The organism is Thermomonas sp. (assembly GCF_047606765.1).
In the GTDB taxonomy this organism is placed as follows: domain Bacteria; phylum Pseudomonadota; class Gammaproteobacteria; order Xanthomonadales; family Xanthomonadaceae; genus Thermomonas.
In genome coordinates this window covers 1-57,671 of the sequence record NZ_JASGED010000058.1, presented here as the reverse complement: position 1 = coordinate 57,671, position 57,671 = coordinate 1, and the positions used below count along the sequence as shown (strand labels likewise).

47 protein-coding genes and 1 pseudogene (1 of these 48 running past the window's edge) are annotated in these 57,671 nt (G+C 64.0%); 19 read left to right on the top strand and 29 right to left on the bottom strand.

The annotated features are described in order from the left end of the window. The 3 genes from QM612_RS05520 to QM612_RS05510 form a co-directional block, all read left to right on the top strand. A protein-coding gene (locus QM612_RS05520) for an amidohydrolase family protein (RefSeq protein WP_415252894.1) crosses the window boundary here: on the top strand, positions 1 to 368 show its 3' portion. Its footprint begins 910 nt before the window's first position; only the last 368 of its 1,278 coding nucleotides appear in the window; its start codon lies beyond the left edge, outside the window; it ends in the stop codon at positions 366 to 368. 117 nt (positions 369 to 485) lie between these two features. Further along, positions 486 to 1,430, top strand: a complete 945-nt coding sequence (locus QM612_RS05515) for a DegV family protein (RefSeq protein ID WP_415252893.1) — start codon at positions 486 to 488, stop codon at positions 1,428 to 1,430. 75 nt (positions 1,431 to 1,505) lie between these two features. After that, the gene (locus QM612_RS05510; RefSeq protein WP_415252892.1) at positions 1,506 to 1,850 is read left to right on the top strand and encodes a hypothetical protein; all 345 of its coding nucleotides are present in this window, start codon (positions 1,506 to 1,508) and stop codon (positions 1,848 to 1,850) included. A gap of 11 nt (positions 1,851 to 1,861) precedes the next feature. Here the strand turns inward: QM612_RS05510 and fghA are convergent, their stop codons facing one another. The 4 genes from fghA to QM612_RS05490 form a co-directional block, all read right to left on the bottom strand. Beyond that, the gene (gene fghA, locus QM612_RS05505) at positions 1,862 to 2,692 is read right to left on the bottom strand and encodes an S-formylglutathione hydrolase (protein WP_415252891.1); all 831 of its coding nucleotides are present in this window, start codon (positions 2,690 to 2,692) and stop codon (positions 1,862 to 1,864) included. Positions 2,693 to 2,758: 66 nt separating this feature from the next. Beyond that, positions 2,759 to 3,868, bottom strand: coding sequence for an S-(hydroxymethyl)glutathione dehydrogenase/class III alcohol dehydrogenase (locus QM612_RS05500; RefSeq protein WP_415252890.1), 1,110 nt, complete (start codon positions 3,866 to 3,868; stop codon positions 2,759 to 2,761). Between the two features lie 46 nt (positions 3,869 to 3,914). Further along, a complete protein-coding gene (ppc, locus tag QM612_RS05495) occupies positions 3,915 to 6,632 on the bottom strand; it encodes a phosphoenolpyruvate carboxylase (RefSeq protein ID WP_415252889.1) in 2,718 nt (905 codons plus the stop codon). A 104-nt stretch (positions 6,633 to 6,736) separates the two neighbouring features. Then, entirely contained in the window at positions 6,737 to 8,095 is a 1,359-nt protein-coding gene (locus tag QM612_RS05490) for a glutamate--cysteine ligase (RefSeq protein WP_415252888.1), read from the bottom strand. A gap of 174 nt (positions 8,096 to 8,269) precedes the next feature. Between QM612_RS05490 and QM612_RS05485 the strand changes: the two genes are divergently transcribed. Continuing rightward, positions 8,270 to 10,129, top strand: coding sequence for a glycoside hydrolase family 13 protein (locus QM612_RS05485; protein ID WP_415252887.1), 1,860 nt, complete (start codon positions 8,270 to 8,272; stop codon positions 10,127 to 10,129). 75 nt (positions 10,130 to 10,204) lie between these two features. Here QM612_RS05485 and yihA read toward each other — a convergent pair whose 3' ends face one another. Beyond that, on the bottom strand, positions 10,205 to 10,819 hold the full coding sequence (gene yihA, locus QM612_RS05480) for a ribosome biogenesis GTP-binding protein YihA/YsxC (protein ID WP_415252886.1): 615 nt from the start codon (positions 10,817 to 10,819) through the stop codon (positions 10,205 to 10,207). A 122-nt stretch (positions 10,820 to 10,941) separates the two neighbouring features. On the opposite strand from yihA, the gene QM612_RS05475 reads away from it, so the two are divergent. The 4 genes from QM612_RS05475 (at position 10,942) to QM612_RS05460 (ending at position 14,177) form a co-directional block, all read left to right on the top strand. Next, on the top strand, positions 10,942 to 11,709 hold the full coding sequence (locus QM612_RS05475) for a c-type cytochrome (protein WP_415252885.1): 768 nt from the start codon (positions 10,942 to 10,944) through the stop codon (positions 11,707 to 11,709). 78 nt (positions 11,710 to 11,787) lie between these two features. Then, positions 11,788 to 12,495 carry a thiol:disulfide interchange protein DsbA/DsbL gene (locus QM612_RS05470; RefSeq protein ID WP_415252884.1) on the top strand — a complete coding sequence of 236 codons (708 nt, stop codon included), beginning with the start codon at positions 11,788 to 11,790 and terminating at the stop codon, positions 12,493 to 12,495. Positions 12,496 to 12,522: 27 nt separating this feature from the next. After that, positions 12,523 to 13,398, top strand: a complete 876-nt coding sequence (locus QM612_RS05465; protein WP_415252883.1) for a thiol:disulfide interchange protein DsbA/DsbL — start codon at positions 12,523 to 12,525, stop codon at positions 13,396 to 13,398. A gap of 20 nt (positions 13,399 to 13,418) precedes the next feature. Further along, a complete protein-coding gene (locus QM612_RS05460; protein WP_415252882.1) occupies positions 13,419 to 14,177 on the top strand; it encodes an endonuclease/exonuclease/phosphatase family protein in 759 nt (252 codons plus the stop codon). 81 nt (positions 14,178 to 14,258) lie between these two features. On the opposite strand, the gene QM612_RS05455 is transcribed toward QM612_RS05460, so the two are convergent. Continuing rightward, complete coding sequence (locus QM612_RS05455; protein ID WP_415252881.1) at positions 14,259 to 15,059, bottom strand: sulfite exporter TauE/SafE family protein; 801 nt, start codon at positions 15,057 to 15,059, stop codon at positions 14,259 to 14,261. Positions 15,060 to 15,109: 50 nt separating this feature from the next. Between QM612_RS05455 and QM612_RS05450 the strand changes: the two genes are divergently transcribed. Further along, positions 15,110 to 17,176: a transglycosylase SLT domain-containing protein gene (locus tag QM612_RS05450; RefSeq protein ID WP_415252880.1), complete on the top strand. Its 2,067-nt coding sequence runs from the start codon at positions 15,110 to 15,112 to the stop codon at positions 17,174 to 17,176. Positions 17,177 to 17,183: 7 nt separating this feature from the next. On the opposite strand, the gene QM612_RS05445 is transcribed toward QM612_RS05450, so the two are convergent. The 6 genes from QM612_RS05445 to QM612_RS05420 form a co-directional block, all read right to left on the bottom strand. Further along, the gene (locus tag QM612_RS05445) at positions 17,184 to 18,476 is read right to left on the bottom strand and encodes a dicarboxylate/amino acid:cation symporter (protein WP_415252879.1); all 1,293 of its coding nucleotides are present in this window, start codon (positions 18,474 to 18,476) and stop codon (positions 17,184 to 17,186) included. A gap of 117 nt (positions 18,477 to 18,593) precedes the next feature. Beyond that, positions 18,594 to 20,549 (bottom strand): type IV pilus secretin PilQ, encoded by a 1,956-nt coding sequence (locus QM612_RS05440; protein ID WP_415252878.1) that lies wholly within the window; start codon positions 20,547 to 20,549, stop codon positions 18,594 to 18,596. Positions 20,550 to 20,564: 15 nt separating this feature from the next. Next, entirely contained in the window at positions 20,565 to 21,083 is a 519-nt protein-coding gene (locus tag QM612_RS05435; RefSeq protein ID WP_415252901.1) for a pilus assembly protein PilP, read from the bottom strand. 7 nt (positions 21,084 to 21,090) lie between these two features. Continuing rightward, complete coding sequence (locus QM612_RS05430; protein ID WP_415252877.1) at positions 21,091 to 21,774, bottom strand: type 4a pilus biogenesis protein PilO; 684 nt, start codon at positions 21,772 to 21,774, stop codon at positions 21,091 to 21,093. After that, positions 21,771 to 22,400 carry a PilN domain-containing protein gene (locus tag QM612_RS05425; RefSeq protein ID WP_415252876.1) on the bottom strand — a complete coding sequence of 210 codons (630 nt, stop codon included), beginning with the start codon at positions 22,398 to 22,400 and terminating at the stop codon, positions 21,771 to 21,773. The genes QM612_RS05430 and QM612_RS05425 overlap by 4 nt, the downstream gene beginning before the upstream one ends. Next, a complete protein-coding gene (locus QM612_RS05420) occupies positions 22,400 to 23,458 on the bottom strand; it encodes a pilus assembly protein PilM (RefSeq protein ID WP_415252875.1) in 1,059 nt (352 codons plus the stop codon). Before QM612_RS05420 ends, QM612_RS05425 begins: the two co-directional genes overlap by 1 nt. A 239-nt stretch (positions 23,459 to 23,697) precedes the next feature. Here QM612_RS05420 and QM612_RS05415 point away from each other — a divergent pair, with 239 nt between their 5' ends. Further along, complete coding sequence (locus tag QM612_RS05415) at positions 23,698 to 26,166, top strand: penicillin-binding protein 1A (protein ID WP_415252874.1); 2,469 nt, start codon at positions 23,698 to 23,700, stop codon at positions 26,164 to 26,166. Between the two features lie 77 nt (positions 26,167 to 26,243). Next, complete coding sequence (locus QM612_RS05410; RefSeq protein ID WP_415252873.1) at positions 26,244 to 26,918, top strand: hypothetical protein; 675 nt, start codon at positions 26,244 to 26,246, stop codon at positions 26,916 to 26,918. A gap of 15 nt (positions 26,919 to 26,933) precedes the next feature. On the opposite strand, the gene QM612_RS05405 is transcribed toward QM612_RS05410, so the two are convergent. From QM612_RS05405 to rpoZ, 3 genes are all read right to left on the bottom strand, one after another. Next, a complete protein-coding gene (locus tag QM612_RS05405; RefSeq protein WP_415252872.1) occupies positions 26,934 to 27,335 on the bottom strand; it encodes a RidA family protein in 402 nt (133 codons plus the stop codon). Positions 27,336 to 27,398: 63 nt separating this feature from the next. Beyond that, positions 27,399 to 29,579 (bottom strand): RelA/SpoT family protein, encoded by a 2,181-nt coding sequence (locus QM612_RS05400; protein ID WP_415252871.1) that lies wholly within the window; start codon positions 29,577 to 29,579, stop codon positions 27,399 to 27,401. Positions 29,580 to 29,681: 102 nt separating this feature from the next. Then, positions 29,682 to 29,981, bottom strand: coding sequence for a DNA-directed RNA polymerase subunit omega (gene rpoZ, locus QM612_RS05395; protein WP_415252870.1), 300 nt, complete (start codon positions 29,979 to 29,981; stop codon positions 29,682 to 29,684). 130 nt (positions 29,982 to 30,111) lie between these two features. Between rpoZ and recG the strand changes: the two genes are divergently transcribed. From recG to QM612_RS05375, 4 genes are all read left to right on the top strand, one after another. Beyond that, positions 30,112 to 32,205, top strand: coding sequence for an ATP-dependent DNA helicase RecG (recG, locus tag QM612_RS05390; RefSeq protein WP_415252869.1), 2,094 nt, complete (start codon positions 30,112 to 30,114; stop codon positions 32,203 to 32,205). Positions 32,206 to 32,227: 22 nt separating this feature from the next. After that, positions 32,228 to 33,166 carry a nucleoside hydrolase gene (locus tag QM612_RS05385; protein WP_415252868.1) on the top strand — a complete coding sequence of 313 codons (939 nt, stop codon included), beginning with the start codon at positions 32,228 to 32,230 and terminating at the stop codon, positions 33,164 to 33,166. Positions 33,167 to 33,361: 195 nt separating this feature from the next. Next, positions 33,362 to 33,604, top strand: coding sequence for a type B 50S ribosomal protein L31 (locus tag QM612_RS05380; protein WP_415252867.1), 243 nt, complete (start codon positions 33,362 to 33,364; stop codon positions 33,602 to 33,604). Between the two features lie 195 nt (positions 33,605 to 33,799). Beyond that, positions 33,800 to 35,134, top strand: a complete 1,335-nt coding sequence (locus QM612_RS05375; protein ID WP_415252900.1) for a citrate synthase — start codon at positions 33,800 to 33,802, stop codon at positions 35,132 to 35,134. 92 nt (positions 35,135 to 35,226) lie between these two features. Here QM612_RS05375 and QM612_RS05370 read toward each other — a convergent pair whose 3' ends face one another. The 9 genes from QM612_RS05370 to QM612_RS05330 form a co-directional block, all read right to left on the bottom strand. Further along, a complete protein-coding gene (locus QM612_RS05370; protein ID WP_415252866.1) occupies positions 35,227 to 35,949 on the bottom strand; it encodes a M48 family metallopeptidase in 723 nt (240 codons plus the stop codon). A 2-nt stretch (positions 35,950 to 35,951) separates the two neighbouring features. After that, a complete protein-coding gene (locus tag QM612_RS05365; RefSeq protein ID WP_415252865.1) occupies positions 35,952 to 39,050 on the bottom strand; it encodes a type I restriction endonuclease subunit R in 3,099 nt (1,032 codons plus the stop codon). Then, positions 39,035 to 40,072, bottom strand: coding sequence for a Fic family protein (locus QM612_RS05360; protein WP_415252864.1), 1,038 nt, complete (start codon positions 40,070 to 40,072; stop codon positions 39,035 to 39,037). Before QM612_RS05360 ends, QM612_RS05365 begins: the two co-directional genes overlap by 16 nt. Beyond that, positions 40,030 to 41,925 carry a restriction endonuclease subunit S gene (locus QM612_RS05355; protein ID WP_415252863.1) on the bottom strand — a complete coding sequence of 632 codons (1,896 nt, stop codon included), beginning with the start codon at positions 41,923 to 41,925 and terminating at the stop codon, positions 40,030 to 40,032. Before QM612_RS05355 ends, QM612_RS05360 begins: the two co-directional genes overlap by 43 nt. Continuing rightward, a complete protein-coding gene (locus QM612_RS05350) occupies positions 41,922 to 42,935 on the bottom strand; it encodes a virulence RhuM family protein (RefSeq protein WP_415252862.1) in 1,014 nt (337 codons plus the stop codon). Before QM612_RS05350 ends, QM612_RS05355 begins: the two co-directional genes overlap by 4 nt. Then, positions 42,932 to 45,328 carry an N-6 DNA methylase gene (locus QM612_RS05345; protein WP_415252861.1) on the bottom strand — a complete coding sequence of 799 codons (2,397 nt, stop codon included), beginning with the start codon at positions 45,326 to 45,328 and terminating at the stop codon, positions 42,932 to 42,934. Before QM612_RS05345 ends, QM612_RS05350 begins: the two co-directional genes overlap by 4 nt. Before the next feature lie 283 nt (positions 45,329 to 45,611). After that, positions 45,612 to 46,229, bottom strand: coding sequence for a hypothetical protein (locus QM612_RS05340; protein ID WP_415252860.1), 618 nt, complete (start codon positions 46,227 to 46,229; stop codon positions 45,612 to 45,614). A gap of 64 nt (positions 46,230 to 46,293) precedes the next feature. Beyond that, a complete protein-coding gene (locus QM612_RS05335) occupies positions 46,294 to 47,130 on the bottom strand; it encodes a nucleotidyl transferase AbiEii/AbiGii toxin family protein (RefSeq protein ID WP_415252859.1) in 837 nt (278 codons plus the stop codon). Further along, positions 47,130 to 47,969: a type IV toxin-antitoxin system AbiEi family antitoxin domain-containing protein gene (locus QM612_RS05330; RefSeq protein WP_415252858.1), complete on the bottom strand. Its 840-nt coding sequence runs from the start codon at positions 47,967 to 47,969 to the stop codon at positions 47,130 to 47,132. The genes QM612_RS05335 and QM612_RS05330 overlap by 1 nt, the downstream gene beginning before the upstream one ends. A 148-nt stretch (positions 47,970 to 48,117) precedes the next feature. On the opposite strand from QM612_RS05330, the gene qatA reads away from it, so the two are divergent. The 4 genes from qatA to qatD are packed head-to-tail and all read left to right on the top strand — an operon-like array spanning position 48,118 to position 53,075. Beyond that, complete coding sequence (qatA, locus tag QM612_RS05325) at positions 48,118 to 50,076, top strand: Qat anti-phage system ATPase QatA (RefSeq protein WP_415252857.1); 1,959 nt, start codon at positions 48,118 to 48,120, stop codon at positions 50,074 to 50,076. Then, on the top strand, positions 50,076 to 50,945 hold the full coding sequence (gene qatB / locus QM612_RS05320; RefSeq protein ID WP_415252856.1) for a Qat anti-phage system associated protein QatB: 870 nt from the start codon (positions 50,076 to 50,078) through the stop codon (positions 50,943 to 50,945). Before qatA ends, qatB begins: the two co-directional genes overlap by 1 nt. Then, complete coding sequence (gene qatC / locus QM612_RS05315) at positions 50,942 to 52,306, top strand: Qat anti-phage system QueC-like protein QatC (RefSeq protein WP_415252855.1); 1,365 nt, start codon at positions 50,942 to 50,944, stop codon at positions 52,304 to 52,306. The genes qatB and qatC overlap by 4 nt, the downstream gene beginning before the upstream one ends. A gap of 13 nt (positions 52,307 to 52,319) precedes the next feature. Next, positions 52,320 to 53,075: a Qat anti-phage system TatD family nuclease QatD gene (gene qatD, locus QM612_RS05310; protein WP_415252854.1), complete on the top strand. Its 756-nt coding sequence runs from the start codon at positions 52,320 to 52,322 to the stop codon at positions 53,073 to 53,075. Between the two features lie 296 nt (positions 53,076 to 53,371). Here qatD and QM612_RS05305 read toward each other — a convergent pair whose 3' ends face one another. The 5 genes and pseudogenes from QM612_RS05305 to trbL all read right to left on the bottom strand — a co-directional run. Further along, the gene (locus QM612_RS05305) at positions 53,372 to 53,644 is read right to left on the bottom strand and encodes a DUF2274 domain-containing protein (RefSeq protein ID WP_415252853.1); all 273 of its coding nucleotides are present in this window, start codon (positions 53,642 to 53,644) and stop codon (positions 53,372 to 53,374) included. Then, positions 53,641 to 54,849, bottom strand: a complete 1,209-nt coding sequence (locus tag QM612_RS05300; RefSeq protein ID WP_415252899.1) for a TrbI/VirB10 family protein — start codon at positions 54,847 to 54,849, stop codon at positions 53,641 to 53,643. The genes QM612_RS05305 and QM612_RS05300 overlap by 4 nt, the downstream gene beginning before the upstream one ends. 44 nt (positions 54,850 to 54,893) lie before the next feature. Next, entirely contained in the window at positions 54,894 to 55,874 is a 981-nt protein-coding gene (gene trbG / locus QM612_RS05295; RefSeq protein WP_415252852.1) for a P-type conjugative transfer protein TrbG, read from the bottom strand. After that, positions 55,871 to 56,578 (bottom strand): conjugal transfer protein TrbF, encoded by a 708-nt coding sequence (trbF, locus tag QM612_RS05290; RefSeq protein ID WP_415252851.1) that lies wholly within the window; start codon positions 56,576 to 56,578, stop codon positions 55,871 to 55,873. The genes trbG and trbF overlap by 4 nt, the downstream gene beginning before the upstream one ends. 47 nt (positions 56,579 to 56,625) lie before the next feature. Beyond that, positions 56,626 to 57,624, bottom strand: a pseudogene (gene trbL / locus QM612_RS05285) (P-type conjugative transfer protein TrbL); the annotation flags it as partial. Between the last annotated feature and the right edge of the window lie 47 nt (positions 57,625 to 57,671).

The window sequence follows — 57,671 nt, the reverse complement described above, 5'->3', positions numbered from 1 at the left end:
CGCGCCTGCATGCCGCAGGCGTGAAGGTGTCGTTCGCGCAGTTCAACGACGCCTCGCACAACGCGCGCAAGATCCGCCAGCTTGCCGGCAACGCGGTCGCCAACGGACTGCCATGGGATGCCGCACTTGCGGGGCTGACCTCGGTACCGGCGAGTGCATTCGGCATCGGTGGCGAGATGGGCAGCATCGCCATCGGCCAGCGCGCCGATCTGGTGCTGTGGAGCGGCGACCCGCTGGATGTCGCCAACATCGCGCAACAGGTGTGGCTGGATGGCCGTGCCATTCCGATGCGCAGCCGCCAGACCGAACTGCGTGATCGCTACCTGCGCCCGGACAACGGCCTGCCGCGCGCCTATCCGGCACATTGACCGCATTCAGCATGCAGGCACCGCAACAGCGGTGCCTGGCCATATCGTCTGGCCAATGGCGGCGCGGCACGAGTTGCGGTAGTTTCAGCAGCCAAATGAAACGGGGGAAGGCGCGTCATGCGGATCGGAATCATTGCGGACTCGGCCTGCGACCTGCCGAATGACTTCTTCGAACGGGAAAACATCACCATCCTGCCGGTCACCATCCAGATCGGACAGGCGGTACTGGCCGACACCCGCAACGAGGAAGCAACGATGAGCTTCCTCAGTGGTGAAACTGCGGCACGTGCATTCGAAGCGGAATCCACCCCGTTCACCGTGCAGCAGGTGCATGACCTGTTCCTCAGCAGGCTGGTGCATGACTACGACTACGTGTTCTGCATCACCACCACCCGCACCCGCAGCGCCATCCACGACAACGCGGTGCAGGCCAGCTACACCATCCTCAACGATTACAAGCCGGTGCGCGCCGCCTCCGGCAACAACACGCCGTTCGCATTGCGGGTGATCGACAGCCAGAACGTGTTTGCCGGTGTCGGCGTGCCGGTGATCGAAGCTGCGCGCATGCGCGCAGCCGGCGAAGCACCGCCGAAGATCCGCGCCCATCTTGAGCGCATCACCGTCAACACGCAGGCCTACATGGTGCCGCCAGACCTGCATTACCTGCGCAATCGCATCAAGAAGCGCGGCGACAAGAGCGTGAGCTTCCTCAGCGCCGCGCTTGGCACCGCGCTGGACATCAAGCCCATCCTCCACTGCAACAAGGGCGAGACCGGCCCGGTCGGCAAGGTCAAGGGTTACGAAACCGCAGCGGAAAAGCTGTTCGAGTTTGCGTGCAAGCGCATCGTGCGTGGCGAACTGATGACGCCCACGCTGAACATCTGCTTCGGTGGCGACCTCGACGACATGCGCAAGCTGCCCGGGTACGAGCGCATGCGCGAAACCTGCGCCGCCAACAACGTGGAAGTGTTCGAAAGCTTCATGGGCCTGTCCGGCCTGGTCAACGTGGGCAGGGGCGCACTGGTGATTGCATTTGCTTCCGAGAAGAGCAAGTTCGAGTAGGTGCCGGCGCGGCCACCACACCGCGCTAACGGTGCATGCCAAAAGCTAGCGGCTGGACACATCCAAAGGACGCTCATGGCCACGCGCTACTACATCCACCTGCCCAATCCCGCCCGCGCACGCGGGGAGGACGCCGACCTCAGCTTCCGTTCGCAGGGGGCCGGCGGTTTTGCCGAGGAACTGCAGGATGCACTGCGCGATGACAGGCTGTTCGAACGCTGGCGCATGCGGCAGGAAGACCCGGACGAGGTCGATCCTGCACTGGGTGCCACCGATCCCGATGCCACCGTGACCGGCAGCCAGGACGATCTGCACATCAGCCTGATCGTCACCACCCGCCTGTCCTCGGCCCTGCTGCGCCAACGCCTGTCACTGCTGGCAGGAAACCACTGGCAACTGCGCGACGTCACCGCCGCCTGATGATGCGCGCATCAGGCGCGCAACGCCGCCGCGTGATGCGCAATGTGTTCGCCGATGAAACTGGCGATGAAGTAATAGCTGTGGTCATGCCCCGGCTGCATGCGCAGATACACCGGATAGCCGGCAGCATCCGCAGCTTCCTTCAATCGCCACGGCTGCAACTGCGTGTCGAGGAACTCATCCGCCTCGCCCTGATCGATCAGCACCGGCAGCTTTTCCGCTGCCGTCTTCACCAGTTCACAGGCGTCGTACTGCTGCCATGCTTCACGATCGTCGCCCAGATACGCGGCAAACGCCTTCTCGCCCCATGGCACCCGTGACGGCGCGACGATGGGCGAAAACGCCGACACGCTGCGATAACGCCCCGTGTTGCGCAGCGCCAATACCAGCGCACCATGCCCGCCCATCGAATGCCCGCTGATCGCGCGCGCATCGGTCACCGGGAAATGCGTTTGAACCAGCGCCGGCAACTCATCGGCCACGTAGTCATGCATCCGGTAATGCGCCGCCCACGGTGGCTGCGTGGCGTTAACGTAGAAACCCGCGCCCTTGCCGAGGTCGTAACCGTCGGCGTCCGCCACCTCGTCGCCACGCGGGCTGGTGTCGGGGCAGACGATGGCGATGCCGTGCTCCGCGGCATAACGCTGCGCGCCCGCCTTGGTGATGAAGTTCTGCTCGGTGCAGGTCAGCCCCGACAGCCAGTACAGCACCGGCACCGGGCCGTGCTGTGCCTGCGGCGGCAGGTAGATGGCGAAGTGCATCTCGCAGCCAAGCACCGACGAGCGATGCCGGTACACGTCCTGCCAACCACCGAAGCAGGCGCGGTGTTCAATGCGTTCCATTGATTGACTCCTTCCCTTCTCCCCCGCTTGCGGGGGAGAAGGTGCCGAAGGCGGATGAGGGGGACATCAGAAATGTACGACGCTGCGAATCGACTTGCCCGCGTGCATCAGTTCGAACGCTTCGTTGATTGCATCCAGCCCCATCGTGTGGGTCACGAACGGCGCAAGCCGAATATCGCCGGCCATCGCTTCTTCCACCATCCCCGGCAACTGGCTGCGGCCCTTCACGCCGCCGAACGCGGTGCCCAGCCACTTGCGCCCGGTGACCAACTGGAACGGGCGGGTGGAAATCTCCTGCCCCGCGCCGGCCACGCCGATGATGACGCTTTGGCCCCAGCCACGATGCGCGCATTCCAGCGCCGCGCGCATCACGTTGACGTTGCCGATGCACTCGAAGCTGTGATCCACGCCCCAACCGGTCATCTCCACGATCACCTGCTGGATCGGCTTGTCGTGATCCTTCGGGTTGACGCAATCCGTCGCGCCCATGTCGCGCGCCATCTCGAACTTGGACGGATTGGTGTCGATGGCGATGATCCTGCCCGCCTTCGCCCGCTTCGCACCCTGGATCACCGCCAGGCCAATGCCGCCAAGGCCGAACACCGCAACCGAATCACCTTCGGCCACCTTCGCCGTGTTCTTCACCGCACCAAGGCCGGTGGTCACGCCGCAGCCAAGCAGGCAGACCTGCTCGTGGTTCGCTTGCGGGTTGATCTTCGCCAGCGAGACTTCTGCAACCACGGTGTATTCGCTGAAGGTGCTGCAGCCCATGTAGTGGTACAGCGGCTGGCCTTCGTAACTGAAGCGGGTGGTGCCATCCGGCATCACGCCCTTGCCCTGCGTTGCGCGCACCGCGGTACACAGGTTGGTCTTGCCGGACGTGCAGAACAGGCACTGCCCGCATTCCGCCGTGTACAGCGGGATCACGTGGTCGCCCGGCTTGACGCTGGTCACGCCCTCGCCCACTTCAACCACCACGCCCGCACCTTCGTGGCCCAGCACGCAGGGGAACAGGCCTTCCGGATCGTCGCCACTCAGCGTGAACGCATCGGTATGGCAAACGCCGGTGTGGGTGATCCTCACCAGCACCTCGCCCTTGCGCGGCGGCTCGACGTCGATCTCGACGATCTTCAGCGGCTGACCAGCGGCGAAGGCAACGGCAGCGCGGGATTTCATGGGCTCAGCTCCGGATCAATTCGATGCCCGCATTGTAGGGCGACGCTCAGCCGGTGTTCTGGATCCCCGCCGAAATCCCGTTGACCGTGGAGACCAGTGCGCGACGCAGCGCTTCATCCTCGCGCCCGCTTTCGCGCCAGCGGCGCAGCAGGTCAACTTGCAGCAGGCTGATCGGGTCAACGTAGGGGTTGCGCAGGCGGATCGACAGGCGCAAGCGGTAGTCGTCGGCCAGCAGCACGTCGCGGCGCTTGATCGCGAGGATGGCATCGCAGGCGCGCTCGAACTCGGCATTGATGGCGGGAAAGAACGCCGCGTGCAATTCGTCTCCGGCCAGTTGCGAATAACGCTCGAAGATGTCGAGGTCGGATTTGGCCATCAGCATCTCGACATCGTCGATCATCGCCGCAAAGAACGGCCAGTCGCGCGCCATCGCCGTCATTGCATCCAGCCCATGCGTGTCGATGCCGTGGCGCAGCGCAGTGCCGATACCGTACCAGCCGGTCAGGCCGGAGCGGTTCTGCGACCACGCAAACACCCACGGGATCGCGCGCAGGTTGGACACGCCGCCGTCGCGGCGGCGCGATGGGCGCGAACCGATGTGCAGGCGCTCGATCACGTCGATGGGGGTGGCTGCGCGGAAGTACGGGGTGAAGTCCTCGCGTTCGTGTACCAATGCGCGGTAGTGCGCACGCGACACCTGCGCGAGTTCTGCGGCAATCGCACGCCAGGCGTCTTCGCGCGGTTCCGCTGGACGCGGGCGCAATGAGGCGCGCAGCACCGCGCTGGTCATCTGCTCCAGGTTGCGCAGCGCCAGCGCGCGGATGCCGTACTTGCGGTGGATCACCTCGCCCTGCTCGGTGACGCGCAGGCGACCATCGACGGAACCGCGCGGCGCAGCGATGATCGCGCGTTCGGTCTTGCCACCGCCGCGACTGACCGAGCCGCCGCGCCCGTGGAAGAACACCACCTGCACGCCGGCATCGCGCGCCAGTTCCAGTAGTTCCACCTGCGCACGCTGCAAGGCCCAGCGCGAGGCGAAGATGCCGCCGTCCTTGGCGCTGTCGCTGTAGCCCAGCATGATGGTCTGGCGGTCGCCGCGCGCGGCAAGATGGCGGCGATAGACGGGATCCTTGAACAGCGCGCGCATCGTCGCCGGCGCGGCTTCCAGATCATCCACCGTCTCGAACAGTGGTGCCACGTCCAGCGGCACTTCATCTTCAACCGTGCAACCGGCGATACGCGCCAGCGCCAGCACCGCCAGCGCATCCGCCGCGCTGCGCGCCATGCTGATGATGTAGGGGCCGAAGGCGTTTTCGCCCAGCGTCGCGCGCAGTTCGCCAACGGTGCGAAACACGTCCAGCGTGGAAGTGGCGGTTTGCGCATCCGCTGTTGCCGGTGCATTGCCTGCGATCAGCGCATGCAGGCGGTCGATGCGCGCAGGCAGCGGCAATGCCACCCAATCGATGCCGCCTTCCAGCGCGCCCAGCGCATCGTCATGCACCGCCGAATCCTGGCGCAGGTCGAGCGCGGCCATGTGGAAGCCGAAGCTGCGCGCGCGCCACAAGACGCGCTGCAGGGCGAAGCGCCCGGCGTGCTCGCCGCGATGCGCGGCAAGGCTGGCATCCATCAATTCAAGGTCATCGATGAAGGCGGCGGCATCCGGATACGCGCCTGCACCGCCGCTGCGGGTGGCATCCAGCCGCGCACGCATCGTCCACAGCAGTTGCCGGTACGGCATGTCGGCCAGACGCGGGCGGACGCGCACCGCACCTTCCGGCAGCAATGCGCGATGCGCGGCCGCGCGTTCCAGGATGCGTGCATCACAACCGGCCTGCCCATCGCTCTGGGTGAGGATATCGCCCAGCGTGCGCAAGTCGGACTGGTAGCAACTGATCGCCAGCAAGCGCTGTGCGGTGAGCGCATCGCGAATGGTGGCGGCACCCACGTTCGGGTTGCCGTCCATGTCGCCACCCACCCATGTGCCGAAGCGCAGCAGCGGCGGCAGTTCGATGCGCTGCCCATACACCGCCTGCACGGCATCGGCAAAGGCTTCGTGGAAGACAGGCAACACGCGGTACAGCACCGAGGACAGGTAGAAGCCGATGTGCTCCACCTCATCCGCCACGCTGGGCTTGAGCGGTGGCGCTTCATTGGTTTGCCACGCGGTGGTCAGCGACTGGCGGATGCGCGCGTCGTCGGCACCGCGCTCCGGCGGGGTGCGGGTGCGGTCGATGTCGGCAACCAGTCGTTCAACGATGGTGCGCTCCTTCAGCAGCAACGCGCGCCGCACCGCCTCGGTGGGATGCGCGGTGAACACCGGCTCGACGCACATGCTGCGCAACTGCTGCTGCAATTCGTCCAGCGTCACGCCATCAGCGCGCAGCGCCAGCAATGCGGATTCCAGCCCGCCCGGCTGCGGCGCGCCGCCCAGCCGCTGGTAATCGCGGCGGCGACGGATGCGATGCACGCGCTCGGCGATATTGGTCGCGCCGAAATACGCCGCAAACGCACGCACCAGCGCTTCGGCATCGGCTTGTGGCACGTCGGCCAACTGCGTTGCCAGCGCGTCCACCGGCTCGCCTTGTTCGCGCCGCGCAATCGCGATGCGCCTGACCGCCTCCACCCGTGCAAGGAAATCGGGCGACACCTGTTCGCCCAGCATCTGCCCGACCATCGCGCCCAGCCGGCGCACGTCCTCGCGCAGCAAGGTGTCGGACGGGGCGAACTCGAGTTTTTCGCGCAACGGCAAAGGGGGCGGGGTCATGCCCGCAGGCTAACGCGATTCCTGTTGCAATGCAGCATCAGTTTCCGGCGTGACCATTGCCGCGCGGCATGTCGAAATGCCGCTGCTCGCGCGCGCCACCGACTTCAGTACGCAAACTCGCGGAACACCGGGTCCACGCTGCCCTTCCACGGGCCGTGGAACAGTTCCAGCTTGCGCTCCGCCGGGGTCTGCCCGGCCTCGGCGATTTCCATCAAGGTATCGATGAAGCCGCTTTCATCGCTGCCGCAGGCATCGGCCCTGGCGCGGCGGCGCAGGCCGGCGTGCGAAATCTTCAGCGCCTCGCGGGCAAGGTCGAGCACCGTGCCATCACGGAACGGCAGCTTCAGCGCGTGTTGCGGCACGCCATCGCGCAAGGCATGGCGCTCGGCCATGCTGAAGTCCTTGACCAGATCCCATGCCGCATCCAGCGCGGCATCGTCATACAGCAGGCCCACCCAGAACGCGGGCAGCGCGCAGATGCGGTTCCACGGGCCGCTGTCGGCACCGCGCATTTCCAGATATTTCTTCAGCCGCACTTCCGGGAAGGCGGTGGTCATGTGGTCGTTCCAGTCGCGCAGGGTGGGCAGCGCGCCGGGCAGCACGTCGAGTTTGCCTTGCAGGAAATCACGGAACGATTTGCCACTGGCGTCGATGTATTCGCCAGCGCGGTAGCTGAAATACATCGGCACGTCGAGCAGGTAATCGACATAGCGCTCGTAGCCGAAGCCATCCTCGAACACGAAATCCAGCATGCCGGTGCGGTCGGGGTCGGTGTCCGTCCAGATGTGCGAGCGGTAGCTGAGGTAGCCGTTCGGCTTGCCTTCGGTGAACGGAGAATCGGCAAACAGCGCGGTGGCGATGGGTTGCAGCGCCAGCGAGACGCGGAACTTCTTCACCATGTCCGCTTCGTCCGCGTAATCAAGATTGACCTGCACCGTGCAGGTGCGGGTCATCATGTCCAGGCCCAGCTGGCCGACCTTCGGCATGTAGGCGCGCATGATCTTGTAGCGGCCTTTCGGCATCCACGGCATTTCATCGCGCGCCCACTTCGGCTGGAAGCCCATGCCGAGGAAGCCAAGTTGCAACTCGTCGGCAACTTCGCGCACTTCGCGCAGATGGCTACCGACTTCCTTGCAGGTTTCGTGGATGGTGGAAAGCGGCGCGCCGGACAGTTCCAGTTGGCCGGCCGGCTCCAGCGTGACCGAGGCGCCGTCCTTGTGCAGGGCGATGACGTGGCCGTGTTCGTCATAAGGCGTCCAGCCGAAGCGGGTCAGCCCTTTCAGCAATGCTTCGATGCCGCGCTCGCCGTCGAATGTGGGCGCACGCAGGTCGTCGAGGCGGAAGCCGAACTTCTCGTGCTCGGTGCCGATGCGCCATGCGTCGCGCGGTTTTTCGCCCGCGGCCAGCACTTCCACCAGTTGGCGGCGTTCGGTGATCGGGGTATCGGCGCTGGTTGCGGGCATGGGCGGCTCTGGCATCGGTTGCCGCAGCATAGCCCGCGCCGTCGCTGGCGGGCAGCCCGCGCACCGGCCTTCAGTGTTCCGGCTGCATACGTATTCGGCCTGCACCGCATTGTTCGTGCCGTGGCGCGGCGGTAGCCTCGGGCGCACATCGACAGGTTTCCGGGAGGGAACGGCATGCGCATGATGTCCTGCACGCTCGCATTGCTGCTTGGCTTCGCCACATCGGCGCAGGCACAGACGGTGGAGCGCATCGAACCGGCCAACTGGTGGGTCGGCATGGTGCATCACGAAGTGGAATTGATGGTGCATGGCAAGGGCATCGCCGCCACCGAGCCGCGCATCACCCGTGAAGGCGTGAAGTTGGTCGGCGTGCAGCGCAGCGACAATCCGAACTACCTGTTCGTCACCGTCGATGTCGCCGCCGATGCAAGGCCGGGCGATGTCGTCATCGACTTCCAGCGCAAGGGCAGGACCACTGCAACGCATACGTGGCGGATCGATGCGCGCGAACCCGGATCGGCGCAGCGCACCGGCTTTTCCAGTGCCGATGCGATCTATCTACTGATGCCGGATCGCTTCGCCAATGGCGATCCATCGAATGACAGCGTGGCTGGGCTGAAGGAAGCCGCGAACCGCGGCGATGCGAACGGCCGCCACGGCGGCGACATCGCCGGCATCCGCAAGCATCTGGATTACATCGCCGGGCTTGGCTTCACCCAGATCTGGTCAACGCCGCTGCTGGAAAACGACCAGAGCACGTACAGCTACCACGGCTACGCAGTATCCGACCTGTACCGCATCGACGCGCGCTTGGGCAGCAACGCGGACTACCGCGACCTGTCGCGGGAGGCGAAGGCGCGCGGCGTCGGCATCATCATGGACGTGGTGCTGAACCACATCGGTTCCGAACACTGGTGGATGCGCGACCTGCCGGCGAAGGACTGGATCAACAACGGCGCAAAGTTCACGCCCACCAACCACCGCCGCACCACCATCCAGGACCCGCACGCCGCGCCGGCGGATCGCACGGGCTTCACCGATGGCTGGTTCGTGGATGCCATGCCCGACCTCAACCAGCGCAACCCGCACCTGGCCCGCTATCTGATCCAGAACACGCTGTGGTGGATCGAATACGCCGGCCTGTCCGGCATCCGCGAGGACACCTTCGGCTATGCCGATACGCAATTCGTGAGCGACTGGGCGAAGGCGGTGCTGGACGAATATCCGGGCTTCTCGATGGTGGGCGAGGAATGGAGCATCAATCCCGCCGTGGTCGCCCACTGGCAACGCGGGAAAACCAATCCCGACGGCCACGTGCCGCACATGCCCAGCATGATGGACTTCCCGATCAACCTGTCGCTGCGCACCGCATTGCAGCAGCCGGATGCGTGGGACGGCGGCTGGCTGCCGCTGTACGAGATGCTGGGCAACGACTTCCTGTATCCCGATCCCGGCAAGCTGGTGGTGTTCGCCGAGAACCACGACACCTCGCGCCTGCTGGCGCATCTGAAAAATGATGTCGGCCTGTGGAAGATCGGCATGGCCTACATCGCCACCGTGCGCGGCACGCCGCAGTTCTTCTACGGCTCCGAAGTGCTGCTGCAAGGCCCGGTGGAACGCCATGACGGTGAACTGCGCAAGGACATGCCCGGCGGCTGGGCGGGCGATGCGACGGATGCGTTCACCGGCAACGACCTGAGCGCCGAGGCGCGCGATGCGCAGGATTACATCCGCGCGCTGTTCAACTGGCGCAAGCGCAACCCGCTGCTGCACGACGGCAGGCTGATGCATTTCGCCCCATTGAACGACGAGACCTATGTGTATTTCCGCCATGCCGGCACGCCGGATGCGCCGGGCAAGTCGGTCATGGTCGCGCTCAACAAGGGCAAGGACGCGAAGCCGCTGGCGCTGGAGCGCTTCGCCACCTTCCTGCACGGGCGCAGCGCGCGCGATGCACTGACCGGCAAGCCGGTAACACTGGGCAAGACGCTGATGCTGCCGGGCAAGTCGGCGACGCTGCTGGAAATCCTGTAGGGGCAACCCCCGTGGTTGCCCCATCCGGTTGCCTTGTGGCAACGGCAACGCGCTGGGCAGGCACAGGGCCTGCCCCTACGGAATCGAAAGCCAGCCGGCCACCACCGCGCGCAGTTCGTCCACGCCCTGCTTCGACTCGCCCGAGAACAGCTGCACGCTGACGCTGTCACCATAGGCGCGTTGCAGCTCCATCCGCACCGCCTGCAGGGTATTGCCGCCCGCGCCGCGCCCCAGCTTGTCGGCCTTGGTCAGGATCGCGTGTGCGGGCAGCCCGCGACGCACCGCATAGCCCAGCATCTGGCGGTCGTAGTCCTTCAGCGGGTGGCGCACGTCCATCACCACCACCAGCCCGCGCAGGGCATCGCGCGAGCCGAAATACCCATCCAGAAACGCCTGCCAGTGTGCCTGCAAGTCCTGCGGCACCTTGGCATAGCCGTAGCCGGGCAGATCGACCAGATACCGCCCCTCGTGCGGGGGAATGCCGAAATACACCAGCTGCTGGGTGCGTCCCGGCGTCTTGGAGACGCGGGCCAGCGCGTTCTGCTGGCACAGGGCGTTCAATGCCGATGACTTGCCGGCGTTGGAGCGGCCGGCAAAGGCCACCTCGAAACCGCCGTCGGGCGGCAACTGCCGGTGGTTGTGGGCGGCCAGCAGGTACTGGGCGCGTGCGAAGGGATTGGGCGCTGCCATGGACATAGCATGGCATGCCTCGGGGCCGGAGCCGGTGCGGTTTGACCACCTCGCGCGTGCCGACGATAATTCGACGGTTCAGCGGGCCGTCGCCCGCGCATTTGAATCCCGTGGAGTCCTGCATGCGTCCTGCCCGCGTCCGTGCCATCGTCGGTGCCGCCTGCCTCGTGCTGGCGGTAGCGGCCTACGCCCAGAGCACCGCCATCGCCGTGCCCGACAGCGCCCCGGTAAAGACCATACCGCTGGACGACAAGCCCGCCACCTGGGGCGATGTCACCGCCGGCCAGAGCAAGGCCGGCACCTGCGCCGCCTGCCACGGGCTGGACGGCAACGCCATGCAGCAGGAAGCCCCGCGCATCGCCGGCATGCCGGAGCGCTACATCGCCGAACAACTGCACCTGTTCAAGACCAGCCAGCGCACCAGCGGCCTGGCCGGGGTGATGCTGCCCTACGCCAGCATCCTCAGCGCGCAGGACATGCGCGACATCGGTGCCTGGTACGCCACCCAGAAGCCCGGCGCAGGCGTGGCCGATGACACCGCAATCGCCGCCGGCCCCAACAAGGGCCTGAAGTTCTATCAGGTTGGCGAGCGTCTCTATCGCAGCGGCGACACCAGCCGCAACGTGCCCGCCTGCATGGCCTGCCACGGCCCCTCCGGCGCGGGCAATCCCGGCCCGGCCTATCCCGCACTGAGCGGCCAGACTGCCGCCTACGTCGCGCGCCGGCTTGAGGAATACCGCACGGGTGCCACCACCTATCAGAACGCGGCCCATTTCAAGCTGATGGCCAACATCGCCAAGCCGCTGACCGACGAGGAAATCCTGTCGCTGGCCAGCTATGTGCAGGGCCTGCACGTCCGCGCACCGAAACTGGCATCCGCCGCGCACTGAGCCTGCACGGCTTCACCAAGCATTCCGCCCGGCCCGCGCACCCTTGCCGGGCCGTGCCGATCGCTGGAGATTGAACCGATGCGTGCTTTCCTGCTGTCCATCGCCCTGCTGGCCTGCGCCGCAATCCTGCCGGCACGCGCGCAGCAACCCCTGCCCGGCCTGACCGAAGGCGTGCATTACCGCACCATCGAAGGCGGCAGTCCCTACCAGAAATTGCCGCCGGGCATGGTCGAGGTGGCCGAGGTTTTCGCCTACACCTGCCCGCACTGCGCACATTTCGCGCCGATGCTGGATGCGTGGAAGCCGAAGCTCCCCAAGCACGCGCGGCTGGTGCTGGTGCCCAGCGTGTTCCGCCGCGAGGATCCCTGGGCACGCGCATTTTTCGCCGCGCAGTCCGCCAAATCGCTGGCGGTGCTGCATCCGCGCCTGTTCGCCGCCATCCATGAAACCGGCGAACTGCCGCCCAACGCCAGCATCGCCCAGATCCGTGCTTTTGCAGGCCGCGTGCAGGGCGTGGATACCGCCGCCTTCAACGCCGCATTGCAGGATGATGCGGCACTGCTGCCCAGACTGCGCAACGCCTACGAGTTCATCGTGCGCAGCCGGATCGAGCACACCCCGACACTGATCGTGGCCGGTCGCTACGAGATCATCGGCAACAACTACGACAGCCTGCTGGCGAATGCGCGCAGCGTGGTCGCTGCGCTGGCCCCGAAGCGGCCAGCGCCGCCCAGGAAGCCTGCGCCGAAGAAAACGGCATCGAAAAAATCCGTATCCTCCCGCTGATCCCCGACACGCATCCCGAGAACCGCCATGACCCGTTCGCGCCATGCCCTGCTCCTGATCGCCCTGCTGTCGCTGGCTGCCTGCCGCAACGATGCGCCCGCGCCGGTCGCCGAAGCAGCAAGCAACGCCACGCCGCAAGCCGCCGCCAGCACCCAGCAGGCCAGCGCCGAGGATCCGGAGCGCGTCGCCGCCGCCGAAGCCCTCATCCGCGCCGCCCAGGATGCCGCCGCCAAGGCACCGCCGCTGGTCTCCGGCGTGGATTTTGTGCTGATCCCGGGTGGCCAGCCTTTCGACACCACGCCCGACCGCATCGAACTGGTGGAAGTGTTCGGCTACGTCTGCCCGTTCTGCGCCGCAGTCCAGCCCACGGTCAGCGCGATGAAAGCCAAGCTGCCTGCCGACGTACACATGGTCTATGTGCCGGCGGCATTCGGATCGATGTGGGACAACTACGCCAAGGCCTACTACGCCGCCGAGGCGATGGGCCTGGTCGAAAAGACCCATGACGCGATGTTCCGCGCCATCCACATCGACAAGACCCTGAAGGGCGAGCGCGGCATGGACAAGCCCGAGGAAATCGCCGCGTTCTACGCCGGCTACGGTGCCGATCCGGCGCAGTTCCTCAGCCACATGCAAAGCTTCGCGGTGGCCACCAAGGCCAATCGCGGCAAGCAGTTCATCGTCAACGCCTTCGCCGCCGACGGTGCCACCCCAAGCACCCCGACCTTCATCGTCAATGGCAAGTACCGGGTCAAGGGCAAGACCATCGAAGACATGTTCCGCATCGTCAACCAGCTGATCGTGTCCGAACGCGCCAATCTGCCGGCCCCCGCTGCGGCAACGCCCACGGCGGATGCACCGGCAACGGATGCATCTGCCAGCAGCGCCACGCCGCAGCGCTGACCACAGGACGCGCAGCCCGCATGGAAAAACGCAGGCTGCGCCTGCTGAGCGCCAATATCCAGGCGGGCTCCAGCACGCGCGGCTACCACGATTACGTGGCCCGCAGCTGGTCGCATGTGCTGCCTGCGGGCAACAAGCGCGGCGCACTCGACGCCATTGCCGAACTGGCGGGCCGGCATGACATCGTCGGCCTGCAGGAAGCCGACCCCGGCAGCCTGCGCTCCGGCTTCACCAACCAGACCCACTATCTGGCCGAGCGCGCCGGCTTTGCCTACTGGTCGCACCAGCCCAACCGGCGCGTGGGCGGCGTGGCCTCCAGCGCCAACGGCCTGCTCAGCAAGCTGGAACCGAAACGGGTCGAGAACCATGCCCTGCCCGGGCTGGTGCGCGGGCGCGGCCTGCTGCTGGCAAGTTTTGGCGATGGCGACGATGCGCTGCTGGTCGCGGTTGCCCATTTGTCGCTCGGCAGCCAATCGCGGCGCGCGCAACTGGACTTCATCGCCGAGCGGCTGGGCGATCATCCGCATGCGGTGCTGATGGGCGATTTCAACTGCGACCCGGATCGCCCGGAAATGCAGGGCCTGTATCGCAAGACGAAACTGCAACCGCCCGCGCAGTGCGTGCCGACGTTTCCTTCATGGCGACCGCAACGCGCCATCGACCACATGCTGGTGACACCGGCGCTGGGCATCGGCGCGATGCAGGCGGTGCCTGCCGCGCAGTCCGACCATCTGGCGCTGTCGGTGGAGCTGGACGTGCCGGAAGCGGCGTTGCGTTAGCTACGCGGGCAAGACCATCGGGAGGAACGCGACGCCGCATTTCGAGCGGCGGAGCGGACGCACGACGGTCGATGCAGTCACCTACAACGCGCTATACGCAAACGCGCTGCCCACCAGCATCAGGAATACCGCGAACACGCGCTTGAGCGCAGCACCGCTGAGCGCATGCGCCAACCGCGTGCCATGCGGCGCGGCCAGCACCGAGGCCACGGCCACACCCAGCGCCGCCGGCAGATAGACATAGCCCACCGCACCTTGCATCTGCAACGCGCCTTCTGGCGCCTGCAAGGCATAACCAAGCGCGCTGCCGATGCCGATGAAGATGCCGCAGGCCGATGAGGTGCCCACCGCGCGCACCGGCGCAACGCCGCGCCAGACCAGCAGCGGCACGGTCAGGCTGCCACCGCCGATGCCGACAATCGCGGACACGATGCCAATGGCACCGCCCGCTGCGGTATAGCCCGGCCCGCGCGGCACCAGCGCGGCGTCGCCACCTGTCTTCGGCTTCGACAACAACATCTGCGCCGCCACGATCCAGCAATAGCCGGCCACGCACCAGCGCAGCACGCCATCGTCCAGACCAATCGCGAAGCGGCTACCCAGCCAGCCGCCGAGCAGCACGCCCGGCACCATCCATGCCACCGTCGGCCACAGCACGCTGCCGCGCCGATGATGCGACCGCGCGGACGAAGCGGCGGTCAGCACGATGCTGGCAAGTGAACTCGCCAATGCAACATGCATCGCCGCATCGGCAGGCACGCCATGGCGCGGCAGCAGCCAGGCCAGCGCACCCACCAGCACCAGCCCGCCGCCGATGCCCAGCAGGCCCGCCAGCACGCCCGCGCATGCACCCAGCAGAAGATATGCAAGCAATGCCGACATCCATCCAACTCCAGCGGAGACATTCATCGATGCTCGGCTATAGTCCGGCGATGCACAAGCACGCACTGTTCCTGTTGTTTGCATGGTCGCTCGCTGGCCCTGCGCTGGCGCAATCCTCCACGCCCCCGGCACCACCGCTGGTGCAACGCACCGCGCCCGTGCAGGTGCCGATGCCTTCGCCTGCGATGAAGGCCGCACTGGAAGCCGCCAATCGCGGCACGCTGGACGATCTGGCGCTGGCAGGCTTCAGCGGGCAACCACTGGCCGGATGGCTGGAATACGCGGCACTGCGCAAGCGCATCGACACATTACCGATCCCGCGCGGCAACGCCTTCCTTGCAAGCCAGCGAAATCAGCCGGTGGCAACGGCATTTCGCAACGAATGGTTGCCCGCACTGGCCCGCCGCAACGAATGGCAGGCCTTCCTGTCGAACTGGGAACCGGGCATCGACGACCCCGCGCTACGCTGCCTGCACCTGCAGGCGCGGATGGCGATGAACCGCGTCGATGCGCAATGGACGCAGGATGCACAAAGCATCTGGCGCAGCAGTGGCAAATCCCTGCCCGCGCAATGCGATGCACCGCTCGCGCAGCTTGCCGCGCAAGGGGGATTGCACGACGCGCTGCGCTGGGAACGCATCGACCTGGCTATTGCCGAAGCCCAGCCCGGCGTGATCCGCGCCGCTGCGCGTGGCTTGCCCGCTGCTGATGCCGTGCTTGCCAGCAGCTATGCCGCCTACTTCGACAATCCCGTCGCCGCGATTCCAGGCCAGTGGCCGCGCGATGCCCGCAGCCGGCAAGTGGCGTCGCGGGCACTGGCAAAAGCCGCCAAGGCATCGCCCGACATGATCGAAGCGATGCTGCCCGGCGTGACGCGGGCGCTTGGTCTGGACGAAGCCGAACGCGGTCGCGTGCTGCACCAGATCGCGCTGTGGACGGTCGCGTCCTACCTGCCCAACTCGGCGCAGCGGCTGGCTGCGGTGCCGCTTTCCGCCTATGACGCCAACCTGCACGAATGGCAGGTGCGCGAAGCGCTGTCGCGCAGCGACTGGGCCGGCGCACTGACCGCGCTCAGGCGCATGCCCGAAGCACTGCGCAGCGATTCACGCTGGACATGGTTCGCCGCGCGCACCAGCGAGCTCACTGGCGATGCGGCGGCTGCAAAGGCGCTGTACGCGCAGGCCGCATCGAAGTCCGATTTCCACGGTTTCCTCGCCGCCGACCGCCTCAACCAACCCTATGCGCTTTGCCCGTGGCAACCGGCGGTCACGCCCGCGGCGAAGCAGGCCATCGCCCGCGACCCGGCCATCATCCGCGCGCTGCAACTGTTCGCGCTGGATCGCAAGGGTTGGGCAGAGCGCGAATGGAAGGACGCACTCGCACGCTTCAGCGACGAGCAGCGCCGCATCGCGGTGGAAGTAGCGCAAGACAACGGCTGGTTCGATCGCGGCGTGTTCGGGCTGGTCAACGTCGGCGGCAAGCGCTATCCCGACGAACAGCGCCTCTATCACTTGCGCTTCCCGCTGCACCACGACGCCAGCATCCGCCGCGAAGCCGCGCGCCACAGGCTCGACCCCGCATGGATCGCAGGCGAAATCCGCGCCGAATCCGTGTTCGATCCGCGCGCACGCTCGTCCGCCGATGCACGCGGGCTGATGCAGGTGCTGCCATCCACCGGCGTTGGCGTTGCGGCGAAGTTCGGCATCCCGTGGCAGGGCGGCGACAGCCTGTATGACGCCGACACCAACATCGCCATCGGCACTGCCTATCTGCGCCAGCTGATGGATCGCTACGGCGGCAAGCCCTATCAGGTGATCGCCGGCTACAACGCCGGCCCCGCGCCGCTGAACCGCTGGATGGCGCAGCGCCCGGACATGGACGCGGACATCTGGATCGAAACCATCAGCTACAAGGAAACCCGCGAATACGTGGCTCGCGTGCTGAGTTTCAGCACGCTGTACGACTGGCGTCTCAATGGCGATGCCGCGCGCGTGAGCGAGCGCATGCTTGGCATCCTCAATGGGCCGCGCAAGGGCTTTGCCTGCCCCGTGCAGGAAGCCCCCGCCGTCGCGCCAGCGCCCGCAACACCGAAGAAAAACAAGCCACGCCGCAAGTAACGGACGGCTACGCGGTCGCGACCGGTTCGCGCTCCTCGCCCTTCGACACCACGGCCGCCAGCATCAGGTCACCCGTGACATTGAGCGTGGTGCGGCACATGTCGAGGAAGCGATCCACGCCCAGGATCAGGCCGATGCCTTCCGGCGGCACGCCGACCATGCCGCAGATCAGCGCCACCACCGGCAACGAGCCGGCAGGCACGCCGGCGGTGCCAATGCCGCCAAGGATGCACACGAACATCACCGTGACCTGCTGGGTCAGGCTGAGGTCAACGCCAAAGAACTGGGCGAGGAAAAGCACGGTCACGCCTTCGAACAGCGCGGTGCCGTTCTGGTTGGCAGTGGCGCCCACGGTCAGCACGAAGCGCGACACCTTTCGCGGCAAATGCAGTTTCTCGTCGGCCACCCGCAACGCAACCGGCAAGGTCGCGTTGGACGACGCCGTGGAGAACGCCATCACCATCGCTTCCTGCACGCCACGGAAAAACGCCGCGGGTGACCAGCCGCCAAGCAGCTTCAGCATCAGCGAATAGACCACGATCAGGTGGATGGCCAGCGCCAGCACCACCACGCCGACATACGCACCCAGCGAGCGCAGCAGATCCCAGCCGAACAGCGCGGCCAGGTTGAACATGAAGCAGAACACCGCATACGGGGCGAGGCGGATCACCAGCCCGATCAGGGTCATCGACACATCGAACAGGCCCTGGATGCCACGCAACAGGGTTTCGGTGGCCTGCGTGCGGGTCAGCACCATGCCGATGCCCAGCATCAGCGCGAAGAACATCACCGCGAGGATGGTGTTTTCGGCAGCAGCCTTGACCACGTTGTCCGGCACGATCGCCAGCAGCATTTCCAGCCCCTTGGGCTGTGACGCCGCGCCACCCGCGATTTCCTTCGCGCGGTCTGCCCCTTGCGCCAGCATCGCCTGCGCGGCGGCGGGGTCCACGCCCGCACCCGGCTGCAGCCAGTTCACCAGCAGCAGGCCCAGCGCCACCGCAATACCCGAGGCGATCACGGTATAGCCCAGCGTCTTCCAGCCAACGCGCCCAAGCGAACGCACGTCGCCCATCTCGGCCACGCCGATCACCAGCGCGGAGAACAGCAGCGGGATCACCAGCATGAAGATCAGGCGCAGGAACAACGTGCCCGCCGGCTGGGTGATGTTGGCGGTGAGCCACTGCACCCAACCCGAATCGCCAGCACCGTAATGCGCGGCAAGTCCGAACAGCAATCCCGCAAGGAAGCCGATCAGCATCTTCCAGTGCAGTTGCAGCTTGCCGGTGTTTGCTTCGCCCATCGCACTATCCCGTTGCACGCAGGTGGGCAGCTTAACAAAGCACGCAGCTCACGCCTGCCCGAAACGACGACGGGAGCCTTTCGGCTCCCGTCGCGACGACTTCTTGCTGGCGGCGTATCAGCGCTGCGCGACGCGCATCACCTTCGGCGTCACGAACACCAGCAGTTCGGCCTTGGTCTTGGTGCGGCCCTTGTTCTTGAACAGATTGCCGATGATCGGCAGATCGGCCAGGAACGGTACCTTCGAGACATCGGTGCGGTCACTGAATTCGTACACGCCACCGATCACCACGGTCTGGCCGTCTTCCACCAGCACCGCCGTATTGACCTCGCGCTTGGCGATTTCCGGCACCTGACCGAAGGTGCCCATATTGACGTAGCCGTTCAACTCGTCCTTCTTCACGCCCATGTTCAGGAACACGCGCCCGTCATTGGTGATGGTCGGGGTGACCTTCAGCTCAAGCACGGCATCCTTGAAGGCCACCGTCGGGGTCGCCTGCCCACCGGCACCGGAGACGGTCAGGTAACCGACCTCGCGGCCCTGCTTGATGACCGCTTCCTTCTGGTTGCTGGTGACGATGCGCGGGTTGGAAATCACCTCGCCACGGCCTTCTTCCTGGATCGCCGACAGCTCGATGTCCAGCGCATAACCGGCATTGAGGATCGACAGTGCCAACGAGCCCGCCGTGCTGTTCAATGTGGCCGGCAGATCGGACATCCAACCACGCGTGATCGTCGGCCGCACCAACGGCGATGGCGTCGGCGTGGCGCTGTTGGCATCTGCCGCAGCGTTGATGGAGTTCTGGTTCGAGATGTTGTTGTCAACGCTGTTGCTGTAGAACGCATTGTCCTTGACGCCAGTAATGCCAAAGCGGGCACCCAGTTCGCGGGCAACCGACTCGTTGGCGATCACGATGCGTGCCTCGATGACCACCTGATCCACCGGCTTGTCCAGCTTCTGCACCAGGTCGCGGATATTGGCGACGCGCTGCGGGATGTCGATCACCAGCAGGGTGTTGGTGCGCCTGTCGTAGCTGATGCTGCCGCGCGGCGACAGGAAACCGCGATCCTGCTGGCTCTGCCCCGTCTGCCCACCACCTTGGGCATTGCCCTTGCTCTCGTCGGTCAGCAGCTTGGCGATGTCCTCGGCATTGGCATAGCTGATCGGGATGTATTCGGTCACCTTCTCCGCGCGGTTTTCAAGGTTGATGCGCGCGTCTTCCTTGTCCTGCTCGAACTTGGCGATCTCCGCCTGCGGTGCCACCCAGACCACATTGCCGCTGCGGCGCTTGTCCAGCGACTTGGCCTGCAGGACGATGTCCAGCGCCTGATCCCACGGCACATTGGTCAGGCGCAGGGTAACGTTGCCCTGCACGGTGTCGGCCGCGACGATGTTGAGGTTGGATTCTTCGGCGATCAGCTGCAGGACGGTGCGCACCGGGATGTCCTGGAAGTTGAAGTTCACCGGCTTGCCGCTGTAGCGGACGCTGGAATTGCTGCTGGCGGCACCCGTTGCGGCGGCACCGACTGCAGGCACCTTGGCGTCGACCTTGGCCACCACCGGGGTCGCGCGCGGCACGATTTCAACGATGTACTCGTTGCCACTCTGGTAGGCCATCGACTCGAAGCTGCCCTTGGTGCCGAGTACCAGCTGCGCACCGCTGCTGGTGGCACGGGCATCGATGCGCTGCACCGGGGTGGCGAAGTCGGTGACGTTCATCGGCCTCTGCAGCGCAGCCGGCAGCTGCGCATTGCCGATGTCAACCACCACGTTGGACCCCATGTTGCGCAGGTCGGGCGCGGCACCGGTGCCGGAGAAGCGCAGGATCAGCTTGCCGGAGCCGCCATCGCCACGCTTGAAGTCGATCGCGGAAAGCGCGACGGCATCCGGCGTGCGCTTGGCCGGGTCGGCCAGTGCCCCGGTGGCGGACTGGCCCATGCCGGCCACAATGGCCGTGGTGGGCAGGGCGCTTGCGCCGGCGGCGTACAGGCCCACGGCAAGGCCCATCGCACAGGTGGCGAGGGGCAAGGGGCGCCGGACAGGCCGCTGTTGCTTGGCATTGATGACGGTCATCGGTCTATTCCCCAATCAATTGTCTTCGAGGGCGATCCTGGCAGGGCGTTCCAGCCACCCGCCAGCGCCATCCGGTACCAGTTCGACCAGTTCGATCCGGTCTTCCTGCACGGCGGTCACCCGCCCATCGCTTTGCCCCATGTAGGCACCCGGCAGCACCCGGTAGGTCACCTTGTCCGGTGCCATCACCAGTGCCACCAGATTCTTGCCGGCACCGAGCGTGCCGACCATGTCCAGGCTGTCCAGCGGGAACTGCTCCAGCGTCTGCTTGCGCCGGCCCGGATCCGGGCGCGGGCCGCTGCCGCCGCTGCTGCTGGTGAACACGTCGCTGAAAGGATCACGCAGATCCTGCGCGGCATATTCGAAGGTTTCGAACTGCTGCATCACCGGCAGCGGATCAAGCGGCGGCGCGGGCTTGGCCTTCACCTCGGCAACCCACTTCTCCAGGTCGCTGCTGGCACCGCCGCAACCGGCAAGCGCCACGCAAAGCGCTACTGCAAGCAGGCGACCGCAGGCGCGATGGATCGGTTGCATGCGCATGTCAGGTACCTCCCTTGGCCGCGTCGGCGGCAGGTGCCGCCTTGGCATCGGCGGACGCTGCTTCTTCATCTTCGTCCAGATAACGATAGGTCTTGACCGTGCCGGCCAGTTCCAGCGCGCTGTTGGGGCCGATCCGCCCACCCACCTTGGCATCCTTGGGCTGCAGCGAGATGTCGTGCATGGTCATGATGACCACGCGCGGCAGCGAGGCCACGCCGCTGACGAAGGCACCGAACTGGTGGTACGTACCCACCATGCGCAGGGAGATGGGCTTTTCCGCGTAGAACTCCTGCTTGACCTCGGGGCCAGGCTGGAACAGCTCGTTCTGGATGCCGGTGGCCAGCGCCGTCTGCGAGATGTCGGTGATAAGTTCCGGCATTTCGGTCTTGCTGGGCAGCTGGCGCAGCATCTGCTGCAACTGCTGCTCCATCTGCGCAAGCTGCTGCTTCAGCGGTTCCAGATTGGCGGCGCGCCCCTGCTTGTTCTCGAACTCGGTACGCAGCTCAGTTTCCTGCGCTTCAAGCTGTTCCAGCTCGGTGCGCTTGCCACGCACGAACACCCACCATGCCAGGGCAATAATCAGCACGGCCAGTGCAATGCAGAACCCCATCTGCGCCTGGCGCGGCCAGCCGCCGATGTTGTTGATGTCCAGCTCGTTGAGTTTGATCTTCTTCTTGGTGCTCACGAGGCGGCTCCTGCTGCGGCGGGCGTGGCCGGGGCGGCTGCGGGGGCAGCGGCGTCGGCACCGTCTTCGCCATCCTTCGGCGCGTTCGGGTTGGCCAGCTTGACCTTCAGGTTGAACTCGTAGGGCAGGCCGGGATTGCCTTCCTTCGCTTCAATCACGTTGAGGTCGGGATTGACCATCCAGCCCGAGCCTTCCAGATTGCGCATGTAGGTCGAAACACGGGCATTGGACTGCGAACGCCCGGTCAGGGTCAGGACATCGCCTTCCTGCTTGATCGAGGTCAGCGCCACACCCTCGGGGATGGTGCGCACCAGCGAATCGAACAGGTGCACCATCTGCGAGCGATTGGACTGCAGTTGCTCGATCACTTCCTTGCGCGCCAGCAGCTTGGACTTCTTCTGGTCCAGCGCCTCGATTTCCTTGATCTGCGCGTCAACCTTGGTGATCTCGCCGCGCAGGAATTCGTTGCGCGCGTTCTGGTTGGAAATGCGCCCGTTGTAGAAACTGACGATCAGGAAGGACGCCAGCACGCCGGCCAGCGCAGCCAGCCCGAGCATGCTGACGAATTCCTTCTGCCGGGCCTTGCGACGCTCTTCGCGCCACGGGAGGAGATTGATCTTGGCCATCAGTCGAAGCTCCTCATGGCAAGCCCGCAGGCGATCATCAGCGCGGGGGCATCCTGTGCCAGCGCATGCGCCTGCACGCGCGGCCCCAGCGTCATCTGCGCCAGCGGATTGGCGACCACGCTCGGAATGCCGAGTTGCTCCTCGACCATCGCCGCAATGCCGGGGATGGAGGCGCAACCGCCAGCCAGCACCACCTGGTCAACCCGATTGAACTCGCTGCCGGCGTAGAAGAACTGCAGCAGTCGGCTGACCTGCTGCACCATCGCTTCCTTGAACGGATCAAGCACTTCGATCTCGTAGCTCTCCGGCAGCCCGCCCTGACGCTTGGCAAGGCCGGCTTCTTCGTAGCTCAGGCTGTAGCGACGCATCACTTCGTCAGTGAGCTGCTTGCCGCCAAAGACATTCTCGCGGGTGTAGATGCTGCGACCGCCGCGCAGGACATTCAGCGTGGTCATGGTCGCGCCAACATCCACCAGCGCCACCAGCCCGTCGCGCGGGACGTTGAGGTTGCCGGCCATCAGCGCATAGGCATTCTCGATGGCGAAGGCCTCGACATCGATCACCTTGGCCGTCAGCCCGCCGAGTTCCAGCGCGGAGGCGCGCACCTCGACGTTCTCCGAACGCGATGCCGCCAGCAGCACCTGCACCATCTCGTTGTTGCCGGGCATCGGCCCCAGCACCTCGAAGTCGAGGTTCACTTCCTCGATCGGGTACGGGATGTAGTTGACCGCCTCCAGCTCGATCTGGGACTCAAGCGCGTCCTCGTCCAGATCGGCATGCATCGGGATCACCTTGGTGATGACCGAAGAGCCGGACACGGCAGCGGCGGCGTGCTTGGTCTTGCTTCCGGAACGCGCCACAGCGCGGCGGATCGCCTCGCCGACGGCTTCGACTTCGACCAGGTTCTTCTCGACCACGGCATTGGGCGGCAAAGGCTCCACCGCGTAATGCTCCACGCGATAGCGGTCGCCGACCCGCGCAAGCTGCAGCAGCTTGACCGCAGTCGAACTGATATCAACGCCGATCAACGGCGATTGTGTTTTCGTCACCAGACCCACGGTATCTCCCCTTCCCACGGGCGCTTACGCGCACTTGGTGCTGTAGTACATGAATAACGGACTTTTCACGACAAGGCAACAGGTTTCCCCATTTTGCCTGCCGTCAACCGCCCTGCCGTACCCGGTTTCCGTCGCCGGAAACCCCGGAAGGATACCGGTTGCCCCCTGTCAGGCCCGGTCAGTGCCAGCGCCTACTCTATACTCCGCAGCCCCGCTCGCTGCAATCGGAAACCTGCCCAATGCCCCGCTTTTCCCGCCTTCTGCGCTGGTTTTTGCTGGGCTCGGTCGCACTTTTGCTGGCTGGAGTGGTGATTGCGGGCGTACTGGTCTGGATCGTCGGCTCGCGCCTGCCGGACGTGCAGGCACTGCGCGGCACCGAGTTGCAGGAGCCGATGTACGTGTATGCCGCCGATGGCCGGCTGATGGCGCTTTTCGGCGAAATGCGCCGCTATCCGGTGGAAATTGCGCAGGTTCCGAAGCAGGTCAAGGACGCCTTCCTGGCCGCCGAGGACGCCAATTTCTACGAACACGAGGGCGTGGACTACAAGGGCGTGGCCCGCGCGATCTGGCTGCTGGCCAAGACCGGGGGCCGCGAGCGGGTCGCCGGTGGTTCCACCATCACCCAGCAGGTCGCCAAGCAGTTCTTCCTCAGCTCCGAGTACAGCTTCAGCCGCAAGTTCCAGGAAATGCTGCTTGCGCGGAAGATGGAACAGGAACTGTCCAAGGACGAAATCTTCGAGCTCTACCTCAACAAGAGTTTCTTCGGCCACCGCGCCTACGGCGTGGCTGCTGCCGCCGAGTTCTACTACGGCAAGACGCTGGATCAACTGACGCTGGACGAGGCCGCCACCCTGGCCGGCATCCCCAAGTTCCCGTCCAGCGGCAACCCGATCAGCAACCCCGAGCGCGCCCGCATGCGCCGCGACAACTACATCCTGCCGCGCATGGCGATGCTGGGCTTTGTCAGCCAGGCGCAGGCCGATGCCGCGCGCGCGGTGCCGATGCATGCCAAGCCGCACGAACGCCCGGTCGAGGTGTATGCGCCCTACATCGCGGAAATGGTGCGCCAGCAGATGATCGAGCGTTACGGCGATGAGGCGCTGACCAAGGGCTACCACGTCACCACCACCATCGACCCGTCGCTGCAGGCTGCCGCCGACAAGGCGGTGGTGGATGGCCTGCGCCTCTATGACCACCGCCACGGCTGGCGCAAGCCCGAGCAGCAGGTGGAGATCCCGGCAGGTGCCGATGCCGCCGCCATCGCCAGGCTGATCCGCAGCACGCCGGCGCAAGGTGGCCTGCTGCCGGCGGTGGTGACCGGCAGCGAAGGCGGCGCACTGCGGGTGGTGCTGGCCGACGGCAGCGAACTGGCGCTGTCCGGCAACGCGATTGCGTGGGCCGGCAAGCCGGCATCGGCACTGGCCCAGCGCGGCGACGTGGTGCGCGTGCGCAGGCTGCCCGCCGACAAGGCGGAGGCACCGGCACAGTGGGCGCTGGATCAACTGCCGCGCGCGCAGGCAACGCTGGTATCGCTGGATGCCGATAACGGGGCCATCCGCGCATTGGTCGGCGGCTTCAGCTATGCCGGCAACAAGTTCAACCGCGCCACCCAGGCCAAGCGCCAGCCCGGCTCCAGCTTCAAGCCCTTCCTGTATGCGGCGGCGTTCGAGCGCGGCTTCAACCCCGCTTCGATCGTGCTGGACGCACCGGTGGTGTTCAAGGATCGGCGCGGCAAGATGTGGCGTCCGCAGAACGATGGCGGCAGGTTTGCCGGGCCGATGCGCGTGCGCGAGGCGCTGGTGCAGTCGCGCAATCTGGTTTCGGTGCGCCTGCTGGATGCCATCGGCGTGGACTACGCGCGTCGCTACATCAGCCATTTCGGCTTTGACGAAGCCAGCCTGCCGCCCAATCTGTCGATGTCGCTGGGCACGGCCTCACTGACGCCGCTGTCGGTGGCGCGCGGCTATACCGCCTTCGCCAACGGTGGCTTTCTGGTCACGCCTTGGCTGATCGACAGCGTGCGCGACAGTGAAGGCAAGGAGGTCTTCCGCGAGAAGCCCGCCATCGCCTGCCCGTACTGCGCGGTAGCGGCCACGCCCGGCCAGCCGTCGGCACCCGTCAAGGCCAAGGTCGATGGCTTCGACTTAAGTCCGGTCGGTACCACCCCACCCGCCAGCACGGCCAAACCCGCCCAATCCACCACTGCAGCCAAGCCGGGCAAGACTGCAACACCTGACCCGGACATGCTGGTCGCGCCGCGCGCCATCGACCCGCGGGTGGCCTGGCAGTTGCAGTCGATGATGCGCGACGTGGTCAAGCGCGGCACCGCCACCGACGCCAAGGTGCTGGGCCGCGAGGACGTGGGCGGCAAGACCGGTTCCACCAACGACCATCGCGACGCCTGGTTTGCCGGTTTCGGTGGCCCCTACACCACCGTGGTCTGGGTGGGGCGCGACGACTTCAAGCCGCTGGGCTACCGCGAATATGGCGGCAAGGCCGCGCTGCCGATCTGGATCGGCTACATGAAGGCTGCGCTGAAGGATCAGCCCGAGCGCGGTCTCGACCCGCCGGACGGCATGGTGCAGGTGCGCGCAAATGGCGTGGTCGAATGGGTCAAGGTCGAGGACGAGGCGCGCATGCTGGAGGAACTGGACATGTTCCCCGCCGAGGACGCCGCGCCCGCCGAGGAAGCCTTCGACATCTTCTGAAGGCCGGCACAAGCACCGGCATGTGCATGCGCCCGCCGGCTCGGGTACAGTCCCTGCAGGCCACAGGGGGATGTGCGATGCCGAACGCCCGCCAACACACCAAGGCCCATGCGCATCTGCATGCGCAAACCCGCACCCGCGAACGCCGCCAGCATCTGGCCTTTGAAGCCGCCCGGCTGATGGCCGAAGGCGGCATCCGCGACTACCACCAGGCCAAGCTCAAGGCCGCGCAGCGGCTGGGCATCCATGACGATGCCTCGCTGCCGCGCAACCGCGAGATCGAGGATGCACTGCGCGAATACCAGCGCCTGTTCCTGGGCGATGACCAGCCCGCCGAACTGCGCCGCCGACGCGAAGCCGCGTTGCGCGCGCTGGCGTTCTTCGAGCGCTTCGAGCCGCGACTGGTTGGCCCGGTGCTGGACGGCACCGCCGACACCCATTCGCCGGTGGCCCTGCACGTCCACAGCGACGACCCGGACGCACCCGCGCGCTGGCTGGACGAGCATGGCATCCCCGCGCAATCGCGCAGCCGCCACTTGCGGCTGGACCGCACCCGTGATGGCGACTTCCCGGTCTGGCTGTTTGCAGCCGAAGACCTGAGCTTCGACATCACCGTGCTGCCGCTGGATGTACTGCGGCAGGCACCGCTGTCCGGCATCGATGAAAAACCGATGCGCCGCGCATCGGCGGCGCAGTTGCGCGCGCTGCTGGCCGAGGACGAAATCGCGGGCTACGAACGCGGCGGCGACTGACGCCGCCCGCCGGTTTCAGCCCAGCACCATCACCGCATCGACTTCAAACGCCGCGCCCTTGGGCAGCGCCGACACTTCGATGGTGGAACGCGCCGGGTACGGCTGGCTGAAGTATTCGCCCATCACCGCGTTGACCGCGCCGAACTGCGACAGGTCGGTGAGGTACAGGCCAACACGCACGATGTCGTCCATGGTGCCGCCTGCGGCCTCGCACACGGCTTTCAGGTTGTCGAAGGCACGGCGCGCCTGCGCATCGATGTCGCCTGCGCCGACGATCTCGCCGGTGGCCGGATCCAGCGGGATCTGTCCGCTGAAGTACACCGTGTTGCCGGCGCGGGTGGCCTGCGTGCGTACTGCTTGAGAATAGGGACCGATGGCAGCGGGCGCGGAATCGCTGTGGATGGCGGTGCGGGGCATGGTGGTTTTCTCGAAGATGGGAACCTTCGCATTGTAGATGCGGAGCTTGCTCCGCATCTCGCCTCACGAACGCTGCACGTCCTGCACCACGCCCAGCCGGCGCACGCGGCGCATGACTTCGGCCAGGTGGCGGTTGTCCGATACCTCGATGGAGAAGCGGATCGCGGCGATGTTGTTGTCGCGCTCCAGATATTCCACCCGGTCGATGTTGGAATCGGCATTGGCGATCGCGGCGGCCACCTGCGCCAGCACGCCGGGGCGGTTCTCCACTTCCACCCGGATCGCCACGCCGAAGTCGCCGCTCACTTCGCGATCCCAGCCAATCGGCACCCAGCGCTCCGGTGACTTGCGGAACTCGGCCACGTTCGGGCATTCCATGCGATGCACCACGATGCCCTTGCCGGCGCTGTGATAGCCCATCACGTCATCACCGGGAATCGGCAGGCAGCACTGCGCAAAGCTGACCACGCCGCGCTCCGCACCGGTAATCAGGATGCGTTCGCGCGGCACGGCATCGGTACGGCGGGCTGCGCCTTCGGCCTGCGGCACCTGCTCCTGCGCCAGCGCCTGCGCCACCTGCATCGGCATGCGGTTGCCCAGCGCGATGTCGGCCAGCAGCGCTTCCAGGCGCGGGTAGCGGTTCTCGGCCAGATAGCCGTCCAGCCGTGCCAGCGGCAGCCGGTCCAGCGACGTGCCACGCTCGCCCAGCGCGCGATCCAGCATGTGGTGGCCCAGCCGCACCGCATCCTCGTGTTCCAGTTGCTTGAGCTGCTGGCGGATCGCGGTGCGCGCCTTGCCAGTGGCCACGAATTCCAGCCACTGCGCCGCCGGTGCCGCCGACTTCGCGGTGATGATTTCCACCGTCTGCCCGCTGTTCAGCCGTGCGCGCAGCGGTGCCAGTTTCTTGTCCACGCGCGCGGCCACCGCATGGTTGCCGACATCGGTATGCACGGCATAGGCGAAATCCAGCGCGGTGGAATTGCGCGGCAACGCCATGATCTCGCCCTTGGGCGTGAACAGATAGACCTCGTCCGGGAACAGATCGACCTTGACGTTTTCGAGGAACTCCAGCGACGAGCCGGTGCCGCGCTGGCTTTCCACCAGCCCCGCGATCCATGCCGAGGCGCGGGTCTGCGCGCTGTTGCCTTCGCCGCCATGCTTGTAGGCCCAGTGCGCGGCCACGCCGCGTTCGGCCACCAGATCCATCTCGCGGGTGCGGATCTGCACTTCGATGGGCGAGCCATACGGCCCGAACAACACCGTGTGCAGCGACTGGTAGCCGTTCGCCTTGGGAATGGCGATGAAGTCACGGAAGCGCCCGTCCAGCGGCTTGAACACCGCATGCACCACGCCGAGTGCGTGGTAGCAGTCCGGCACGTTGTCCACGATCACGCGATAGCCGAACACATCCATCACCTGATCGAAGCTGCGGCCTTCCGCGCGCATCTTGGTGTAGATGCTCCACGGCGTCTTGATCCGCCCGACCAGCCGATGCTCCAGCTTCTCCAGCGCCAGCCGCTGCGCCAGCCGCGCCTCGATCTGCGCCAGCGCCTCGCGCCGCACCACCGGCTGGCTGTGGATGCGCTTGTCGATCACCGCATGCCGCCACGGATGCAGCGCGCGGAAACCAAGATCCTGCAGCTCCGCCTTGATCAGGTTCATGCCCAGCCGCTGGGCGATGGGCGCGTAGATGTCCAGGGTTTCGATGGCGATGCGCCGGCGCGCTTCCGCAGACTGCGCGCCAAGCGTGCGCATGTTGTGCAGGCGGTCGGCCAGCTTGATGAGGATGACGCGCAGGTCGCGCGACATCGCCAGCAGCATCTTGCGGAAACTCTCCGCCGCCGCTTCCTGCCTGTCCGCGAAACGCAGCTTGTCCAGCTTGGTGACGCCATCGACCAGTTCAGCCACGGTCTCGCCGAACTGCGCGGCAAGATCGGCGCGCGACAGCGGCGTGTCCTCGATGGTGTCGTGCAGGATCGCCGCCACCAGCGTTTCGACATCCAGCCCCTGCTCCGCCAGCACCTGCGCCACCGCCACCGGATGGGTGATGTAGGGCTCGCCGGATTTGCGGGTCTGCCCTGCATGCGCCGCCGCGCCCACCGCCCATGCGCGCCGCAGTTGCGCGCGCTGGTCATCCGGCAGGTAGGATGCCGCGCGTTCCAGCGCCTGCACGTAGTCCGGCACCGCGTCTTCGGCAGGCGCGGGCTGGGACTTCAGGGCAAGGGCAGGATCGCCGGGGCTCATCCGGCGAGCCTAACCGCCCCGTATGTAAACCGTAAACCCCTGTCCCGGAAACGAAAAACGGCCCCGCAGGGCCGTTTTGGAAGGCAGATGCCGAGGCTGGCCTCAGTCGTCGCCCTTCATGTCGTCGTCGCCAGCCACCACTTCGGCAGCGGCCCATTCCAGCGCCTCGCGCTCCTTGCGCTCGCGCTCGGCCTTTTCCACCGCGTCGATGTAGTCGCTGTCGATGCTGCGCGCGGCGATCTCGCGCAGGGCGAGCACGGTCGGCTTGTCGTTGGCTTCGCTGTTGTCCAGCTTGGGATCAACGCCACCGGCCAGCTGGCGCGCGCGCTTGGCGGCCATCATCACAAGCTCGAAGCGGTTATCGACCACTTCCAGGCAATCTTCGACGGTAATACGGGCCATATCTGTCCTGCGACCGGCTGGCCGCTGAAGTGATGCAAAGGGGCCGGGATTCTATCGGCAAACCCCTTCCCCGGCAAGCCGAAGGCCCGCGCAGCTTGGCGCGACACGGCCCGGCGGGCATGCTTGCGCGATGCCGCCAGCGCCAACTCCCACCCTTGCGGGCGCCGATACCCCCCTCAGCGTCCTGACCGGCGTTGGCCCCGCGCTGCGTGAAAAGCTGGCCGCGCGTGGGCTTTCGACCCTACAGGACCTGTGGCTGCACCTGCCGCGCGAGTACGAAGACCGCACCACGCTGACCCCGATCCGCCACCTGCAACCCGGCGTGGCTGCACAGGTGGAGGGGCGGGTGGAGGCGGTGGAACGCGGCTTCCGCTATCGCCCGATGCTGCGCGTCGCGTTGTCCGATGATGCGCGCGGCACGCTGGTGCTGCGCTTCTTCCATTTCAACGCACGCCAAACCGCGCAGTTTGCGGTTGGCGCACGGGTGCGCGCCTATGGCACGCCGCGCCCCGGCCAGCATGGCCTTGAAATCGTGCATCCCAGCTATCGCGTGCTGGACGACGGCGAACACGCGCTGGGCGAAGTCCTCGATCCGGTCTATCCCGCCATTGATGGCATCGGCCCGGCCAGCCTGCGCAAGCTGATCCTGCAGGCGCTGAAACGCCTGCCGGACGAGGACACGCTGGAACTGCTGCCACGCGACTGGCTGCGCAAGCTCGGCCTGCCCTCGCTGCGTGACGCCATCCTGACCCTGCACACGCCCCCGCGCGATGCCGACCTGGCCGCGCTGCAAAGCGGCCTGCATCCCGCGCAACGGCGGCTGGCGCTGGAAGAACTGCTCGCCCACCAGCTCAGCCTGCGCCGGCAGCGGCTGGCCTTGCAGGCGGAAGGCACGCGCCCGCTGCGCGGTGACGAAACACTGGTGGCGAAGCTGAAAAAAGCGCTGCCGTTCGCGCTGACCAAGGCGCAAGCGCGCGTCTATGCGCAGCTGCGCGATGACCTTTGCAAACCGCACCCGATGCTGCGGCTGGTGCAGGGCGACGTGGGCAGCGGCAAGACCGTGGTCGCAGCGATGGCGGCGCTGCTGGCCGTGGCCGATGGCAGGCAGGCCGCGCTGATGGCACCGACCGAACTGCTGGCCGAGCAGCACCTCAACAATCTGCGTACATGGCTGGAACCGCTGGGTCTGCGCGTGTGCTGGCTGGCTGGCAAGGTCACCGGCAAGGCGCGTGCAAAGGCGCTGGAGGACGTGGCAACCGGCGCGGCGCAGGTCATCGTCGGCACCCATGCGTTGATGCAGGAAGGCGTGGACTTTCATGACCTTGCGCTCGCCATCGTCGATGAACAGCACCGCTTCGGCGTGCATCAGCGTCTGGCGCTGCGCGACAAGGGGCGTGGCAACGTGCCGCACCAGCTGGTGATGACCGCCACGCCGATCCCGCGCACGCTGGCGATGAGCGCCTACGCCGATCTGGACGTGTCCGCCATCGACGAACTGCCGCCGGGCCGCACGCCGGTAACGACGATCGCGCTGTCCGCCGAACGCCGGCCCGAACTGATCGACCGCATCCGCAATGCCTGTGCGGAAGGCCGGCAGGCGTACTGGGTCTGCACCCTCATCGACGAGTCCGATGAAGTCATCGCGCAGGCCGCGCAATCCACCTTCGAAACCCTGCAAGCCGCGCTGCCCGGCCTGCGCGTGGGTCTGGTACACGGGCGCATGAAGGCAGCGGAGAAGCAGGCCACGATGCGCGCCTTCAAGGATGGCGAAACCGGCCTGCTGGTGGCGACCACCGTGATTGAAGTTGGCGTCGATGTACCCAATGCCTCGCTGATGGTGATCGAAAACGCGGAGCGGCTCGGCCTTGCACAACTGCACCAGTTGCGCGGCCGCGTCGGGCGCGGCAGCGCGGCGTCAAGCTGCGTGCTGCTGTACCAGACGCCGCTGTCGGCGATGGCGCGGCAGCGGCTGGACACCCTGCGCCAGACCAATGACGGCTTCGCCATCGCCGAAAAGGATCTGCAACTGCGCGGCCCCGGTGAATTGCTGGGCACCCGCCAGACCGGCCTTGCCGCGTTCCGCATGGCCGACCTGTCGCGCGATGCCGACCTGCTGCCGCGCGTGCATCAACTCGCCGACCGCCTGCTGCAGGAGATGCCGGACACGGCGGATCGCATCATCGACCGCTGGGTGGGCGGCGCGGCGCGGTACGCAGCGGCATGACGTTCCCCTCTAGAATTCGGCGATGACGAACGCACGCATTCCCCTGCTGATCGACACCGACCCCGGCGTGGACGACGCGCTGGCCCTGCTGATGGCCTTCGACGATCCATGCCATGAAGTGGTCGCCCTGACCATCGCCGCCGGCAACGTCGGCCTGCAGCACACCGTCGCCAATGCGCTGAAGCTGTGCGAAGTGTGTGGTGTCGATACGCCTGTCTTCCCCGGTGCCGATGCACCGCTGGTGTTCCCCGCGCGCGACGCCGCCTACGTGCATGGGCGCGATGGCTTCGGCGATACCGGCTATGTCCCGGCATCGCGCAAGGCCCAGGCCGAACACGCCGCGCTCGCCATCTTGCGCTTGTCGCACGAGCACGCCGGCAAGCTGCTACTGGTCGCGCTTGGCCCGCTGACCAACATCGCGCTGGCGCTGAAGCTCGACCCCACCCTGCCACTGCGCATCAAACGCTGCGTGGTGATGGGCGCGGCGGTGACCGCGCACGGCAACATCACCCCGGCGGCGGAGTTCAACATCGCCTTTGATCCGGAAGCCGCGCACATCGTGTTCTCGGCCTTCCCGAAGATCGATCTGGCCGACTGGGAAGCCGTGCTGGCGCATGGCTTCCTGCACGAGGACGCCGAACGCTGGCTGGCTGCCGATTCCGATCGCGCCCGCTTCTACGCCAGCATCTCCGCGCATACCCGCGCGTGGTCGAAGCAGGGGCGCGGTGAGCGCTGGCATGCCGCCGATGCACTTGCGATGGCCTTCGCCCTGCAACCGGACGGCGCGCAGGACGTGCTGGGGCGTCCGCTGGCGGTGGAAACCGCAGGCGTCCATGCACGCGGGGCCACGATTGTTGACTGGAACCGCCAGACCGGCGCGCCGGACAACGTGAACATCCTGATGCGCTACGACCAGCAGCGGTTCGAGGGGATGATCCAGCGGGCGCTGGCCGCCAGGTAGCGCAGCGCAACCCAAGCGAGCATGCCGGGCGTTCGCGCAGCGGCATTTCGGGACGCGTAGCGAATGACCGGCAGGATTGCCTGCTCAGAACGCCCGTTCAAGATCGCCGACCCGCCGAAACCGGAGACTTGCACCGCCCTCGACAGGGCCGCTATAATGCGCGGCTCTGTCCCGTTCCAATTCAGGTTTTACGCCATGAAAGCCGGCATCCATCCCGAATACCGCGACGTCGTCTTCCAGGACGTGACCTCGGACTTCAAGATCCTCACCCGCTCGACCCTCTCCAGCAAGGAGACGACCAAGTGGGAAGACGGCAACGAATATCCGCTCATCAAGGTGGAAGTCTCGTCGTCCTCGCATCCCTTCTACACCGGCCAGAACAAGGTGATCGACACCAGCGGCCGCGTGGACAGGTTCCGCAAGCGCTACCAGAAGTAAGGTCAGGAAGACCTTGTCCCCGACAGCATATGGATGTGCGCTGATCGGGGATCCAGATTCGACGGCCACCCTCGCAGTGGCCGTTTTGTTTGGTGCGTCCGTTTTGCGTGTCCGCAAACCCGCGCCTGCGACTTTCGTCCGAGCCCGGGCTCGATTGCCCCTGTGCAATAATTCCCGCTCCCCATGCGCTGGCGCATGGCCTGCGGGCCAGTGCCGCGCGGACAACATTGGAGTTGCGCCGTGTCCGAACCCGAGCAGATCACCCTGACCGCGGGCGACAAATCCGTCGCCATGCCCGTGCTGAAACCCACCCTGGGCCAGCCCAGCATCGACATCGCCAAGCTGCCGAAGGAAACCGGCTGCTTCACCTACGACCCGGGCTTCGGTGCCACCGCGTCGTGCAAGTCGGCGATCACCTACATCGACGGCGATGCCGGCGTGCTGCTGTATCGCGGCTACCCCATCGAACAACTGGCCGAGAAGTCCACCTTCCCGGAAGTGGCCTACCTGCTGATGCACGGCGAACTGCCGACCGCGCCGCAACTTGCCGCCTTCGAACATGAAGTCACGCATCACTCGATGATGCACGAGGCCTTCCGCACCTTCCTGTACGGCTTCCGCCACGACGCCCACCCGATGGCGATGCTGACCGGCATGCTGGGTTCGCTGGCGAGCTTCTACCACAACGACCTGAACCTCGAAGACCCCGAACAGCGCCGCCTTGCCGCGATCCGCCTGATCGCCAAGGTGCCGACAATCGCCGCTGCCTGCCATCGCTATTCCATCGGCTGGCCGATCCGCTACCCGCGCAACAACCTCGACTACACCACGCGCTTCCTGCACATGATGATGGAAGTGCCCAGCGAGCCGCTGGAACTGAATCCGGTTGCCGCCAAGGCGATGGACCTGCTGTTCATCCTGCACGCCGACCACGAGCAGAACGCTTCGACTTCGACCGTCCGCCTGGTCGGTTCCACCGGTGCGAATCCCTACGTCAGCGTTGCCGCCGGCGTGGCCGCGCTGTGGGGCCCGGCGCACGGCGGTGCCAACGAAGCCGTGCTGAAGATGCTGGCCGAGATCGGCAAGCCGGAAAACGTGAAGTCCGCCGTGGACAGGGCCAAGGACAAGGAATCCGGCTTCCGCCTGATGGGCTTCGGCCACCGCGTGTACAAGAACTACGACCCGCGCGCGGCGCTGGTGCGCAAGATGACCCACGAAGTGCTGGGCGCGCTCAACGTCAACGACCCGCTGCTGGAAGTGGCGGTGCGGCTGGAAGAAGCGGCGCTGAAGGACGACTACTTCGTGCAGCGCAAGCTCTACCCGAACGTCGATTTCTACAGCGGCATCATCTACAAGGCACTCGGCATCCCGGTGGAGATGTTCACCGTGATGTTCGCCATCGCCCGCACCGCCGGCTGGGTCAGCCACTGGCTGGAACAGCAGGAAGACCCGGAAAACCGCATCGGTCGCCCGCGCCAGATCTATACCGGCGCAGCCACCCGCGACTACGTGGGCATCGGCAATCGCTGATCCTGCGCCTTGCTCCAACGAAAACGCCCCGCATCGCGGGGCGTTTGTTTTTGCGTGGGATCACAGCGTGTTAGGCGATAGCTGACGGAAATTCAACACTCCCATGCCTCATGCCGAACCGGGAGTTGATTCAATTCATGCCTGATCTGTCGCCAATGCGGCATGACCTGATCCATCAATGACTGGAAGCGGGCGTTGTGGCTGGGTTCCAGCAGGTGCGCCAGTTCATGGACGAAAATGTATTCGAGGCAAGCGGGCGGCTTGCGGGCAAGATCGGTATTGAGGCGCACGTTGCCGCTGTCCGGGTTGCAACTGCCCCACTTGGTTTTCATCCGTTGTACCAGCACACGGGCAGGCTTCACGCCAAGGATCGGTTGCCACTTTGCAAGCAGGGCAGGAATCTCGGCGCGGAGCTTTTCGCGATACCAGCTCTCCAGCAAGATGTGCTTTCTTTCGACATCGCTTCCAGGACGAACATGCAGCTCAATGCTGTTGTGGCGCAGCTTCACTGATGGCACCGCATCTGCCTCGACGATTTTCAGCAGATACCGCCGCCCCCACAGGTAATGGCTTTCGCGGTTGAGGTACTCGCGAATCGTTTCCCGCTCCTGCGCACGCAGCTTGCGCTGCTGGCTCTTGATCCAATCCAGCTTGGTGATGGCGTACACACGAATCGTGTCCAGCGCCATGCCCATAGGCGCAGAGATACGCACATGCCCATCGGGCGGATACACGCTCAAGTGGACGTGCTTGATGTCCTTCCTGATCACGTCAGCCTGAAGCTCGCCCAGCGTGAGGGTATTGCGCCGGGTCACCCTCAATACTCCGGCTGCGCCACGATGATCTGGAACATGCGCTCGACCTCGGCATCGTCTTGCAGGATGTCCCACAACGCCTGCTTGATGATGTTTTCACGGGGCAAGTGGCCACGCCACGCATTGGGTCGAACGCGCTTGATGGCCTCGTCGATCTTCAGCGCCAATTCCAGCGGCTTGGCATCGGAATCCGCCACACCCTTGGCACAAAGATTGTTGAACAGCGCCCGCTTGCCGTGGGTATCCAATGCCTGCGGCGTGTCACTGGCCTTGCCTTCCTGCATCCGGACGGCAAGCGCCTGGATTTCCTTCAGGTACTCCTCGTAGCCCAGCGCCTGCTCGCGTCGCTTCCTGATGATTTCATCCAGCAACGCCGACATGCGCGCGAAATAAGCCGGGTCGGTGAGGTGATCTTTGACGATCTTGCTGCGCACATTGTTTTCGATGGTTTCGGCCACCGATTCACGATCCTGCACTGCGCTTAGCTTCCTGGCGATGGCATCGGCAATACCGGATCGCACGATCAAGTCCAGCAAGCCGATGCTCTCGAACTCGGAAATATTCCTTGGCTCGTCGGCCTTGATGTAGCTGTCGATCAAGTGACGCATGTCGGCCTCATACGGCTTGAGATCGAGGGTTTCCCCGGAAGCCAATCGAATGATCTCGCGCAGCTTGACGTTACGCTCCATGGTTTCGGCGATGTCCTTCTGCCGCTCCGGGCTGTATCCAGCAACGTCCAGTTCGTCTGCGATCGCGCCATAGGCACGCAGCAAATTGACAACGGCCACGTAGAAGGCCACGCGCTGCGGCTCGTGTTCCTTCAGATCGCCGGGGATTTCGGTATTGCCGCAGAAGTAATGGATGTATTGCAACTCGCCCTTGGGTGGCTCCACCTTTTCCAGCAGCAGGGACAACGCCTCCAGCGCGGCATCCAGCCGTTCCTTTCCGGTATCCAGGCGGGATTTCATCATCACGTCCGGGCTTGCACCGCCAGAACTGGTGTCCAGTTCGGACGAGTACACGGCAATGGCCTTCTCGACTTTCTTGAACAAGTCCTTGTAATCGACGATGTAACCGAACTCCTTGTCCTCGCCATCCAGCCGATTGGTGCGACAGATGGCCTGGAACAGGCCGTGATCCTGCATCTTCTTGTCGATATAGAGGTAACTGCAGGAAGGCGCATCGAAGCCGGTGAGCAGTTTGTCCACCACGATCAGCAGCTTCATGCTGGCGGGGGAGTTGATGAACCGCTCCTTGGCCTTGTCCTCAAAGGTTTCGGTCTTGCTCTTGCCAGGCTGCGCGACAACGTCCTTCAGCAGTTCCGTGTAAGTGTTGTAGACGAACTGCTTGTCGGTCTCCGTATTTGCGCCGACTTCCTCCCTGGAAACATCTCCGGCCTGCGGGTTGTAGCTGGTGATGACCGCGCACTTTCCCTTGAACGCCGTCTTCTGGAACAGCTCGAAATACTTGCAGGCTTCAAAGATGCTGCCCGCCACCAGCATGGCATTGCCGCGCTCGCTGGACAGGCGCGGCTTGGTGCCGAAATCGAACACGATGTCGCTGACCACCCTGTCCATGCGCGAGCGCGAGGACAGCACGTTCTGCATCGTGCCCCACTTCTTCATCAGCTCCTTCTTCTGCCAGTCGTTCAGTCCCTTGGTCTTGGCCTCGAACCACTGGTCGATCTTTTCCTGCGAGCCGAGTTCCTGGTCGATGTCTCGCGCCTCGTACACCAGATCGAGCACAACCTTGTCTTCCACCGCCTCGCTGAACTTGTAGGTGTGGATGTAGCTGCCGAACACTTCCAGACTGGTGGCAACGTCCTTCTTCAACAGCGGCGTGCCGGTGAAACCGATGAATACCGCATTGGGCATCAGCGCCTTCATCACCTTGTTCAGCCGCCCGCCCTGGGTGCGGTGGCATTCGTCCACGAACACGTACACATCGCCCACGGCCTTGCCGGGCTGGCCTTCCAGTTCCTTGATGAAGGCATCGAAGTCGCCGTCGCTCAAACCCTTGCCTTGACCGAACTTGTGCACCAATGAGCACAGCAGACGCGGCGAAGGTTGCGCCAGTTGCGCCATCAGGTCGCGCCCGCTGCTGCTGCGGTGCACGGTTTCACCGGCGGCGCGGAAGACCTGCTCGATCTGCTTGTCCAGCTCGTCGCGGTCGGTGATGACCGCAACGCGGGCCGCCGGATTGTTTTCCAGAATCCACCTCGCCAGCAGCACCATCAGGATGGATTTGCCCGCACCCTGCGTGTGCCAGATGATGCCGCCCTGCTTGCGCCGCACATGCTCTTGTGCGGCCTTGATGCCGAAATACTGGTGGACGCGCGGCAATTTCTTGATGCCGCCGTCGAACAGGATGAAGTCGTGCAGCAGTTCGATCAGGCGCGATTTTGCGCACATCTTCAGCAGGTACTTGTCCAGCTTGTAGCCGCTGTTGTCGGCTTCGTCTTCCTTCCATGTCAGGTAGAACTTCTCCGGCGTGCCGATGGCGCCATATTGCAGGCCCTGCGCATCGTTCCCCGCGAACAGGATCTGTACCGTGCTGAAGAACCACTGGTTGAACTGTTCCTTCTGGTTGGAGAGCAATTGGCGGATGCCCTCGCCGATGCCGACCGAACTGCGCTTGAGTTCGATTACGCCGATGGCAATGCCGTTGACGTACAGCACGATGTCCGGCCTGCGCTCGGCATTGCCGATCAGGGTGACTTCTTCTGCAATGGCGAAGTGGTTCTTTTCCGGCTGCTTCCAGTTGATGAGCTCGACGTTCTGGTATTCGGCGTCGCCAACGGCCTTGACCTGCACGGGGTAGCGCAGCATCTGATAAACGGCCCGGTTGTTCTCGTACAGCTCGCGCTGCGGGTGGTTGGCTTCGGTATTGAGCTTGTGAATGGCCTGGCTGATGTGTTCCGGCCGATAGCCGGCCTCGGCCAGGTACGCCTTCAGCAAACCATCCTCGACGTTGCTGTTGTCCCGATCCGACCAGTCGCCCAGATGCGCATAGCCAAGTTGGTCGCGGAATAGCGCGGCCACGCGGTTCTGGGTGATGCGTTCGGGTTTTCCCGGGTAATCGCCGTTCACAGCACTCGCCATTTGCCCCCCTTGTCCGGGCCCACGCGCTCCAGTCGCCCGGATTCACGCAGGATACGGATGGCGCGATGGATCGTGATTTCCGCCTTGCCCAACTCGGCGGCCAACTCCGGGACGGTCAGGGCCGGGCGCTTGCCCAGCAGCTTCAGGATTGCTTCCGGCGTACCGAGCGGCTTCTTCCCTGTCGTTTTCCCTATCGCTTTCCCTGTCTTCCTGCCACTCGCCTTCGACACGGCATCATGGATTCGATCAAGCATGAAGTGCACGAAGGGGGCGCAGTCCGATGCGGCGGTACTGTCGTTGATCGCCCTGTAGTACCTGTCTTGCCGCTGGTGCACCAAGCTTTCCACCGGCAACCACGCAAAGGCGGGCTGCCACTCGCTGAGGATAAGGGTTTGCCACAGCCGCCCCATGCGCCCGTTGCCATCGGCGAACGGATGGATGAACTCGAACTCGTAGTGGAACACGGAGCTGGCAATCAGCGGATGCTCCCGGGTGCTCTTGAGCCAATCGAACAATTGACCCATCAGTCGAGGCACGCGGTTGGCGGGTGGAGCCATGTGCACCACCCGCGTTCCGGCCATCACGCCGATGCCGCTGGTGCGATAGGTGCCGGGATGATCAAGCAAACCGCGCATCAGTTGCTTGTGCGCAACCAGCAGATCGCGCTCGCTGCTTCCCTTCCACTTTGACAGGTGTTCGTAAACGGCCAGCGCATTGCGCGCTTCCTGCAATTCACGGGGCGGAGCCAGCACGGTCTTGCCTTCGAGGATGCCGGTGATCTGCTCTTCACTGAGGGAATTGCCCTCGATGGCCAGTGATCCGGTGATCGAGCGAATGCGGTTGATGCGGCGCAGGCGCAAATCCATGCCGTAGTTCGCCTGTGCGCTGAGACGGCCAATCTGCTCGGCGATGCGCGCCACCAGCGAGATGATTTCGCTGGTGGGGGTGAACGGCGGCTGGTAGGCACGCTTGGACATGTCTATTGGCAACCCTGCGGTACAAAGCCCATTGCGCGCATCCATTCCAATGCCTTGCGCCAGCGCTCTTCTTCAATTTTCCGCTTGTTGTCATGCCAGTGGTTGAGCACTTGGTCAACGATGGAATCGTCACTGGTGTCGGCGTTCTTCGCCAGCAGGTCACGCCATGCTTCGTACAAGGTAGCAACGATTTCGCACTGTTCGGACTTGGCGCTCTTGAAGGCGTCGATGACCTTATCGAAGGCCGAAATTGAGTCGGCGAAATAGCGATCGAAGTATTGTTTGTGGTCGCCGCGCTTCTCTAGGGGGACGTACTGATATCGCTTATCGACCTTCTGCGCCTTGAACCATTTGCTCTTCTCCATCTGGCTGTCGATGGAGCGCAGCGCGCGATTGTCGTAAGGGCCGGCGGCGTCACGGTGATAGTGCGCGTCGATATTCACTTTGCACATGTGCTCGGCCAGATAGATAAGTTTCTGGAACTTGACGTGACCGAAAGTCGGCTCGGCATGCAGGCGCTCGACGATTTCCGCAGCGAACACGCTGCGTCGGAAATGGACGTTGGCTTTGCGCTCGACGGGTTTGACTTCCGACTTTTTGAAGGGAACGACGTTGGATGCAGGCTGCACCAATCGCGTCCTGCCAGTCAGCAGTTCGTGCATCATGCCTTGCTTGAGCAGGCGGGTCTTTTCGCGTCGCTGTTCCAGCGCGGCGAGTTCGGCGTCCGTATCGCTCAAAACCTCCGCAATCGCGGCTTGTTCTTCGATGGGCGGCAACTCGAATTCGAGCGATTCAATGCTCGAAGGCGTAAGGTTATTAATGCTTGAACCAGCAAGAAGATTTGCGATGTATTGGCGATATTTTCCTGTCTGGAACAGATAGAAAACGAAGCGCTTTTTGGCCAAGCCTTTCACTGAACGAAAGACCCCCATGAATGCGCCGAATGTGTAATCGAAACCATCAGCAACACTGAAGTAGCCAGCCTTGCCAACCAATGCCCTGCTTCCGTTCGCCATGCAAATAAGCACGTCGCCTTCTTTCAGTATCTGATGGTCTGCAACACGATCAGCGTTCACGAATTGAACGTCGCTCGTCACCACCACGGCATCTTGGACATTGTTCGAGCGAAGCAGTCGCTTCGTAATTTCTGTGTCATGCAGGAACAAATCTGCGTCACCGTTGTAAGAAACGCCACGCAAGCATTCTCCAACATCCCCCAACCGCTTCACTTCCCACTGTCCCGCAAACCCCGGTAGCCGGGTCTTGCCGGTGAGCAGTTGCTGCATCGCCGCCTGCTTGAGGTCGCGCTTCTTGGCGATGAGCTTGTCAAGGCCGGACAACAGCGCATCCACATCGCTCAAGGCGGTGGCGATGGCGGATTGTTCGGAGAGTGGTGGCAGTGCCGCTTGGATTTTGGCAACACCACCCAAGCTCATGCCAGCCTTCGCGCCATTATCGGTTGTCGCACGAAAGTTTCGTTGCGCTGCATCCGCCGCCAGAAAGTAGCTGACAAATTTCCCGTTTGCCCGCGCAGGATTGAGCCGTACCAAAGCGATGTGCTGATTGATGTATGCGGGCAAAGGAACGGTCGCATCGACGTAGCTCGTGATGCCGATATCCGCGGTGATTGAAATCAGAACATCGCTCTCTCGTAGCTGCGTTCGCACGCCTTCACTTGAATCTGGCGGAATACGAACGAACTTGGAATCCGCAAGATCGAGATAAATTGACTCCCGCGACATGTTCGTGATTCGCACAAACAAGTCACCGTGATCGGCATAGAACTCAGCCCAACCACGCGAACCACTGGTGACAAAAGGATTCAAGTCACCGAGCGAGTGAACTTCCCAATCCTCAGGAATCACCCCCACTTCGGTTTGCTTGTAGCCCGGCTTCATGGCTTGCCTTCCAGCTTGCGCTGCGCCTGTTTCACCGTTTCCAGATAAGCGGCCTCTACCTTTGAGGGCAGTGCGTCCTGCTGCGAACGGTATTTGGCGTATTCGGATTCAGCCCTTTCGATGGCCTGCTGGTGACTCACCTTGCCCGCGCCGTCCAGCTTCTTGCCGCCCATTGCCACAATGAGCGTATCCAGATGCGCCAGCCAATCCTTCATATAGGTGGGTTCGTGGTTTTCTGCACGGAACTCGGCAGCGTCAAAGTAGGCGGAAACCAGTGTGTTCAAGCGGCGCAGCTCACTTGCTTCCAGATAGTTCTTTGCCACTGGAATATCGGCCTTGGTCGGCTTGTCGCCAGCGAATGACAGCAGACCCATAAATGGCTTGCCCGCATCGGCACGCGCGGCAATAACCTCGGCGGCGGTGTGACCGTGCGCGGCGTAGTGCAGTTTGTTCTGCACGGTTTTGAAGAACAGTGTGCTGACCTCGCTGCGGGGGTCGTAGTCCACGCTGGTGGCGTACAAGTCCAGCACCTGCCGGTACAGCACCTTCTCGCTGGAACGGATGTCGCGAATGCGGGCGAGCAGTTCCTTCCAGTAGTTGCCGCCGCCCAGGTTCTTCAGGCGGGCATCGTCCATGGCAAAGCCCTTGCGGGCGTATTCGCTCAGGATTTCCGTTGCCCAACGCCGGAATTGCGTGCCGCGCCCGGATTTCACCCGGTAGCCTACGGCGATGATGGCTTCCAGGTTGTAGTGATGCAGGGCGCGGCTGACCCGTCTTGTTCCCTCTTGGCGAACTTGTAAGTAATCCTTACAAGTTGCCGCCTCGTCCAGTTCGCCTTCGGCGTAGATGGCCTTCAAGTGCAAGGTGATGTTCTGCGGCGTGGTCTGGAAGAGGTCGGCCATCTGCGCTTGCGTCAGCCAAACCATCTCGCCATCCAGCCGCACCTGCAACGCCAGCGCGCCATCCTCGCGTGGATAAAACAGGATTTCGCCCTGGGGTTGCTCGCTCACGGTGCCACCCCCATCCGGTGCAGGTGTTCGCTCACCTTGGCCGACAGCGCCGCCACTTCATCCATCAGCACCGGCAGTGGTGATTCGTAGCGAAGCGCCAGTTCACGCACGCGGGCGGTGAGGGCTTGCGAAACGCGCTCCACTTCCCCTGCGATGGCCGACTGCATCGCAGCCAGCCATTTGTCTTCTACCACCAGCGTCTTGATTTCATCCGTGGTGAGTTGCGGGTATTTCTCATAGGCCACCTTGTCCAGGTCGGCTTCCTGCTCCTTGAGCTGCTTTTTCAGTGCGGCTTCTTCGGCTGATAGTTCTAACCACTTTTTCAGCACGGCCAACTCGTCGGCGGCCTCCGTGTCCTTGCCGATTTCCCGGATGCGATCTTTGACCTGCGCGGCGTTGATCTTGTCGAAGCCGGCAAGCGCCATGTCCTCGCCGCCGTGTTCTTCCTCGAATTCGGCCACGGCGCTGCTGGCGGCTTCCAGTTTGGCGGCGGTGGCATCCACGGCTTGCTGCTGCGCGGCGAAGTAGCGGGCCACGATGTAGCGCTTGGGAATCAGGTCGCAGGCCCAGCCCTTGTCCTTTTCCTGCCCCTTCTTGTTCTTCTCGATGATGCGTTCCGGTTTTGCCACCCAGCCATCGGCGGAAATCAGGTAAGCATCGTCCTGCATGGTGTCCGCCCAGTAATCCATCAGGTGCTGATAGACCGCATAGGCATCCAGCAGGGGCTGGCCCTGGTAGTGGTGCAGCAGGCTTTCGGAAAGCGTGCGCCCCTCCTGCTTGGGGTGGAAGCCCGGCTTCAAGGCCTTGAGCGTGGGCGTCACTGCATCGCGCCACGCTGTGTAGTGGGCGTCCATCTTCTTGCGGTACGCGGTGAACTGCGGGTGCTGGAAGATGGCAGGCTTGATCGCATTCTTCTCCACCGCCAGTTGCAAATAGCCATCCCGCAACGGCTGGAACAGCGCCGCCTTCAATTTCGGGCACACCTTCCAGTAGTCGCGCAGGGCGTCCACATCGGCCTGCGGAATCCCGCCGTGCAGGTGGCCGGCGATGTCCTGAATGTCCTCGGCCTGGGAACTGTCGATGTTGCGCGGCAGGTTGAGGTTGTAGTCGTTCTTCTTCTCGATTTCGTCGAACCCGACCATCCGTGCATAACCATCCACGTCCTGCATGTTGGTAAACACGTCCACGATGCGATGGATGTCCCGCTCGCGCAGCCGGTTCTTGGGGCCGTCCTTGATGAAGCCCTGCGAGGCATCGACCATGAAGATACCCTTGCGCGCTTTGGCATGTTCCTTGTCGATGACCACGATGCAGGCCGGGATGCCGGTGCCGTAGAACAGGTTGGCCGGCAGGCCGATGATGCCCTTGATGTAACCGTGGCGGATCAGGTTGCGGCGGATGTCGGCCTCGGCATTGCCGCGGAACAGCACGCCATGCGGCAGGATGCATGCGCCCTTGCCGGTGGATTTCAGGCTGCGGACGATGTGCAGCAAGTAGGCATAGTCGCCCTGCTTGGCCGGGGGTACGCCGAAGGTGGAAAAGCGGTCGAAGGGGTCGTGTAGCGAGAGGCCAGTGCCCCAGCGCTTGTCGCTGAAAGGCGGATTGGCGACCACAAAGTCGAAGGTCTTGAGTTTGTCGCCTTCCAGAAACTTCGGATTGACGATGGTGTTGCCCTGGGCGACCAGCGCGGTCGGGTTGTCGTGCAGGATCATGTTCATGCGCGCCAGACCACTGGTGGCTGCGTCCTTTTCCTGCCCGTACAAGGTGACTGGCGTAGGCGCGGCATCGCCGACCTTCAGCAACAGGCTGCCGGAACCGCAGGTCGGGTCGTACACGGTGGTGGCTGCACTGGTCTTGGCGCTGCCAATGCCGATCACGGCAGCAAGGATGCGGCTGACTTCGGCAGGGGTGTAGAACTGGCCCTTGCTCTTGCCGCTTTCCGTGGCGAAGTGGCGCATCAGGTATTCGTAGGCGTCGCCGAGGATGTCGTCGCCATCGGCGCGGTTCTTGGAGAAATCCAGATCGGGGTTCTCGAAGATGGCGATCAGGTTGGTGAGCCTCTCCACCATTTCCTTGCCGGTGCCGAGCTTGCCGTGGTCGTTGAAGTCCGGCATGTCCGCCAGCTTGTTGGCGGTGGCCAGCGGGTGGGTGATCTTCTTGTTGATCTGGTCGCCAATGTCGGCCTTGCCCTTCAGCGCAACCATGTCCCTGAAGCTGGCGCCCGGCGGGATGGTGATGGGCGCGTAACGCTGCCCGGCGTATTTGTCGCTGACGTACTTGATGAACAGCAGCACCAGCACATAGTCCTTGTACTGGCTGGCGTCCATGCCGCCGCGCAGTTCGTCGCAGGCGGCCCAGAGATGGGCGTAAAGCTCGGATTTCTTGATGGCCATGCGTTCGGGCGATGCATTGGAGCGACCTGAACGATTGTAGCGGCGGGCATCGCAAAACCTGCGATTTCGGCAGGTTGCTGCTATGCGTTTTTGGCCCACCACCTACCGAAAAGCTGGCGCACCTAGCTGATATACCGGGAATTCTAGGACAAAACGAAGAAGTCGGGGTACGCGATCCGACTCACTTTTCGGGAGCCTGGACTGATGCGAAGCCGGAAGCGGCATCAGCGGCACGGACATCGGTTTGCTCGGCAGGCGTCGGCCATCTTCTTTCGCAATCATCTTAGCCCGAAGGGCGCTTTACAAGCGTGTTCTCCAAGTGTCCACGCATGATCGCGAGGCCAGGACCTCCCATCTGCCCAAGGTAATGCACATACGGCTCGACGCGTGCCAGTAACCGCAGGCCGCGCTGCTCGAAAGCGCGGCAATCGAAGTACGGCGAGATGTTGTCTCGGTACAGCTCAACGCCTTGAGCGAAGTAGCCCAGCACCTTGACATAGCTCTGCAGGGTCGTCCGAAAGACCTGCTCGCCGGAACTAGGCAGGGAACTCGCGCCATTCAGCACGTCGCCCAAGGTTACATCGGATGTTAGGTGCTGTGCCTCCATTGCTTCCAGATCGCGCCCGATCTCGATCAACATCCGCACGTGCTTGTCTTTGAGATCGCCTTGAGCGACCTGTTCGAGCTGGTGATTCTGCATCAGCAGCGTAAGCACCAGCCCAGCGACCGTAAGAAACGCCAGTAGCGGGCCAGCGGTCCCACCGAAGTAGGTGCCAAACGAAGTCCAATCATCGATGGTGATTGCAGCGAACGGCTTGCCGAGTGCATTGAAGTAGATCCATCCCGTGCCGGCGATGATGACCAGCGCCACGAGTACAAAGATTAACGCGATCCACTTCATATGCATCCCTTTTCGGCCCGCACGGCAGCAAACAGATCGCGGCCATAGCAGTCAGCCATTGACGCTACGGCCTTGGAAGGCCAGCAGCACGAATCGTCCGTTGCACTTCACGGAAGACATTATCGAACGCAGGCAGCTGGCTCATCTGATGTGTGAGCCGCCCTGACCAAAGTCGTCGCAAGCGATCTTCTTTGCCAGCGACTGCTTGTTCCAAGCCAACAGCCGTCCGCTGCCTGAAGGCAAGCTTCGCGTCCAGTTCTGCACGCAGTTCGTCCAAGCGCAAGTCGGATGATCCAAGCAGGTACCAGAGATCATAAAGATCGCGGGGTTCATTACGCGCACGGTCGCTTAGTGCAACGAGCTTTTCGACAACAATTTCCTCGATCGCGTAGACCCGTACCGTCCCCGTCTCGGGCAGATCATCGAACGCCTCATAGATACGCAACACGGGCCGCTCTTGCAATGGGAAGCACAGCACTTCATTGATAGTGACGTCGACTTTGACATCGTTGGAGGCTGGCAGCGGCCCCTGGTAACGCAGATAGAAGGTGTGACTGTTCTGGTGACCGTGCCGATCCTCTCGATCGAAAGCGATACGCAACCCAGACGCCGTTTCGATCGAGGCAAAGATCTCAGCGAAGCCTGCAAGAATCTCCTGGAGCGTGATCGGCTGACTCAGCGTGAAATCCAGGTCCTCGGAAAAACGGTAATCTTCGAACCAGCAGCGTCGCAGCGCGGTTCCACCTTTGAAGACCATGACTTCACGCAAGGGATGAACCGCCAATCCGGTGAGGAACCAGGCCAAGACGTAGTCGCGCTCAATGACCGACTCTGGAATGCGTCGTCCGCCCGCAGTGGTCAATGTGTTGGCGATTCTGGAGATGCTGCGTTGAGGGATCATCAGCCCAACCTCACGGCATCGAACTCTTCTGGCGTGATGTTGAGTTGAAGCCTCCAACGCGAAACGAACTTGCCTTCCGACGGCATCATCGGGTCCAGCCGCTGGTAGGTGGCTGTCAGTTTGGCGCGTAATGTTTCCAACTGGTCGGCATCTGCAAGCTTGTATTGTTCCAGCAGAAATCCAAGTCGTCTAAATACGGCGCCTACGTCGATTCTCAACGCATAGTCCACCAGCCGGTCAACCTGGATGGTATCGCGCTTCATCCACAGGCCTTTCGCGATCTCGGTAATGCCGCCGGCGTAGGCCGGATGCCGCAGACCATCGATGATGGTGCGTTCCATGTCGCTGATCATCACGAAGCGCTCCTTATCGACCCAATGCTTGGTCACCCCGAAATTCTGTGCGTCGTTGATATGGATGAACCGAAAGTCGTAGCCGCCCACGGTCTGGGGTCGGACGCGTCGGGTGCAAGACGTATAGATGGTGAAGTTGGGCTGCGTCGTCATCCGGTGCAATTCGAGCGCCGTGGCATGAGACAGGAAATAGACAGCCGTCCCAGCCAGCTCGCGCGCGATCAAGTAGGGATTATCGATATGTTCGGTAGCACGGCCCAGCTCGAAAGGCACAAGGTTGTATAGCCCGGGTTTGAGCCGGGTGACCAAGCCACGCTGCTGAGCCTTGTGGACCAAGCTGCGCGCCGAGCCCGTTGACAGACCGGTAATGGCTTCGACATCGGACAAGGTGAAAGTCGACCGGCCTCGCTCATAGAGCTCGGTGAACAGCTGTGCCGCGCGCGGCCCCAGCGTCTTGGTGGGGGCATAGTCATGTTGTGTGGTCAATTCGCGCCCCTTCAGGGAACGTTATGAACGTAAAATATAACTGTCCTTATAACGAATGGCAAATCCGTCCCTCATCAGGGAACGAATCCATCGCTTAATATAACGATGTAAGATGAAGGCAGCTACGGGGATGCGGGGGGGGGAACACATGATCCTGGCCGACAATGAAACCAAGGTCGATCTGCTGAATAACGAGGCGATCGCCACCACCATCATTGGCTTGCTTCAAGAGCGTCCCGATCGCCCCGTCACGATCGGCGTTCATGGCGACTGGGGAGCAGGCAAGTCCAGCGTTCTGGAAATGATCGAAGCCGGCTTCGACGGCAACGATAAGGTGCTGTGCCTCAAGTTCAACGGTTGGCGCTTCCAAGGCTTTGAAGACGCCAAGATCGCCCTCATCGAAGGCATCGTCACAGGGCTAGTCGAGAAACGCCCTGCACTGACCAAGGCTGGCACCGCTGTCAAGGATGTGTTCAAGCGCATCGACTGGCTGAAAGTCGCAAAGAAGGCCGGTGGCTTGGCCTTGACGACGTTCACCGGAATCCCCACGCCTGAACAGATAAACGGCATCGTCCGAGCACTCGAAGGAATAATCGCTGATCCCGGGAAACTCGCGACACGCGAGAACATCACCGATGTCATCGATGGCGTGAAGTCGGTATTGAAGCCGGCGGATACCAAGAACGTACCGGAGGAAGTCGAGGAATTCCGCAAGGCGTTCGATAAGCTCCTGAAGGAAGCTGGCGTCGAACAGTTGGTTGTGCTGATAGATGACCTCGATCGGTGTCTGCCGGACACTGCCATCGAGACGCTCGAGGCAATACGCCTGTTCGTATTCACCGCACGAACCGCCTTCGTAGTCGCGGCCGACGAGGCCATGATCGAATACGCCGTGCGCAAGCACTTCCCCGATTTGCCGGAAACCACCGGTCCGCGTGACTACGCGAGAAACTATCTTGAGAAGCTCATCCAAGTTCCGTTTCGAATTCCGTCATTGGGTGAAGCCGAAACACGTATCTACGTCACCTTGCTGTTGGCCGGCGCGGAAGTCGGGGAAAGCGACGACGGCTACAACGAACTCATCAAGGTTGCCCGCGAGCGGTTGAAACGGCCGTGGGCCAGCGAGCCGCTGGACAATGCAATCGTGAACAAGACATTGGGTGACAATGCAAAGAAGGCGCATAACGCGTTGATGCTAAGCGATCAGATAGGGCCCACGCTGGCAAGCGGCGCAAAAGGAAATCCGCGACAGATCAAGCGCTTCCTGAATGCACTCCTGTTGCGTCAGCGCACCGCGGATGCACGGGGCTTTGGCGACGAGATCAAACTACCAATACTGGCCAAGCTGATGCTTGCTGAACGCTTTATTCCAAGCTTGTTCGATCAGATTGCTACTGTGGCCGTAACTCATGCCAAGGGCCACTGCGAGGATCTAGCACTGCTGGAAAAATCCCTGACAAAGGTTGACGCTGGTGCAACGAGCTCCAGCACGAAATCCAAATCGACGGACGAAGGGAAGGGATCGAAGGCGCCGGCCACGGCACCGGAAAGCGTTGTTCTAGCAGAATGGAAATCGTCGCCGGCAATCCTGGCGTGGGCGAACGTGCAGCCTTCACTCGCCGAAGTTGATCTTCGCCCCTATCTGTTTGCCACCAAGGACAAGAAAGACTACTTCGGACCCGCATCCGTACTTGGCCATCTTGCCGTGGTCGCAGAAAAGCTGCTGGGTGCGAAGCTATCAGTGCAAGCGCTGGAACCAGAACTGAGGTTGCTCGCACAGCCTGAAGCCGAGAAGCTGTTCGAGGCGGTGCGCGCCAAGATCATGAGTGGCGATACCTTCGACACCCAGCCTGCGGGAATCGACGGGCTGATTGTCTTGATCAAAGCGCAGCCAAGCTTGCAGGGCAAGCTACTGGATTTCCTTGAAGCCTTACCCAGCAGCCGGTGCGGACCTTGGGTGGTTGGAGGGTGGCAGTCGATTCTCAAAGAATCCGACGCCAGGAATCGGTTCGATCAATTGTTGGCGGGCTGGGCCAAAGTCACGAACAACCCGATGCTGAAAGCAGCCGCGGAAGGCACCAGCAAGACATCAGGGAAGAATCGCTGATGGGAACCTCTACAGCATACGGTGGTCCCAGCGGCGGCACGCCCCTGATTCCTTCCTGGCTTGGTTCGGGCGGTGGCGACAGTAATCCACCCGTCCCGGATGGCAATGGCACCGGCGGTGATGGCCCACCACCTCCACCTGGCCCGCCTCGCCGCCCCCCTTTGCCCGCACCCGCTGATCCCGGCCGATTCACGGGCGCACGAACCAGTTTCACCCGGTTTGCGAACTCTGGCGGTAGTGACCGGGTCAATTTGGGGCGCGCAGTCTCACGTTATGTCTCAACCGCATCGGGGGGCGCAAGAAAGGCCGCCCAACGCATGGGGGCATCCAGAAGTGCCGGCACTAGGCTGCTCAGTTTCCTCTCGGATGCACAGGCACGCGGTGTTCGGGAAGCCCTGAAGACGCTCAATCTGGAGAACCTTGCCGGCCAACCTATCGACCAGGTATTCGTTGGCTTGGCCGAATACATCTGTCCGGGTGCAGGGACGGTCGATGAGGGGATCGCACGCGAAGCTTTTGTCGAGACCATCATCGAGCTGACGACCGTGGGGATCACCGATCTTGATGCCTTGACGCCCGACCAGATGCAAACCGTGTTCGAGCTTTATGCGACTCATGCGATCGAGGCGAGATTGTGTAACGACATCGGCACCAAGGCGATAACCGTCCCAGCCGATGCCCGAGCTGCGCTCCAAGTCCAGAAGCAACTGCGCGATTTCATTCGGAACGGCGTCAGTGACGCTTTGTCTGAAGTGCGTGCGACGACTCCCAATCTCACCCAAGATCGTATCCAGTCGTTCGTCGATACAGTTTACGAACGCTCCTTCGCAATTCTCCAAGCCCTAGGCGATGCGGAGGCGGATCAATGAAAAGGCACGTAATCGTTGGCCGCTTCGGCCCCGGCGACCGCTCCCCCGTTCAAAGCGCCGACGATGAACAAGTTACGCGTTTGGACCTTGTTGCCGGCGACAGGATGCTGGACCACGGGATGGGCGGCGCATTGACTAGCTTAAAGCGCCTCGACGTGACCCCCTCTGAGATGGGTGTCGACCTATTGATTCTTGCTGCCCATGTTCATGCGGCCGATACGCGGATATCGCGCTCAGAACAATCGCAAGATTCCTGGACACGCGAGATCAGATTGGTGGTTCCTGTCAGCGACCCGGCTCGCTGGCACGCGGCGAGTGGAACACTGGTCCAGGCGTTGAACTTCTTGACTGGTGATCGCTGGACCGTGGGCTTTCGAGCCAGACCTCGCAAGTTCAACAGCATCATCACATCACCCGCCACGCTCCTTCCACCGCCTTTCGATACTGTTAGTTTGTTCTCCGGCGGGTTGGATAGTCTCGTCGGAGCCATCGATCTCCTTGAATCCGGAATGACACCCCTCTTGGTCAGTCATGCTGGGGACGGCGCGACTAGCGATGCGCAGAACCAGCTGTTTGATCAGCTAAAGAGGCACTACAAGAAGTCTGCATTCGACCGACTACGTGTCTGGATGGCCTTCAGCACGCGACTTGTGAAAGGCGTATCTATCGAGAACAGCACGCGGGGCCGGTCATTCCTGTTCTTCGCACTTGGTGTGTTCGCTGGGACGGGCTTGGGCTCCAGATTTACGTTACGAGTTCCGGAAAACGGCCTCATTGCGCTTAACGTTCCTCTCGATCCGCTGAGGCTCGGATCCAACAGTACGAGAACCACGCATCCCTTCTATATAGCCAGATGGAACGATCTACTCAGGGAAGTGGGGATCGATGCTTCGATCGAGAATCCGTATTGGAACAAAACGAAAGGAGAGATGGTTGCCGAGTGCGCCAATCAGGACATTCTCTCTGACCTTACTGCTGAATCTCTGTCCTGCGCGCATCCCTCCAATGGCAGGTGGAAGGGACGTGGCATCGAACATTGTGGATACTGCCTGCCGTGTTTGATCCGCCGTGCTGCCCTCGATGCTGCTTGGGGGAGTGGTGTTGACGCCACGATTTACACCGTCCCCGACCTTCACGCACAAGTACTGGACACGCGCGAATCGATCGGCCAGCAAGTTCGTTCGTTCCAGTTCGCCATCGAACGAATGCGGGCACAACCAAGCCTTGCGAGGCTCCTCATCCACAAGCCGGGCCCGCTCACCGATGAGATGCCAAGGCTGGACCAACTGGCCGGCGTCTATCGGCGTGGCCTCGATGAAGTCGCGCGCTTAATCGATGGCGTCGAGACAAAACCGGTCTGACAGTGATGCACCTATGATCGCGCTCAATGGTCTTGTGGACTTTCACTGTCATCTTGATCTGTATCCCGATCACGAGGCGGCCATTCTCGAAGCAGAAGCGGCTGGTGTCTTCACCCTAGCGGTAACGACCACCCCGAAAGCATGGCAACGCAATCTCGAGCTGACCAAGGCCACGCGTTATGTACGCGCGGCACTCGGGCTGCATCCCCAATTGGTCGCGGAGCGGTTCCACGAATTGCCTTTATGGGATGCACATCTCCCAGAAACGCGTTATATCGGCGAGGTGGGCCTAGATGCTGGGCCACGCTATTACCGTTCGTTCGATCTGCAGAGAAAGGTCTTCGGCCACGTTCTACGCGAATGCGCGAAAGCCGGAAACAAAGTCATTACGGTGCATAGCGTTCGGGCAGCAAAGGCCGTTCTTGATCATATCGAAGCTCATCTTCCTGCCGACCGTGGAAAAGTAGTGCTGCATTGGTTCACTGGCACTAAAAGCGAATCACGACGCGCCATTGAGATGGGTTGCTACTTCTCGATCAATTCTGCCATGTTGGACAATGAGCGCCATCGCGAGATGGTTTCAACTATTCCGCTGGACAGAATCCTCACTGAGACCGATGGCCCATTCACCAAAACCGGCGAACGTCCCTCTAGGCCATCGGACGCGATCATCGCCGTGACGGCTCTCGGACAACTGCATAATATTCCACCAAATGAGGTTGCCGTGACAATCCGAAATAATTTACGTCGACTATTGGGCGAGCCGTAACAACCAGCTGCAGCGCAGGCGACCTGCATAGGTTTATTACCCTGTATTTGGCAACGATCTGTCATGTTGTTCGACTAGCGCCAGCACTTCCTCCACCCGCCACACGGTGATGTTAGGCCCGAGTGTACGAATGGGCTGAGGGTAACGGCCGGATTTCACTCCCGCCCACCAAGTCGAGCGCGACACGGGAATGATTGCCGGCACCGCTGGCTTCCCGCGATGCGCCGGTCGACCGATGATCTGGTGCAGACGAAGATAGCCGGTTACGGGCAGCGGATAGGCCGTGGGTTCGTCCGCTAGGTCGAATGTGGGTGCCGGTAGCCTAGCCGCCGCGTTGCGGGCCATGCGACGCCCCCCCTCCGCTTGAAGGCGCGGTCCCGCGCCATGAAGGCTTCCAGCATGTGCGGCACCAGTGTCGGTGCATCGACCGGCTCGCCGTAGATCTGTGCATGCAGGGCCGCGTAGCGTTCGAGGTCGGCCTGCAGCGCCTTGGTGCAGTTGAACGAGTAGCGCACGGTCTCGGTCTTGGGCAGTGGCCCGAGCCGCAGCTTGGCGTTCGGTGCGTTCATGGCAACTCGTCCCGGTTGAAAAACATCGGCTGATAGGGGCGCAGCACCAGGTCGCGGTTGACGATCACGCGGACCGGCGTTCCGGGCCGGACCGTCAGCGTCGGCTGCACGTTCAAGTTGCGGCGGGTCAGCTCCTGGCCGACCTGGTTGATCGAGTCCTGCACGCTGTCGCGGCCGGCGATGACGATGCGATTGCCGTCGGTACGGTTCTCCGGCGCCGCCAATTCGGCGCCGACGCCCAGCAGCGTCGTCAGCGCGGCGCCGGCGAGTAGCCGGCCCCAGTGCCGGTCCACGCCGTCCTGCAGCCCGGCGAAGCCGGCGGCATCGGCGCCGACCAGACCGTCCAGATCGAACGAGGACGTGTCCGGCTGGATCACCCGGTTCCAGACCACCTGCACGCGATCCTGGCCGAGGCTGATCTGGCTGTTGTAGCGCCCGAGCAGGCGCGATCCCTGCGGGATCAGCACGTGCTGCCCGGTCGCGGTGTCGTAAACCGGCTCGGTCACGGTCGCGATAGCGTCGCCGGGCAAGTCGGAACGCAGCCCTGTCACCAGCGCCGCGGAGATCACCGTCCCGGCCATGACCTGATACGGCGAGGCCGGCTGCTGCAATGCGCCGGCGCTGCGGGTCGGTGCCGGGCCGGCGTTCGCGAGGAACGCCTCCTTCTGTGCCTGCGCGTTCTGCATCGTGGCGGCATCCGCCGCCGGCGACGCCATCGCGGGCGGCGCAAGCCCCGTTAGCAGCGCGCCCATGTCCGCCGTCGGCGGCATCGCCGCGGGCGGCGACGGCGCGGTGGCCGTTTCCGTTGGTCCGTGCTTGCCGGTCTGGAAGAACACCGGCGAGCCGGCCGCTTCCGTGGCTTCCTGCTCGCGAAGCAGGGCGGCATTCTCCGGCGACATGGGCGGCGCTTCGCCCTGCGCCCGCAGCATCGCCGGTCCGAGGTCGCCCGGCAGCGGCGGTCCCAGCGTCGGCGGTTCCGCCTTCGGCGGCAGTTGCGCGTAGTCGCTCGGCAGCTGCTCCAGGTTCTCGGCGGGGGTGATGCGCTCGGTGTTGTAGCTGGTGTCCGGCGTCGCGCGCTCGCGGCGATGCGGCTGTAGCGACCACAACAGCGCGATGCAGACCGCTGCGGCCAGCCCGCCGCACAACACGATTAGTACACGCCGATTCAGGCGCGTGACCGGGCGTGGGGCCGCGCGCAACGTCATCTGCTCGGGCGGCGCTTTCGCAGGCCCGGCGGGCGCCGGCGCGCTCACGACCCGCTCCGCACGCCGTCGGTGCGCTCGATGCGCACCACGGTGCCCTTCTTGCCGCCCAGCCGCAGTTCCGCCGCGCCGAACAGCCGATCGACGATGTAGTACGGCGCGCGGAAGCGATAGTTCACCAGCTGGCCGTCGCCCTGCGCGCCGATCACGAACAGCGGCGGCAGTTCGCCCTGCGCGATCCCCGCCGGAAACTCGATATAGACCTTCTGCCCGTCGTCGAAGGCGCGCAGCGGCTTCCACGGCGCAGCGTCGCCGTGGATCGCATAGCGGAAGCGCAGGTTCTCCAGCGACAGGCCCGAGGCCACGGGGGCCGTCGCCTGCGCCTCGCGGGCCTGCCGCTGCAGCGCCAGCAGTTCGTCCTGCGGATATTCCCAGGACGCCGAGGCCATCCACGTCCGCTCGGTGGAGGTCAGCTCCAGCAGATAGGTCCGGCGGTTGGTGGTGATGACGGCATTGGTCGTCAGCCCGGCGCGGCGCGGTTTGACCAGCACGCTGACGCGCCGGTCGGCGCCTTGCCCGCTGGAGGTATCGCCGACGATCCAGCGGGCGGTATCGCCCGCCGCTACCGTCGCCAGTTCCTCGCCCGGCTGCAGTACGATCGCGGTGACGCGACCCGGACTGGCATAGACCTGGTACAGCGCGCCGTCGGCATACGGCCACACCTGGATCGCGTTGACGAACCCGTCGCGCGAGGGCGTCACCCGCGCCTCGGCGTTCGCCCGCGATACCCGCACGGCGGCATCCGCCGGTTCCGGTTTCGGTGCCTGCTCCGGCGATGGCTTGAGCTGTGCCGGCAACGGCAGCGGCTCAGGTACGGCGACTGGCCGCACCGGCGCCGGCGGTTCGGGCAGCGGTGTCACGAGCACCGGCGCGTCAAGCGCCACGCTCGGCGCCGGCTTGCCCGACGATGCGCAGCCCGATCCCGCGGCCAACGCGGCGGCGGTCAACAGGGATAGGACGATTTTCATGGTGTGTTTCCTCCTTCACCCGCGTCGAGTTCGCGACTCCACGACAGGCCGTTGACGTAGATGCCCAGGGGATTGCGGCGCAGCTGCTTCTCGGTGCGCGGCGTCTGCAGCACGTAGGACAGCACCGCGGTCCAGCGCTGGGTGCCCGCCGGCGCGCCGTTGACATAGCGCCGTTCGGTCCAGCGGACCTGGAAGGACGATTCGCTGGCGCGCACCACGCTGGTCACCTGCACCGTCACCGACTCGCGGCCGACGCGCGCGAACGGATCGTTCGCCCGCGCGTAGTCATTGAGCACGGATGCGCCGCGGTCAGTGGTGTAGCCGTAGGCGCCGAGCCAGTTCTGCCGCACCACCACCGGGTCGATGGACAGCGAGCGGACCTGCTCGATGAAGCGCGACAGGTGGTGCGCGAGCTGCGCGTCGGTCGGCTCGTACTGGCTCGCCACGGCGGCGACGGCGCGCACCTCGCCGCTCCCGTCCACCTCCACCACATACGGGGCGACGGTCGATTGCGCCGAGCGCCAGACCAGTCCGCCGGCCATGCCAATCGCCAGCCCGAGGCAACCGAACGCCATTAGCCGCCAGTTCCTGGCCTGTACGCGTGGCTCGCCGATGCGCCGGTCCCACTCCAGGCCGGCCGCCTGGTATGGCGTGACCGGCGCCGGCGTCTCGGCAAACCGTACCTGCGGTCGCTTGAATCGCATGCCTCTCTCCTTCAATCGTTCGACGGATCGCGCACGCGCGGACCCGGCCCGCCGCCACCGCCGCTATCGCCACTGCGCAAGGTGTGCGCGACGGTCGCGCCCAGATGGGCCAGCCGGTGCTTGAGTCGTGTCGCCCACGCGGGCGCGGCCTTCCCGGCGGCGTTGACACCGCTACCGCCGGCTGCTGCGCCGGCGGCAGCGCCCACGGCGGCAGCGGTGCCAGCCACGCCGAGCGCAGTCCCGGCCATCGCACCGGCGCCGAGCTGGGGTGCACCGGAGACCAGGCCGGTCGCGATCCCCGGTCCGAAGATCCCGAGCGCGAGCAGCGCCATCGAGGCCAGCATCACCGTCAATGCGTGGTCGATGGTCGGCTCGGCAGGCACCATTTGAAATTCTGCGAACAGGCCCGACCCGATGCCGACGATCACCGCCAGCACCAGCACCTTGATCCCCGAGGAGACGACGCTGCCGAGCACCTTCTCGGCCAGGAACGCGGTCTTGTTCCAGAGCGCGAACGGCACCAGCACGAAGCCGGCGAGCGTCGTCAGCTTGAATTCGATCAACGTGACGAACAGCTGCACCGCCAGCACGAAGAAGCTGACCACGACCACCAGCCACGCCAACGCCAACACCGCAATCGGGTCGAGGTTGTCCATCACCTCGGGGAAGCCCGACAGCTGGCCGATCTGGTCGAGAATGGGCTGTCCGGCATCGACGCCGACCTTCGCCAGTCGCCCCGGCTGCAGGAACTCGGCCTCGCTGATCGTCGATCCCGACGCCATCAGGCCGAGCCCGGCGAACGAACGGAACAGGATGCCGGCCAACGAATTGAAGTTGCCGATGATGAAGGCGAAGGCGCCGACGTAGAGCACCTTCTTGATAAGGCGGCCGATCACGTCGTCCTGCCCGCCCATCGCCCAGAACAAGCCGGCGAGCGTCACGTCGATGACGATCAGGATGGCGGACAGGAACGCGACCTCGCCGCCGAGCAGGCCGAAGCCCGAGTCGTCCGCGACCTCCGTTCCGTCACCCGATTTCCCACCCACCGCGCCGGCGTCGCCGGCGGCGCAGCGCCCGCCCGTGGCGGGGCGCG

Excerpts from the sequence above, each read along its gene's own strand:
- qatB (WP_415252856.1), top strand. The coding sequence starts at position 50,076 with ATGGGAACCTCTACAGCATACGGTGGTCCCAGCGGCGGCACGCCCCTG.
- QM612_RS05450 (WP_415252880.1), top strand. The coding sequence starts at position 15,110 with ATGCACAAGCACGCACTGTTCCTGTTGTTTGCATGGTCGCTCGCTGGC.
- yihA (WP_415252886.1), bottom strand. The coding sequence starts at position 10,819 with ATGGCAGCGCCCAATCCCTTCGCACGCGCCCAGTACCTGCTGGCCGCC.
- qatA (WP_415252857.1), top strand. The coding sequence starts at position 48,118 with ATGATCCTGGCCGACAATGAAACCAAGGTCGATCTGCTGAATAACGAG.
- QM612_RS05490 (WP_415252888.1), bottom strand. The coding sequence starts at position 8,095 with ATGCCCGCAACCAGCGCCGATACCCCGATCACCGAACGCCGCCAACTG.
- QM612_RS05445 (WP_415252879.1), bottom strand. The coding sequence starts at position 18,476 with ATGGGCGAAGCAAACACCGGCAAGCTGCAACTGCACTGGAAGATGCTG.
- qatC (WP_415252855.1), top strand. The coding sequence starts at position 50,942 with ATGAAAAGGCACGTAATCGTTGGCCGCTTCGGCCCCGGCGACCGCTCC.
- trbG (WP_415252852.1), bottom strand. The coding sequence starts at position 55,874 with ATGAAAATCGTCCTATCCCTGTTGACCGCCGCCGCGTTGGCCGCGGGA.
- QM612_RS05510 (WP_415252892.1), top strand. The coding sequence starts at position 1,506 with ATGGCCACGCGCTACTACATCCACCTGCCCAATCCCGCCCGCGCACGC.
- QM612_RS05435 (WP_415252901.1), bottom strand. The coding sequence starts at position 21,083 with ATGCAACCGATCCATCGCGCCTGCGGTCGCCTGCTTGCAGTAGCGCTT.
- QM612_RS05375 (WP_415252900.1), top strand. The coding sequence starts at position 33,800 with ATGGCCTGCGGGCCAGTGCCGCGCGGACAACATTGGAGTTGCGCCGTG.
- QM612_RS05355 (WP_415252863.1), bottom strand. The coding sequence starts at position 41,925 with ATGAAGCCGGGCTACAAGCAAACCGAAGTGGGGGTGATTCCTGAGGAT.
- QM612_RS05410 (WP_415252873.1), top strand. The coding sequence starts at position 26,244 with ATGCCGAACGCCCGCCAACACACCAAGGCCCATGCGCATCTGCATGCG.
- QM612_RS05400 (WP_415252871.1), bottom strand. The coding sequence starts at position 29,579 with ATGAGCCCCGGCGATCCTGCCCTTGCCCTGAAGTCCCAGCCCGCGCCT.
- QM612_RS05500 (WP_415252890.1), bottom strand. The coding sequence starts at position 3,868 with ATGAAATCCCGCGCTGCCGTTGCCTTCGCCGCTGGTCAGCCGCTGAAG.
- QM612_RS05340 (WP_415252860.1), bottom strand. The coding sequence starts at position 46,229 with ATGAAGTGGATCGCGTTAATCTTTGTACTCGTGGCGCTGGTCATCATC.
- qatD (WP_415252854.1), top strand. The coding sequence starts at position 52,320 with ATGATCGCGCTCAATGGTCTTGTGGACTTTCACTGTCATCTTGATCTG.
- rpoZ (WP_415252870.1), bottom strand. The coding sequence starts at position 29,981 with ATGGCCCGTATTACCGTCGAAGATTGCCTGGAAGTGGTCGATAACCGC.
- QM612_RS05460 (WP_415252882.1), top strand. The coding sequence starts at position 13,419 with ATGGAAAAACGCAGGCTGCGCCTGCTGAGCGCCAATATCCAGGCGGGC.
- recG (WP_415252869.1), top strand. The coding sequence starts at position 30,112 with ATGCCGCCAGCGCCAACTCCCACCCTTGCGGGCGCCGATACCCCCCTC.
- QM612_RS05345 (WP_415252861.1), bottom strand. The coding sequence starts at position 45,328 with ATGGCCATCAAGAAATCCGAGCTTTACGCCCATCTCTGGGCCGCCTGC.
- QM612_RS05405 (WP_415252872.1), bottom strand. The coding sequence starts at position 27,335 with ATGCCCCGCACCGCCATCCACAGCGATTCCGCGCCCGCTGCCATCGGT.
- QM612_RS05470 (WP_415252884.1), top strand. The coding sequence starts at position 11,788 with ATGCGTGCTTTCCTGCTGTCCATCGCCCTGCTGGCCTGCGCCGCAATC.
- trbF (WP_415252851.1), bottom strand. The coding sequence starts at position 56,578 with ATGCGATTCAAGCGACCGCAGGTACGGTTTGCCGAGACGCCGGCGCCG.
- QM612_RS05360 (WP_415252864.1), bottom strand. The coding sequence starts at position 40,072 with ATGGATGCGCGCAATGGGCTTTGTACCGCAGGGTTGCCAATAGACATG.
- QM612_RS05335 (WP_415252859.1), bottom strand. The coding sequence starts at position 47,130 with ATGATCCCTCAACGCAGCATCTCCAGAATCGCCAACACATTGACCACT.
- QM612_RS05425 (WP_415252876.1), bottom strand. The coding sequence starts at position 22,400 with ATGGCCAAGATCAATCTCCTCCCGTGGCGCGAAGAGCGTCGCAAGGCC.
- QM612_RS05305 (WP_415252853.1), bottom strand. The coding sequence starts at position 53,644 with ATGAACGCACCGAACGCCAAGCTGCGGCTCGGGCCACTGCCCAAGACC.
- QM612_RS05300 (WP_415252899.1), bottom strand. The coding sequence starts at position 54,849 with ATGACGTTGCGCGCGGCCCCACGCCCGGTCACGCGCCTGAATCGGCGT.
- QM612_RS05485 (WP_415252887.1), top strand. The coding sequence starts at position 8,270 with ATGCGCATGATGTCCTGCACGCTCGCATTGCTGCTTGGCTTCGCCACA.
- ppc (WP_415252889.1), bottom strand. The coding sequence starts at position 6,632 with ATGACCCCGCCCCCTTTGCCGTTGCGCGAAAAACTCGAGTTCGCCCCG.
- QM612_RS05465 (WP_415252883.1), top strand. The coding sequence starts at position 12,523 with ATGACCCGTTCGCGCCATGCCCTGCTCCTGATCGCCCTGCTGTCGCTG.
- QM612_RS05440 (WP_415252878.1), bottom strand. The coding sequence starts at position 20,549 with ATGACCGTCATCAATGCCAAGCAACAGCGGCCTGTCCGGCGCCCCTTG.
- QM612_RS05365 (WP_415252865.1), bottom strand. The coding sequence starts at position 39,050 with ATGGCGAGTGCTGTGAACGGCGATTACCCGGGAAAACCCGAACGCATC.
- QM612_RS05385 (WP_415252868.1), top strand. The coding sequence starts at position 32,228 with ATGACGAACGCACGCATTCCCCTGCTGATCGACACCGACCCCGGCGTG.
- QM612_RS05475 (WP_415252885.1), top strand. The coding sequence starts at position 10,942 with ATGCGTCCTGCCCGCGTCCGTGCCATCGTCGGTGCCGCCTGCCTCGTG.
- QM612_RS05415 (WP_415252874.1), top strand. The coding sequence starts at position 23,698 with ATGCCCCGCTTTTCCCGCCTTCTGCGCTGGTTTTTGCTGGGCTCGGTC.
- QM612_RS05380 (WP_415252867.1), top strand. The coding sequence starts at position 33,362 with ATGAAAGCCGGCATCCATCCCGAATACCGCGACGTCGTCTTCCAGGAC.
- fghA (WP_415252891.1), bottom strand. The coding sequence starts at position 2,692 with ATGGAACGCATTGAACACCGCGCCTGCTTCGGTGGTTGGCAGGACGTG.
- QM612_RS05515 (WP_415252893.1), top strand. The coding sequence starts at position 486 with ATGCGGATCGGAATCATTGCGGACTCGGCCTGCGACCTGCCGAATGAC.
- QM612_RS05455 (WP_415252881.1), bottom strand. The coding sequence starts at position 15,059 with ATGTCGGCATTGCTTGCATATCTTCTGCTGGGTGCATGCGCGGGCGTG.